Annotated in this window: 50 protein-coding genes and 2 tRNA genes (2 of these 52 only partly in view); 25 read left to right on the top strand and 27 right to left on the bottom strand. The window is 40.6% G+C overall.

All coding sequences use genetic code 11. The annotated features are described in order from the left end of the window. Positions 1-405, top strand: the end of a protein-coding gene (locus tag ACQQ5U_RS09890; RefSeq protein ID WP_437397160.1) for an NAD(P)-dependent oxidoreductase. Its footprint begins 801 nt before the window's first position; only the last 405 of its 1,206 coding nucleotides appear in the window; the start codon falls outside the window, past its left edge; the stop codon is at positions 403-405. A 170-nt stretch (positions 406-575) separates the two neighbouring features. Then, complete coding sequence (locus tag ACQQ5U_RS09885) at positions 576-755, top strand: hypothetical protein (RefSeq protein WP_437397158.1); 180 nt, start codon at positions 576-578, stop codon at positions 753-755. A 1-nt stretch (position 756) separates the two neighbouring features. Here ACQQ5U_RS09885 and ACQQ5U_RS09880 read toward each other — a convergent pair whose 3' ends face one another. Next, on the bottom strand, positions 757-1,872 hold the full coding sequence (locus tag ACQQ5U_RS09880) for an Sb-PDE family phosphodiesterase (RefSeq protein ID WP_437397156.1): 1,116 nt from the start codon (positions 1,870-1,872) through the stop codon (positions 757-759). A 213-nt stretch (positions 1,873-2,085) separates the two neighbouring features. On the opposite strand from ACQQ5U_RS09880, the gene ACQQ5U_RS09875 reads away from it, so the two are divergent. The 3 genes from ACQQ5U_RS09875 (at position 2,086) to ACQQ5U_RS09865 (ending at position 3,880) form a co-directional block, all read left to right on the top strand. Next, positions 2,086-2,541, top strand: a complete 456-nt coding sequence (locus ACQQ5U_RS09875) for a COG2426 family protein (protein ID WP_437397154.1) — start codon at positions 2,086-2,088, stop codon at positions 2,539-2,541. Between the two features lie 90 nt (positions 2,542-2,631). After that, a complete protein-coding gene (locus tag ACQQ5U_RS09870) occupies positions 2,632-3,501 on the top strand; it encodes a DUF808 domain-containing protein (RefSeq protein ID WP_437397153.1) in 870 nt (289 codons plus the stop codon). A gap of 10 nt (positions 3,502-3,511) precedes the next feature. After that, a complete protein-coding gene (locus ACQQ5U_RS09865; RefSeq protein ID WP_437397151.1) occupies positions 3,512-3,880 on the top strand; it encodes a DUF1801 domain-containing protein in 369 nt (122 codons plus the stop codon). 13 nt (positions 3,881-3,893) lie between these two features. On the opposite strand, the gene ACQQ5U_RS09860 is transcribed toward ACQQ5U_RS09865, so the two are convergent. The 6 genes from ACQQ5U_RS09860 to kdsA form a co-directional block, all read right to left on the bottom strand. Continuing rightward, entirely contained in the window at positions 3,894-5,459 is a 1,566-nt protein-coding gene (locus ACQQ5U_RS09860; protein ID WP_437397149.1) for a PepSY-associated TM helix domain-containing protein, read from the bottom strand. 3 nt (positions 5,460-5,462) lie between these two features. Next, positions 5,463-5,756, bottom strand: coding sequence for a hypothetical protein (locus tag ACQQ5U_RS09855; RefSeq protein WP_437397148.1), 294 nt, complete (start codon positions 5,754-5,756; stop codon positions 5,463-5,465). A gap of 3 nt (positions 5,757-5,759) precedes the next feature. Further along, on the bottom strand, positions 5,760-6,092 hold the full coding sequence (locus ACQQ5U_RS09850) for a hypothetical protein (protein ID WP_437397147.1): 333 nt from the start codon (positions 6,090-6,092) through the stop codon (positions 5,760-5,762). 2 nt (positions 6,093-6,094) lie between these two features. Beyond that, positions 6,095-6,811, bottom strand: a complete 717-nt coding sequence (locus ACQQ5U_RS09845; RefSeq protein ID WP_437397145.1) for a DUF4198 domain-containing protein — start codon at positions 6,809-6,811, stop codon at positions 6,095-6,097. Positions 6,812-6,820: 9 nt separating this feature from the next. After that, positions 6,821-9,283, bottom strand: a complete 2,463-nt coding sequence (locus tag ACQQ5U_RS09840) for a TonB-dependent siderophore receptor (protein ID WP_437397143.1) — start codon at positions 9,281-9,283, stop codon at positions 6,821-6,823. Positions 9,284-9,446: 163 nt separating this feature from the next. Then, entirely contained in the window at positions 9,447-10,265 is an 819-nt protein-coding gene (gene kdsA, locus ACQQ5U_RS09835) for a 3-deoxy-8-phosphooctulonate synthase (RefSeq protein WP_437397141.1), read from the bottom strand. Positions 10,266-10,338: 73 nt separating this feature from the next. On the opposite strand from kdsA, the gene ACQQ5U_RS09830 reads away from it, so the two are divergent. The 4 genes from ACQQ5U_RS09830 (at position 10,339) to ACQQ5U_RS09815 (ending at position 14,428) form a co-directional block, all read left to right on the top strand. Next, positions 10,339-10,920: a hypothetical protein gene (locus tag ACQQ5U_RS09830; protein ID WP_437397140.1), complete on the top strand. Its 582-nt coding sequence runs from the start codon at positions 10,339-10,341 to the stop codon at positions 10,918-10,920. 65 nt (positions 10,921-10,985) lie between these two features. After that, the gene (locus ACQQ5U_RS09825) at positions 10,986-11,543 is read left to right on the top strand and encodes a hypothetical protein (protein WP_437397138.1); all 558 of its coding nucleotides are present in this window, start codon (positions 10,986-10,988) and stop codon (positions 11,541-11,543) included. A 97-nt stretch (positions 11,544-11,640) separates the two neighbouring features. Next, positions 11,641-13,437: a translational GTPase TypA gene (typA, locus tag ACQQ5U_RS09820; protein ID WP_437397136.1), complete on the top strand. Its 1,797-nt coding sequence runs from the start codon at positions 11,641-11,643 to the stop codon at positions 13,435-13,437. A gap of 94 nt (positions 13,438-13,531) precedes the next feature. Beyond that, positions 13,532-14,428, top strand: a complete 897-nt coding sequence (locus tag ACQQ5U_RS09815) for a hypothetical protein (protein ID WP_437397134.1) — start codon at positions 13,532-13,534, stop codon at positions 14,426-14,428. Between the two features lie 49 nt (positions 14,429-14,477). On the opposite strand, the gene ppgK is transcribed toward ACQQ5U_RS09815, so the two are convergent. Next, positions 14,478-15,239, bottom strand: coding sequence for a polyphosphate--glucose phosphotransferase (ppgK, locus tag ACQQ5U_RS09810; protein WP_437397133.1), 762 nt, complete (start codon positions 15,237-15,239; stop codon positions 14,478-14,480). Between the two features lie 97 nt (positions 15,240-15,336). Then, on the bottom strand, positions 15,337-16,020 hold the full coding sequence (locus ACQQ5U_RS09805) for a cell division ATP-binding protein FtsE (protein WP_437397131.1): 684 nt from the start codon (positions 16,018-16,020) through the stop codon (positions 15,337-15,339). 146 nt (positions 16,021-16,166) lie between these two features. On the opposite strand from ACQQ5U_RS09805, the gene ACQQ5U_RS09800 reads away from it, so the two are divergent. The 4 genes from ACQQ5U_RS09800 to ACQQ5U_RS09785 all read left to right on the top strand — a co-directional run bounded on the left by ACQQ5U_RS09800 (position 16,167) and on the right by ACQQ5U_RS09785 (position 23,800). Next, positions 16,167-19,190, top strand: coding sequence for a tetratricopeptide repeat protein (locus tag ACQQ5U_RS09800; protein ID WP_437397129.1), 3,024 nt, complete (start codon positions 16,167-16,169; stop codon positions 19,188-19,190). Between the two features lie 12 nt (positions 19,191-19,202). After that, entirely contained in the window at positions 19,203-20,954 is a 1,752-nt protein-coding gene (locus ACQQ5U_RS09795) for a TonB-dependent receptor (protein ID WP_437397127.1), read from the top strand. Positions 20,955-21,056: 102 nt separating this feature from the next. After that, complete coding sequence (locus ACQQ5U_RS09790; protein ID WP_437397125.1) at positions 21,057-22,139, top strand: OmpA family protein; 1,083 nt, start codon at positions 21,057-21,059, stop codon at positions 22,137-22,139. Positions 22,140-22,180: 41 nt separating this feature from the next. Next, positions 22,181-23,800: an amidohydrolase gene (locus ACQQ5U_RS09785; protein ID WP_437397124.1), complete on the top strand. Its 1,620-nt coding sequence runs from the start codon at positions 22,181-22,183 to the stop codon at positions 23,798-23,800. 128 nt (positions 23,801-23,928) lie between these two features. On the opposite strand, the gene ACQQ5U_RS09780 is transcribed toward ACQQ5U_RS09785, so the two are convergent. Then, positions 23,929-24,462: a DUF2911 domain-containing protein gene (locus ACQQ5U_RS09780; RefSeq protein WP_437397122.1), complete on the bottom strand. Its 534-nt coding sequence runs from the start codon at positions 24,460-24,462 to the stop codon at positions 23,929-23,931. A gap of 237 nt (positions 24,463-24,699) precedes the next feature. Here ACQQ5U_RS09780 and asnB point away from each other — a divergent pair, with 237 nt between their 5' ends. Next, on the top strand, positions 24,700-26,370 hold the full coding sequence (asnB, locus tag ACQQ5U_RS09775) for an asparagine synthase B (protein ID WP_437397120.1): 1,671 nt from the start codon (positions 24,700-24,702) through the stop codon (positions 26,368-26,370). Between the two features lie 122 nt (positions 26,371-26,492). Here the strand turns inward: asnB and ACQQ5U_RS09770 are convergent, their stop codons facing one another. Next, on the bottom strand, positions 26,493-27,026 hold the full coding sequence (locus ACQQ5U_RS09770; protein ID WP_437397118.1) for a hypothetical protein: 534 nt from the start codon (positions 27,024-27,026) through the stop codon (positions 26,493-26,495). A 346-nt stretch (positions 27,027-27,372) separates the two neighbouring features. On the opposite strand from ACQQ5U_RS09770, the gene gyrB reads away from it, so the two are divergent. Then, entirely contained in the window at positions 27,373-29,313 is a 1,941-nt protein-coding gene (gyrB, locus tag ACQQ5U_RS09765; protein ID WP_437397116.1) for a DNA topoisomerase (ATP-hydrolyzing) subunit B, read from the top strand. Between the two features lie 72 nt (positions 29,314-29,385). Then, positions 29,386-30,396 carry a DUF6588 family protein gene (locus ACQQ5U_RS09760; RefSeq protein WP_437397115.1) on the top strand — a complete coding sequence of 337 codons (1,011 nt, stop codon included), beginning with the start codon at positions 29,386-29,388 and terminating at the stop codon, positions 30,394-30,396. 77 nt (positions 30,397-30,473) lie between these two features. Here the strand turns inward: ACQQ5U_RS09760 and ACQQ5U_RS09755 are convergent, their stop codons facing one another. Beyond that, complete coding sequence (locus tag ACQQ5U_RS09755) at positions 30,474-30,845, bottom strand: hypothetical protein (RefSeq protein WP_437397113.1); 372 nt, start codon at positions 30,843-30,845, stop codon at positions 30,474-30,476. Positions 30,846-31,091: 246 nt separating this feature from the next. Here ACQQ5U_RS09755 and mdh point away from each other — a divergent pair, with 246 nt between their 5' ends. Together mdh and secDF are read left to right on the top strand one after the other, a co-directional pair. Further along, positions 31,092-32,018, top strand: a complete 927-nt coding sequence (gene mdh / locus ACQQ5U_RS09750; protein WP_437397111.1) for a malate dehydrogenase — start codon at positions 31,092-31,094, stop codon at positions 32,016-32,018. A gap of 223 nt (positions 32,019-32,241) precedes the next feature. Continuing rightward, entirely contained in the window at positions 32,242-35,208 is a 2,967-nt protein-coding gene (gene secDF / locus ACQQ5U_RS09745; protein ID WP_437397110.1) for a protein translocase subunit SecDF, read from the top strand. Between the two features lie 68 nt (positions 35,209-35,276). Here the strand turns inward: secDF and ACQQ5U_RS09740 are convergent, their stop codons facing one another. From ACQQ5U_RS09740 to exaC, 8 genes are all read right to left on the bottom strand, one after another. Continuing rightward, positions 35,277-36,740, bottom strand: coding sequence for a glycosyltransferase (locus tag ACQQ5U_RS09740; protein WP_437397108.1), 1,464 nt, complete (start codon positions 36,738-36,740; stop codon positions 35,277-35,279). 82 nt (positions 36,741-36,822) lie between these two features. Then, complete coding sequence (locus ACQQ5U_RS09735) at positions 36,823-38,073, bottom strand: ATP-binding cassette domain-containing protein (protein ID WP_437397106.1); 1,251 nt, start codon at positions 38,071-38,073, stop codon at positions 36,823-36,825. A 30-nt stretch (positions 38,074-38,103) separates the two neighbouring features. Continuing rightward, positions 38,104-38,628, bottom strand: coding sequence for a GNAT family N-acetyltransferase (locus ACQQ5U_RS09730; protein WP_437397105.1), 525 nt, complete (start codon positions 38,626-38,628; stop codon positions 38,104-38,106). Next, a complete protein-coding gene (locus ACQQ5U_RS09725) occupies positions 38,629-39,114 on the bottom strand; it encodes a DUF192 domain-containing protein (protein WP_437397103.1) in 486 nt (161 codons plus the stop codon). Between the two features lie 4 nt (positions 39,115-39,118). Further along, positions 39,119-40,081, bottom strand: coding sequence for a prolipoprotein diacylglyceryl transferase (gene lgt / locus ACQQ5U_RS09720; protein ID WP_437397101.1), 963 nt, complete (start codon positions 40,079-40,081; stop codon positions 39,119-39,121). A 67-nt stretch (positions 40,082-40,148) separates the two neighbouring features. Then, a complete protein-coding gene (gene yidD, locus ACQQ5U_RS09715; protein WP_437397100.1) occupies positions 40,149-40,370 on the bottom strand; it encodes a membrane protein insertion efficiency factor YidD in 222 nt (73 codons plus the stop codon). Positions 40,371-40,431: 61 nt separating this feature from the next. Further along, positions 40,432-40,821, bottom strand: coding sequence for a DUF779 domain-containing protein (locus ACQQ5U_RS09710; RefSeq protein ID WP_437397099.1), 390 nt, complete (start codon positions 40,819-40,821; stop codon positions 40,432-40,434). 1 nt (position 40,822) lies between these two features. Next, entirely contained in the window at positions 40,823-42,346 is a 1,524-nt protein-coding gene (gene exaC, locus ACQQ5U_RS09705) for an acetaldehyde dehydrogenase ExaC (RefSeq protein ID WP_437397098.1), read from the bottom strand. 212 nt (positions 42,347-42,558) lie between these two features. Between exaC and ACQQ5U_RS09700 the strand changes: the two genes are divergently transcribed. Then, the gene (locus ACQQ5U_RS09700) at positions 42,559-43,470 is read left to right on the top strand and encodes an AraC family transcriptional regulator (RefSeq protein WP_437397097.1); all 912 of its coding nucleotides are present in this window, start codon (positions 42,559-42,561) and stop codon (positions 43,468-43,470) included. On the opposite strand, the gene cysS is transcribed toward ACQQ5U_RS09700, so the two are convergent. Together cysS and folE are read right to left on the bottom strand one after the other, a co-directional pair. After that, complete coding sequence (cysS, locus tag ACQQ5U_RS09695; RefSeq protein ID WP_437397096.1) at positions 43,467-44,948, bottom strand: cysteine--tRNA ligase; 1,482 nt, start codon at positions 44,946-44,948, stop codon at positions 43,467-43,469. The genes ACQQ5U_RS09700 and cysS overlap by 4 nt on opposite strands. Positions 44,949-44,961: 13 nt before the next feature. Next, complete coding sequence (folE, locus tag ACQQ5U_RS09690; RefSeq protein WP_437397095.1) at positions 44,962-45,642, bottom strand: GTP cyclohydrolase I FolE; 681 nt, start codon at positions 45,640-45,642, stop codon at positions 44,962-44,964. Between the two features lie 163 nt (positions 45,643-45,805). Between folE and ACQQ5U_RS09685 the strand changes: the two genes are divergently transcribed. Together ACQQ5U_RS09685 and ACQQ5U_RS09680 are read left to right on the top strand one after the other, a co-directional pair. Next, positions 45,806-47,578, top strand: coding sequence for a T9SS type B sorting domain-containing protein (locus tag ACQQ5U_RS09685; protein WP_437397094.1), 1,773 nt, complete (start codon positions 45,806-45,808; stop codon positions 47,576-47,578). Between the two features lie 114 nt (positions 47,579-47,692). Further along, a complete protein-coding gene (locus ACQQ5U_RS09680) occupies positions 47,693-49,150 on the top strand; it encodes a T9SS type B sorting domain-containing protein (protein WP_437397093.1) in 1,458 nt (485 codons plus the stop codon). A gap of 46 nt (positions 49,151-49,196) precedes the next feature. On the opposite strand, the gene ACQQ5U_RS09675 is transcribed toward ACQQ5U_RS09680, so the two are convergent. Then, on the bottom strand, positions 49,197-50,699 hold the full coding sequence (locus ACQQ5U_RS09675; protein WP_437397092.1) for an OmpP1/FadL family transporter: 1,503 nt from the start codon (positions 50,697-50,699) through the stop codon (positions 49,197-49,199). A gap of 38 nt (positions 50,700-50,737) precedes the next feature. After that, the gene (locus tag ACQQ5U_RS09670; RefSeq protein ID WP_437397091.1) at positions 50,738-52,012 is read right to left on the bottom strand and encodes a hypothetical protein; all 1,275 of its coding nucleotides are present in this window, start codon (positions 52,010-52,012) and stop codon (positions 50,738-50,740) included. A gap of 94 nt (positions 52,013-52,106) precedes the next feature. Between ACQQ5U_RS09670 and proS the strand changes: the two genes are divergently transcribed. From proS to rpsT, 4 genes are all read left to right on the top strand, one after another. After that, on the top strand, positions 52,107-53,582 hold the full coding sequence (gene proS / locus ACQQ5U_RS09665; protein WP_437397089.1) for a proline--tRNA ligase: 1,476 nt from the start codon (positions 52,107-52,109) through the stop codon (positions 53,580-53,582). Positions 53,583-53,663: 81 nt separating this feature from the next. After that, positions 53,664-53,735, top strand: a tRNA-Glu gene (locus ACQQ5U_RS09660). A gap of 58 nt (positions 53,736-53,793) precedes the next feature. Further along, positions 53,794-53,865, top strand: a tRNA-Glu gene (locus tag ACQQ5U_RS09655). Between the two features lie 35 nt (positions 53,866-53,900). Then, positions 53,901-54,152: a 30S ribosomal protein S20 gene (gene rpsT / locus ACQQ5U_RS09650; protein ID WP_437397087.1), complete on the top strand. Its 252-nt coding sequence runs from the start codon at positions 53,901-53,903 to the stop codon at positions 54,150-54,152. Positions 54,153-54,215: 63 nt separating this feature from the next. On the opposite strand, the gene ACQQ5U_RS09645 is transcribed toward rpsT, so the two are convergent. From ACQQ5U_RS09645 to rho, 3 genes are all read right to left on the bottom strand, one after another. Next, the gene (locus ACQQ5U_RS09645; protein ID WP_437397085.1) at positions 54,216-54,902 is read right to left on the bottom strand and encodes a hypothetical protein; all 687 of its coding nucleotides are present in this window, start codon (positions 54,900-54,902) and stop codon (positions 54,216-54,218) included. Between the two features lie 795 nt (positions 54,903-55,697). After that, positions 55,698-56,348: a hypothetical protein gene (locus tag ACQQ5U_RS09640; protein WP_437397083.1), complete on the bottom strand. Its 651-nt coding sequence runs from the start codon at positions 56,346-56,348 to the stop codon at positions 55,698-55,700. Positions 56,349-56,478: 130 nt separating this feature from the next. Next, on the bottom strand, positions 56,479-57,671 hold the 3' portion of the coding sequence (gene rho, locus ACQQ5U_RS09635; protein WP_437397082.1) for a transcription termination factor Rho. 433 nt of this gene lie beyond the right edge of the window; only the last 1,193 of its 1,626 coding nucleotides appear in the window; the start codon falls outside the window, past its right edge — the gene reads right to left on this strand; it ends in the stop codon at positions 56,479-56,481.

Below are 57,671 nucleotides of genomic sequence, written 5' to 3'. Positions count from 1 at the left end.
TATGGCGACGGCGCTCCTTATCTCTATACACGGGAGGATGCAAAACAGCCCGATTTTAAAATTAAAGTTGTGGCCGATATCAGTTGCGATATCGATGGCCCGGTAGCATCTACTATTCGTCCATCCACCATTGCGGAGCCTATTTACGGATACGATCCTGTTTCCGAAACAGAGACCGATTTTAAAAATGAAAACGCCATTGCTGTCATGGCTGTGGACAACTTACCATGTGAATTACCACGTGATGCCAGCGTTGGTTTTGGGGAAGCATTCTCCAAATACGTGATTCCATCATTTTTTAATGAGGACAAAGATGGTCTTCTTGAAAGGGCCCTGATGACCCAAAATGGAAGGTTGACCCCTCGGTATGCCTACCTTCAGGATTACGTGGACGGTAAAGAATAGCCGAATACCCTAAAAAAAGGCCTAAAAGTTAATAATGGGTTGTTTTTTACTATATTGTATGTCCTAATTCTCAGAAGCCAGTGACATTTAATTGGGTATTTTCTGGAGATGACAATCCAGCACTGAAAAGAACCTGTATCGATTTGGAATACAGCCTCAGACCAAGGATCATGAGATTCCTGTTGTCCAGGTTCGATGTTGACACCGATTTTACCAGTTTCTATTTCGATGTGAACGTAGACAAACAGTGGGTGTCCATTTCCGACAAAACCCCAAAAGAATATGCCCTTAAAATATCAACCGACTTTGACCAGGCAATCAATGGTTCTTCTTTTTCTTCTGTGGCTTAAACTATTCTTTTAATCTAATATTCCAGCTAACAATAGGATGTTCTTTTGGAGCAATATAAGCCCCTAGTGCTTTGAGCTTTATCTGAAGGTCAGCTTTCTTTTCCAAGGTTTTGATTTTAAGGGTTTTGGTGCTTCCCGCTGGTACGGTAAAAACGGGTGAACTCGAGTAGAAGGTATATGGCATTTGATTTTCGAAAATCAAATCACTACTGGTTACATTCTTTAAAGTAATTTCTAAAATCGAAGTATTGTCAATGTATTTGACCTTTTCAAATTTTAATGAAGCATTGAGTAGAGGAACCAGATTTTCTTTCTTCCCCACCAACAACGAATTGAACACAGCCACTGTTCTTCCTGCAAACAAAGCTTCTTTAACAGATTCCATGGTTTTTTCCTTGGCAAGCACCAAGGTTATGGGACGAGTAAGCCCTTTCTCCACATAATCCCAATCAATAAGGCCATGGATATCGCTTGTACCCATTATGGTCAGGTTGTTTTCTAAGGCAAGGGCCAACGACTCTTCCGAATAATCCCCGGTATTGATCACCTCTATTCCGTGCAACTCTCCTTTTTGGATTCGTTCTTTCTGAAAATCGCTAAGAATCGGATTACCTTTTGGTGATTGGGCATACCAAGCGGGGTGGTTCCAAAATACAAAGGCACCTTGTCTTTTGGCTTCGGCGAACGAATCTTCTGCATCATTTACCAGTAATTTGTTGGCATCTTTTATAAATATGGCATTGTTGTGTCCAATGGGTTTTTGTCGGGTAATTTCTGACCCATGAACCAAAAGCAAGTCATGGTCTTTAGCTTCTTTTAGAGCTATTTCGTAGGACCTGTTCCTATCTGGGTGCGGGATATCTTCTTTATGGGGTTGGTACTCTATATGCTCGGTAAGGGAAATTACATCCAAATTATCTCTGAGTGCTTCCATCACCCTAATGTTGGGCCATACATTCCCATCGGAAAATACGGTATGTTGGTGTAAATCGGTCTTTAAGGTTTTGTACCCGGGAATATCTGGAAAATCCAGAGCTCTTGAACTTTGGTGTGAATGTTCTTGGGCAAAAAGAAATGAGGTGGCAAGCAATGCGATAAAAAACGGTTGGAATTTCATAATGATGGTTTTATCAAAACTATGAAACCTTGCAATGGGTTTCAGTCATGAAGGAAAGATTTTACAAACTGTTAACCTGATGGTAAACTAGTTAGGTTGTTTTAGCTAGAAAATTGAGAGAAAACCAAATCACAATTAATAAATTTTTAAGGGTTTAAAACGCTGTCAAATGCAAATTCCTTGCTAGGTTTGCCAGCTTAAAACCTCGGTACTTTGCACATCGATTTAATTATAGCGGCACTTTGGAGCCTTTCACCATTTGGGGAGGCCAAAGTGGGCATTCCATACGGAATGTACCAAGGAATAAATGAATACTTGGTATTTATTGTTTGTTTTGGAGCCAATGTATTGGTGTTTCCAATGATGATGTTCTTTTTGGAGTACGTCAATCGGCATTTGGTCAAATGGCGATTCTATAAAAAATCTGCTGTTTACGTAGGCCAAAGAGCAAAGAAAGGGTCAGGGAAAAAAATACAGCGCTTCGGGTTTTTGGGCATCGTACTCTTTGTAATGATTCCTTTGCCAGGTACAGGAGTTTACGCGGGAAGCATTGCCGCCTATCTTTTCAAAATGAAAAAACGACAGGCATTTGCTGCGAACACTATCGGAATCTTCTTTTCTTCCGTTATTATTTGGGTGGCCACTTTGTTGTCCATGGAAGGAGCATAACGCTTTTTACAGTTTTAATATGGGCTGTTAAGCCTGGATTTATTTATTTTGCTTCCAATCTTTGACTTTTCACTAACCTAAAAGATTTTTATGGCTTCTGGTTTTTTCGCGGTTTTGGACGACATTTCTGCACTTATGGATGACGTGGCAACTATGAGTAAAGTTGCCACCAAGAAAACAGCTGGCATTTTAGGTGATGACTTGGCCGTGAATGCCGAAAAAGCTACAGGATTTTTGTCCAGTCGAGAGATTCCCGTGTTGTGGGCCATTACCAAAGGTTCTTTATTGAACAAATTGATTATTCTTCCGATTGCATTTTTGCTGAGCGCCTATTTGCCCGTAGCCATTACGGTAATTTTGATTTTGGGAGGGGTGTATTTAGCATACGAAGGCGCGGAGAAAGTGTACGAATATTTTTTTCACCGTAACGAAGAAGGATATGTTGAAGATCCTATCGCTATTCCAGAGGAAGAGTTGCCAGAGCTTGAAAAGCAAAAGATAAAACAAGCGATTATCACAGATTTTATACTCTCCATTGAGATTGTCATTATCGCATTGAGCACCGTGGTCAACGAACCTTTGACAATACGGATAGTAACAGTTTCCGTGGTAGCGTTATTGGCCACTGTTGGCGTATATGGTATTGTGGCTTTAATTGTTCGAATGGACGATTACGGGTATAGACTCATCAACCTAAATGAACAAACAGACAGCTTCTCCGACAAAGTCGGTAAAGTTTTAGTGAATGCACTTCCTAAAATCATCAAAGGACTTTCTATTGTAGGAACGCTGGCTTTATTGTTGGTGTCTGGAGGAATCTTTAACCATAACATTGAATTTTTCCACCATTTGTTCCCAAGTCTGCCCACCTTGCTCAAAGATTTTATTTTTGGATTGGTCATTGGTTTGGTTGCACTTCTACTAATGAAGTTGGTCAAAAAGCTGTTCAAGCGCAAATAAGTTTGTATTAATGAACCCAGCCGAAGAGTATATCATCAACCAGAAAGAACCTTTCAGAAGTATTTTGTTGCATCTAAAAGCTGTGATTGAGTCTGTTGTTCCTGAGGTAGACATGAAGTACAAATGGGGCATCCCGTGCTTTTATGCGGGCAAACAGCCCATCTGCTATTTAAATGTCTCCCAAAAAAAGAAGTATGTGGACATTGCCTTTTGGAATTCGGCCCATTTAACATTGCATTTGGATAAAATGGTAGATGAAAACCGAAAAGTAGTTAAATCCCTTCGCTATTTTACTTTGGAAGAAATTGAACAAGAGGTGTTGGTGGAAGTTTTACAGGAATGCCACTCGCTTAAGCATAAAGGGTTTTATAAGAGATGATTTTTTTGGGTTTTTAACGGGTGACAGCCCTAGATTCTTTCTTGTTTAATTTGTAGAAAGCGACCCAGAGCGATACAATTCCCAAAATCAACCAAAGCAGGTCCACCAAAAGGATATGCTGATATCCATTTTGATAGGCTACCCACATCCAATTGCCTGTGGCAATTCCGTTGGCTATCGGAACCAACAGTCCCAAAATACCACCAGAAATCAAAGTCCATTTGTTGGTGAAGGCAATATCCTTTTTAAGGATAAATAACACGGTGGCCACCAACCAAACCGAAAAATAGGTTCGATAGAGAAAGCTCATATTCACCTCTGGCGCAAACTTTACGATAATGAACTCCAAAGCTGTCACTGGAAGCAAAGTGAGGCATATTGCCATATACCAATTGGCCACTTGTTGGTTGAACTTTCTTCGCTTTTCCGGAATGTTCTTTTTGTCCCGTGCCACGAGCCAGATCATAATACCCGATACAATCACAAAACATGAAACCAATCCAAGGATAAAGGAAATCACTCGTAATCCATAACCTGCGTAATCACCAAAATGGAGGCGGAACATCATGTTTTTTACCCCATCCAAATACGAAGTTTGGGCAATCGGGACTTTTTCCTGTGCAATGGAACCATCGGCAATTTTGTAAATACGGTAGCCCAAACCATTCAGTTTGGTATCGTAACCGAGGTATCCGCTAATAGCGGCATGCATATTTTGGTCGCCGTAGTTGAAAATATGGGTTTCCGTAACCCTAAAATCACCCCATTCTTCTTTCATCTTGGCAACATATTGATCCAAGTTGATGGTTTTGTCCAATTTTTTATTTTGGAATTCGTAAACAGGGTGGTTGTATTCTAAATCTTCGTACAATTGATTTTGGTCACCATCGTACAATCCCATTACCATAGGAAGTACCAAGATACCTTTCAATAAAAAGAAAGCTCCTGTAACAGCATACACAAACTGAAAGGGAAATCCAATCACGCCCAAGGCTGTATGAGCATCCGTCCACATGGTTTTTAGTTTGGCCCATGGTCGGAAGGTGTAAAAGTTGGAAACAATCTTGTTCCAATGCACCAAAATTCCCGTAATGATGGCAAACAGGAAAAAGAAAGCCACAAACCCCGCCAATGTTCTTCCGTATGGGTAGGGGATTTGATCCAAAAAGTGGAGGCGGTAGAGGAATTCACCCAAGTGGTAATTGTTTGCATAACTATCGGTCTTGGTCTTGGCCTCGGGGTCAAAATAGAAAAAAACAGGTGACTTGTCCTGCTCTGGTGCCAAGGAGTCTTTTGTAGCTCCCAAGTTGATGGAAATGCTTCGTTCATTGTAATAGTGCCTTAATTCAACATCCCGACCGTACAGATTATAATCTTTGGAAATGTCATTGAGATGTCCGTCAACGCTGCCGGGCAATGCATCTTGCTGACTTACGGAATGTCCACGTTGCCAATTGGCAATTTCATCCCTGAAAAAAGAAAAAGAACCGGTAAAGAAAATGACATAGAGCGCAACACTGATTACGATACCGCTTACGGTATGCGTGTGGAACAATATATTGTAAACGCGGTTTCCCATAATTTAAACAATCGGGTTGGTTTCAAAATAGAACAACACAAAGAGCACGATGCTTATCAAAAGGTAAATGCCCCATACTGTCCAGCCATTTTTGCCCAAAAAGGCAATGACCATTAAAACAGCCCAAAGAATAAAGGCCGTAAAGGTGCTGGTAATGATTACTGCAACGTGGTTGAACCAACTGGCCAAGGCCATGTGGAACATTACGGACACCATAAGACCGCCCAATATGGCAGCGGTGATTTTGGCAAATCGTTGTGAAGGCGCAGGGGTCAAATATTTTTTATTGGCTGGCATAGTCTAAAACAATAGGGTTTCAAAAATGATGGAACATAAAAAAAAGATGCCCAGAAAACGGTAGTTCAGCAGTCGTAAGGGAGTCAAAAGAATGACCAAACTGGCAATGGTCATCAAAAGGATAAAAAAAGTGAAGGTGCCCGGACCAAGTCCCCAGACAGAGCAGCTAAGCCCCAATGCTAAAATCATTAGGGCCAAACTGATATATTTTGAGGTTTTTCTATGTGCTCCGATGGATTGTTCAAAACCTAGATTTCCCACAGCCGACATTTTTTTGGAGGTGCTGTACAGCAAATAAAATGCTATAAAAGTGAGAAGGGAAATACCTGTGGCCATGCTTATCGTTTTATGCAATAGGTGGCACAGTGCCAAATAAATTCATAATCCTCACCATTGTAGGAGCCTGGAATTTCTTCCTTGGTAGTGGTCTCCACAATGTATTTAGAATCCCATGGTAGGGCAAAGGAAACCTCGCCGTTATCATCTGTGTACAACGTTTTGGACCATAGATCGGAAACATATACTTTCAGTTCGTTTTTAGCAATGGGCTCATCTTTGTACAATACTTGAAGCTTGATTTCCTTCCCATCATTTTTCAATTGCTTGACCACAATTCCCTCAGGATTTACGGTTATCGTATCGCCATCGGTTACCACTTGAACTTTAGCGGTGGAATGATAGTGTGTTTTGAAAATCCCAAAGTCGTATTGGGTATAATCAATCACATCAATCTCATTGTTGTTCAATGCGATGGTGTACACGCCATTTTGTGATGGTGTAAAGCTGGCCAAATAATGATCTTCCTTCGCTGTTGTTTTCAACGCAGTTTTTGTGCCATCGGGAGCAATTACCCAAAGGGTAAACTTGGAAACTGAAGGAAATGCTTTGCCCTCCACTTTTTCAATCACACCATAGGTGTACTCTCCATAATGCACACGAACTTCTTGTGTTTGACCCAAGGTTCCTGTTCCGTTGGTTTCAATCCATAAGTAATGTGCCGAGGCCGAGAGTATGGGCAATGTAATGAGCAATAAGGTTGCGATTAGTTTTTTCATTTTGTTTTACTAGAATTTATAAGTGAAATTGGCAGAAAGACTTCTCAAGTTTTGAGGACTGATGGTAGACCAACCTTTGTAATAGTCTTGGTTCGCAATGTTGTCCAACTTTAAAGTGATTCGGAAATCCCTAGCATCGTAAAAGGCAGATGCATTGAGAATCGTGTACTCGTCAATAGTGAACGTACCGTTAGATCTATTGAAAATTTTGTTCTCGCCGGCGTAGTTGCCGCCAAATCCAAGTCCGAAGTTTTCCAAAGCACCTTGCGTAAATTGGTAGCTGGCCCATACATTGGCCAAGTTCATTGGTCCAGCGCTTTCTGGTCTAAAACCAGTAAAGCTGGCATCACCTTCGACCAATTTGCTGTCGTTGTAGCTGTATCCTGCAATAATGTTCAGTCCTTCAACAGGTGAAGCGATAATACTGGCTTCAAAACCTTTACTGGTTTGTTCTCCGTCTTGAGTATAGAAATAGTTGTTGGCATCCGTATCGATGCGTTGCGCCATATCACTCACGGTGATATCATAGTAGCTCAAAGTGGCAGAAAGCTTGTCGTTGAACAAGTTCACTTTGGTACCGACCTCGAATTGGTTGGCGTGTTCTGGGTTTAATGCCCTTACTGATGTATTTCCGTTGGATAATTCGGTTACAGGAGCCACATTGCTAAATCCGTTCATATAGTTGGCGAACAACGATACTTTGTTCAAAATAGGTTGGTATACCAAACCAAATTTTGGTGAAAATGCGGTTTGATTGTATCCGTCGTTGGAGAAACGGTCCACACGCAAACTGGCCATTGCGGATAATTCTGGCAATAGGCTGATGACATTGGAGGCGTAAGCACTAAAAATCTCTTGCCCCGCTTCGCTGAATTGTGCTCCTGGGTTGGCCAAGGTCGCGATTCCAGCATCGGCACCAGCCTGTGTCAAAACACCGGAGTCGTATAAGCCTGTTCCCATGGGGGTTCCGAAATAATCATGAAGGGCAGGGGCAACGGCTTGGAATTCATCTGGATTTGAACCCACATAGGCAAAACCTTGGTTTCCGTACCCGGTACTGTTATTGATTGTCCTAGTTTTAAAGTAATCCAATCCTACGACCAATCGGTTGCGCATGGTTCCAATAGTAAAATCCCCGATAAAGTTCTGTTGAATGTCGGTTCCCAAAGTTTTGGAGTTTTGGTTACTGGTGTAGCGCCCCAAGATAATACCGTCTTCTATTGGTGCTCCAGAAAGTCCTTCAACGGTTGAGGTAATCTCATATAAATAAGAGTAATAACCATCAGACTTGGCATTAGATCTTGAAATAACGGTCTGGGACGTCCAAGAATCACTCAAAATATAGTTCATCTGACCTTGTAGGCTATAAGTCGGCGTGTCGATATACAAATCGTTACTCGTGTAAGAGCGTTTGTAGTCGTAGCCCAGTTCATCCAATTTGGTCACACGAAGTGGCGAACCACGATCCACGAACAACATGGTTTGGTTCGTACTTTTACCATTATAAAATTCGGTATTGATGTTGAACGAAAGTCTATCACTCGCCTGAAATGCTAATGATGGTGCAAAGAAGAACGATTTTCTGAATCCAGCATCTTGATAGCTGTTTTGTGTGTGGTATGAGGTATTTACACGTAGCGCAATATTGTTATTGTCGCCCAAAGTAGTGTTTACATCGGCGCTTACTCGGTTCAATCCGTAGCTGCCGGAAGTATAGGAGATATTTCCACCAAAATCATAGAAAGGTTTCTTAGTGTTGATGTTGATCAAACCACCATAAGAAATCAAACTACTACCATACAAAGTACCTGATGGGCCTTTGATTACTTCAATGGATTCAATGTTGGCAGGGTCGGGACTTCCGTTAGTAAGACCTGGCAATCCATTGATCATTGTAGGCTGCACGGGAAAACCACGTAGGGAGAAATAACCAGCTCCATCACTTCCTCTACCGGTTGATTCCCATAGTTTGTCAATTCCGGGAGCGTTTTTAAGGGCGTCATCAAAATTGGTGATTACCTGATCTTGTAGCAACTCCGTTGAAATGGAGTTGTACACCTGTGGATTTTCAATGTCCCTTAATGGCATTTTGGAAACATAAATACTTGTTTTGCGGGCGTATTTATTGATTTGGTTTCCTTCAACCACAACTTCGTTCAATTGTTCTTGACGCTCCACCAAAGTGATGGTTTGTACAGTTGTGGTTTGATTGGCGTAAACGGTCACCGTTTTGTTTTGTGTGCCAAAACCAACCATCGAAAAGGTCAAAGTATAGGAGCCAGGGGCAAGGTTGCTTATTTGATATTCACCTGAATTGTTTGAAGTTGTCCCTAGACTAGTTTTGGATAACGACACATTGACATTGGCTAAGGGGTTGTTATTTTGGCCGTTAATATTCCCTTTAAGATTTCCTGTTTGTGCTTGAGAATTGTAAAAAAAAGCCAAACTGAGGACAAGTAATATATTCTTCATTTTATTTGTAATTAGTCTAAATAAATTTGTAGCGCAAATATATGTTCCGATGCATAATCACACAATGAATATTTAGACTAATTATAAATAATAATTAAATAGAATTTATAATATGCTGATAAATAGAAAAATAGATAAAAAATTTAAACAGTTTGAATACTGTTTAGAGTGAATTGATAGTTTTGCGAATCGCCGTCAGGTCAGTCAATAACTTTTCCAGCAGACTTAAATCCAACATGTTCGCACCATCACTTTTGGCATTGGCAGGGTCAAAATGTGTTTCCATAAAAAGGCCATCAACACCCGCTGCGATTCCAGCTCGAGCCATAGTTCCAATTAAAGCTGGTCTACCACCCGTAACCCCAGAAGATTGATTGGGTTGTTGTAGGGAGTGGGTTACATCTAAAACCACGGGAGCATACTGTTTCATGGTCGGAACTCCACGGAAATCTACGATCATATCTTGGTACCCGAACATGGTGCCTCTATCGGTAATCCAAACTTGATCGTTGCCCGAATCGGTTACTTTTTTTACAGCGTGTTGCATACTTTCGGGACTCATAAATTGTCCCTTTTTCAAGTTGACTACCCTTCCTGTTTCAGCAGCTGCAACCACTAAGTCGGTTTGTCTTACTAAAAATGCAGGAATTTGAAGTACATCTACGTACTCGGCGGCCATAGAAGCATCCGATATCTCATGAATATCTGTTACTGTTGGAACTTCAAAGGTTTCCGAAACTTTTTTCAAAATCTTTAATGCTTTTTCATCACCAATACCTGTAAAAGAATCAATACGGCTGCGGTTTGCCTTTTTAAAACTTCCTTTAAAAACATAAGGAATGCTCAGCTTGTCCGTAATGGCAACCACTTTTTCAGCGATTCGCATGGCCATGTCTTCGCCTTCAATGGCGCAGGGGCCTGCCAATAAGAAAAAATTATCGCTGTCCGTGTGTTTTATCTGTGGAATTTTAGTGATGTCCATTTCTTAAAGTTTGCACAAATATAATATTAAACGATGGTATCCTTTTTAGATTTATCAAACTAAACCATCAACTATGAAGCATAAAATTGTTTTGATTACTCTTTGTTTTGTTTCCACTATTACGCAAGCTCAATGGCAAGAAAGGGGCCGAACTTTTGATTTGGTTCACCTAGAACGCCATCAGTTTAAATTGAATTTACTAAGTCCTGGATTTACCTATGAATTGGGACTTTTCAAAAACCAAAGTGTCTCTTCAAATGTAGGATTGGGATTGGCCACTTATGAAGAAGGTTATGTGTTTGGATTGGCATTGAACAACCGGTACCGATACTACCATAATTTTAATAGGAGGGAAGATTTGGAAAAAAACACGTCTGGAAATTCAGGGAACTATATTGCCGCGGCGCAGGCTATTTTCTTTTCTCAACTTCGTATCGCAACAAATGTTGAGGCTCCTGCTGATTTTAATCTTGGATTTTATGGAATGGTCTACGGTATTCAAAGAACTTATGAAAACGGCTTTAATTTTAATGTGGAGTTAGGTACTGGATATTACAAAGGAGACGGTGTTCTAGATGGTTATGGTCCCTTGTTCAATTTTACATTTGGCTGGGTGGCCACCAAAAGAAAGAAAAGGGATGCATATCTGGATTAAATAAAACCATCAAAACATACTATTTTGGTAAAGTTTGGGTTATAATACTACCAAATTAACCTACAATGCGTCGCTTTTTACTTTGGACATTCCTGTCAACAGGTTTTTTTATGTATTCCCAATATGGGAAAAACTGCGAAATCCGTCAGTTTAAGCTCAATGCCATTAACCCTGGTATTGAGTATGAAATGGCTCTGGGTGTAAACAGTACTTTGGATTTCAGGGTGGCGTATCAGGCCGCTTTGGAACCTGCAAGTTCAAAACCTCTGGAAGATTTCGATTTTTTTCCAGCTATAACCATTCAAAACCGATATTACCACAACCTCAATTCTAGAGAAAGACGCAGAAGGTCTATTTATGGGAATTCGGGGAACTATGTAGCGCCTACGGTAGCCATTTTTTCTCCTGGAGACCGTGTGGTCGAGGGACAATTGGTGGAGGGCATTCACGGCTATGGTGGTCTGGTTTATGGTATTCAGCGTAGTTATGATTCAGGATTTAGTTTCTCCATAGATGCGGGTGCTGGCTACTATGTAGGGCCCTTTAAAGGCACTATTCAACCCGTGGTCAACCTGAGTATTGGTTGGATTATCAGCGAAAAGCGTTGGTGTGTAGGTCTGTAGATTTGGAACTCCCACTAAATCAATAAGATAAAAATAACATTTAGGTGTGCATACAAGAAAAAAATAGCAGTATCTTTGCGGGCTTAAAATTTAGGTTATGTCCAAAATTAAAAACATTGCAATCATTGCACACGTAGACCACGGCAAGACTACCTTGGTTGATAAAATTATGTACCATTGCCAGTTGTTCCGAGAAAACGAGAACAAAGGCGACCTTATATTGGACAACAACGACCTGGAAAGGGAGCGTGGAATCACTATCGTTTCCAAAAACGTTTCCGTTGTTTACAAAGGCACTAAAATTAATATTATAGATACCCCTGGTCACGCCGATTTTGGTGGTGAAGTAGAACGCGTTTTGAATATGGCCGATGGGGTTTTATTGCTGGTTGATGCCTTCGAAGGGCCAATGCCACAGACCCGTTTTGTACTACAAAAAGCGATTGACCTTGGATTGAAGCCTTGTGTGGTTATCAACAAAGTAGATAAAGAAAACTGTACCCCGGAGGAAGTTCATGAAAAAGTGTTCGACCTTATGTTTGAATTGGGTGCAGAAGAATGGCAGCTGGATTTCCCAACGGTTTATGGTTCTGCAAAGAATAACTGGATGGGTGAAGATTGGAAAGAGCCTACCGAAAACATTGAGCCTTTATTGGATATGGTTATCGAGCATGTTCCAGAATTTAAACCACAAGAAGGTACAACCCAGATGTTGATTACTTCATTGGATTTCTCTTCGTTTACCGGTCGAATTGCTATCGGTAGATTGCAAAGAGGAACGCTTCGTGAGGGACAGCAAGTTTCTTTGGTAAAAAGAGATGGTTCCATTGTAAAGACCAGAATTAAAGAACTTTACACCTTTGAAGGCTTGGGCCGTTTGAGGGTAGAGGAAGTAGTGGCAGGAGATATTTGTGCGATTGTTGGAATGGAAGGTTTTGAAATTGGTGATACCGTTGCCGATATTGAAAGCCCCGAAAAACTAAAGACCATCGCCATTGATGAGCCAACTATGAGCATGCTTTTTACCATTAACGATAGCCCGTTTTTTGGTAAGGATGGAAAGTTTGTTACATCCAGACACATTAAAGAGCGTTTGGAAAAGGAATTGGAGAAAAACTTGGCACTTCGTGTTAAAGAGACTGATAGTGCCGATAAGTTTTTAGTATATGGTCGAGGCGTTTTGCACCTTTCTGTTTTAATCGAGACGATGAGGAGGGAAGGTTACGAACTTCAAATTGGTCAGCCACAGGTAATCATCAGAGAGATTGATGGAGTAAAATGTGAGCCTGTTGAGCATTTGACCATCGATTTGCCCGAAGAAGTATCTGGAAAAGCCGTGGAAATGGTATCCATCCGTAAAGGAGAAATGACCAGTATGGAAGCGAGAGGCTCCAGAATGGTATGTGAATTCATTATTCCATCTAGGGGAATCATCGGTCTTAGAAACCAATTGTTGACTGCTACCGCTGGTGAGGCCATTATGGCGCACAGATTTTTTGAGTACCAGCCTTTAAAAGGTGATATCGCTCAGCGATTGAACGGTTCTTTGGTTTCTATGGAAAACGGAACTGCGATTCCTTATTCTATTGATAAGCTTCAGGATAGAGGTAAATTCTTTGTTGATCCAGGAGAAGATATTTACGAAGGCCAGGTAATTGGTGAGAATTCTCGTCAAGATGATATGACTGTGAACGTAACTAAGACCAAAAAACTGTCCAACGTTCGTTCTTCTGGAGCTGATGATAAGGCCAAAATAGTGCCGGCCATCAAGTTTTCTTTGGAAGAAGCCTTGGAATACATCCAAAAAGATGAGTACGTAGAGGTTACACCAAACCACTTGAGAATCAGAAAAATATATCTGAAAGAAGTGGATAGAAAAAGAAACAAAATATAATATAATCAAGCCTCTTTGCAAAAAGAGGCTTTTTTTTTGAAAGTATTTTTAGTGGGATCGACTATATTTCATTATTAAATAAAGAATAAAAGCCATGAGCAAAACCTTTTTGGTAGCAGTATCCGTTTTATTGTTTTTCTCTTGTAAGGAACAGACCAAACAGAATTCTAGGTCGGTAGTGGGACAAACCAAGCAGGAAGAAGCGAAAGGCACTGTTTCCATTCCGGACAGTTGGATAAACAAAAGGGTAAAAAAGGCCGAAGAACGTCTATCCAATTCAGATGCAGGAAAGGTAATTTGGGCTGCTATGAAAGCCCATGGGGGATTGTACAGGTGGTACCGAAACGGTGCGTTGGAAATGCGTTTTAACTACCAACCCATTGATGGTTCAACCCAGAGGGATAGTTATGAGACGGTGGACTCTTGGAGCAACAAGGTGGTGCATTTCAGTGTTAACGATCCAGAGGAAAAATTTGGTTTTAATGGTGAAGAGGCTTGGTTAAAAACCAAGGATTCTTTAGCATTTGCCTATGATACAAAATTTTGGGCGCTCACGCCTTTGTATCTTATGGGACATCCTTTTGTGGAAGACGGAGAAGGTGTGAATTTGCAATTACTGCCGGATACCACTTATAAAGGAAAAAAGAACAAGGTGGTCAAAGTTACCTATGATCCAGGTACAGGTGATGCTCCGGATGATTATTACATCCTTCATTTTGATGCTGATACCTATTTGCTGACAGCAACCCGCTATATAGTTTCCTATCCCGAATATTTTAAAGATGGTGGACACAACCCAGAGAAGTTTATGGAAGTGGGGGAGTTAGTTGATGTAGATGGTGTTTTATTGCCAAGTGAGTTAAAAACACATTGGACGGTAGATGGGAAACCGGGGGAATACATCACTAAAATTGAAATTACCGATTTGAAGTTTATAAAGGACGTACCTGCCAATTTTTTTGAGATACCGGAAGGCGCAAAGAAACTTTAAATGGGATTACAATCGAAGAATTCGGTGCAAAGCGTGTCCGACTTCGGGCTTAAAGATTGAGATGTCCGTGATGTTGTTCTCGTAAACACGCTACGGCAGCTCCAATGATTCCGGCATGGTTCATAAGCTCGGCCTTTACCACGTCCGTTTCAATTTTGATGTAGTGACTGAACTCTTCCCATTTTTTTGAGGTTCCACCACCTACAATAATAAGGTCTGGACATACAATGAGCTCGACCAATTTCAAAAACTTATTAAAGCGTTTGCCCCATTTTTTAAAGCTGAGGTCTTCTCTTTCTTTAGCGGAGGCAGCTGCCCACTTTTCAATTTTCTTGTATTTCCTATAAGGAATCTGTCCCAATTCAAAATTTGGGATAAGTACACCGTTGTAAAAAGCACCACTGCCAAGACCGGTTCCAATGGTAATCATGATCACCAAACCATTCTTCCCTTTTCCAATGCCATAATTCATGGAGGCATATCCAGCAGCATCGGCATCATTTAAAACAGTGAACTCATGGCCGGTGTATTTGGTAAATAACTCATCAATGTTAACCCCTACCCAACTTGGGTCCAGATTTCCAGGAGATTTACAGACGCCATTTTTTACTATGGAGGGGAATCCACATCCAACAGGGCCCTCATAGTTAAAGTGGTCCACAATTTGTGCCACCACTTTGGCCATGTCTTTTGGTTTTTTTGATTTTGGAGTTGGGATTCGGAAGCGTTCTGTCAACATTTCCCCAGTTTCGGCGTTTACCAGAGCACCTTTAATGCCCGATCCGCCTATATCAATACCAAGAATTTCCATATATAGGAAGCGAAATTAGTTTAGACAAAGTAACAAAAACTTTTGGTGATCAAGTAATTGTATTGAAAATCAGTGAACTATTGGTCTTAAGGAGTGATTATATTGCTTTTTGAATCACTTCGAAGACTTTGCTACCATCACATTTTAGGGTTTTGTGAGGGTACTTTAAGATAAGGGCGTAATCATGGGTGGCCATAATAATGGTTTTTCCATTTTGATTGATATCCTGTAATACCTTCATAACCTCTACACTGGTCTGGGGGTCGAGGTTTCCTGTGGGCTCATCGGCCAGAATTAGTTCTGGGTCGTTCAAAAGGGCGCGGGCAATGGCAATGCGCTGCTGTTCCCCACCCGATAACTCGTGCGGAAACTTGAAACCTTTGGTTTTCATGCCAACCTTGTTCAAAACTTCCTCGATTTTATCGTCCATTTTTTTTGGGTCGGTCCATCCTGTGGCTTTAAGCACAAATTTTAGGTTGTTGTTGATATTACGATCGGGAAGTAATTTGAAATCTTGAAAAACAATGCCCAGTTTTCTTCTCAAATAGGGAATATCTTTTTCTTTCATTGCTTTTAGGTCAAAATCTACCACTTGACCTGCTCCTTGTTTTAGCGGAAGATCGGCGTACAATGTTTTCATAAAACTACTTTTCCCACTACCGGTTTTACCAATTACGTAAACAAATTCCCCTTTTTTAACCTCAAGGTCAATGTTGTTGAGAACTAAGTTTTCGCTCTGAAATATGGCTACATCTTGTAATTTTACAATGGTATCGGGCATAGTATTGCTTTATGGAATAAAGGTACTAAGTTCTAAAATTATTCATCATTATTGTATAACCAAATGTTACAACTTTAGGTGTTGACATACTTTGGCCTTAATTTTGACGTTATGAATAAAGTCAATCGAGAAGAGCGTAGAACACTATGAATCGAAAAAACCTCCTTTTAATTCCCATATTGTTGGGAACTTTTTTTGTGCTTCCCGCACAGGAAACCAAAATATATACCCACGAAAACAAAGCATACCAAGATGCCTTGGCACTCTATAACAATGAGCAGTACCAAGCGGCACAGCACATTTTTGAGTCCGTAAAGGCAACTACTAATGATGGAGAAACCGAAGCCAATAGTGCATATTATGCTGCAAATGCTGCCATTCGACTAAACCAGCGTGGGGCGGATAAAATGATGGAAGATTTTGTGGAACGATATCCAACGTCGACCAAAAGAAATTCTGCTTTTTTAGATGTAGCTGATTATTATTTTGAGACAGGAAAATATCCCTACGCCTTAAAATGGTACAAAAAGGTGGATGAAAACTCGATGCCCTATTCGGAAAGAGATCGCTTTAATTTTAACAACGGCTATGCCTTGTACGCATCCAAGCGTCCACAAGAAGCGGAACGCTATTTGAACAAGGTAACCACTTCCCAAAAATATGGTTCACAGGCCAAATATTATTTGGGATACATTGCCTACGAACAAGACGATTACAATGCTGCAAGCGCTCGATTCGACCAGATTCAAGATCCTGAATTACTTGACGAAAAACTGTCATACTATCAGGCGGACCTAAATTTTAAATTGGGAAAGTTTGAAGAAGCTATTGCGATGGCCAAAAAGCAATTGCCAAAAAGTAATCGTCAAGAAGTTTCTGAACTCAACAAGATTATTGGCGAAAGCTATTTCAACTTGGAACAATATGCAGAGGCTATTCCTTATTTAGAAGAATATCGTGGTAAACGTGGCAAATGGAACAACACCGATTACTATCTGCTGGGGTATAGCCATTATAAGCTGAGTGATTACCAAAAAGCCATTCAGCAATTCAATAAAATTATTGGTGGAAACAATGCGGTTTCCCAGAATGCATACTATCACTTGGCGGAATGCTATTTAAAGTTGGATAAAAAATCGGAGGCATTGAATGCTTTTCGAAACGCTTCGCAAATGGAATTTAGTCCCGAAATCCAAAAAGATGCTTGGTTGAACTATGCCCGTTTGAGCTACGAAATTGGCAATGCCTACGAACCTGTGCCTCAGGTTTTGACCACCTATTTGGAAAAATATCCAAAGGATGAGCATCAATTGGAAATTCAGGAACTTTTGGTGGACTCCTACATTACCTCTCGAAATTTTGAAGGGGCTATGAAGCTTTTGGAGGAGAATAAAAACTACGCTAGTAAAGAAACCTACCAAAAAGTGGCCTACTACCGTGGTGTTGAACTTTTTATTGATGGTGATTACGAGGGTGCTTGGGAAAGATTCGATAAATCCCTGAAAAATGCAGAAAACTCCAGTTTTGAAGCACGTGCTTTGTATTGGAAAGCAGAATCAGCCTATAGGTTGAACCGTTTTGAGGAAGCCTTGGTCGATTTTGTTAGGTTCCAGAACTCGCCAACAGCAAAATCACTTTCGGAATACGACCAGTTGGATTACAATTTAGGGTATTCCTATTTCAAACTGAAAGACTACAACAACGCCATATCTTATTTTCAAAATGTGGTGGCTTCAAACGCTATTGATGACCAAAGAAAAAACGATGGTTACCTGCGTTTAGGTGATAGCTATTTCGTGAACAGCAAGTATCAATTAGCGAAGAAGGCCTATAATACTTCATCAAAGATGAATGGACCCGAGCGAGATTATGCTGCCTTCCAAAAAACACTTTGCGAGGGCTTCTTGGGCAATAATTCAGCAAAGATTGATGGTCTAAACGAGTTTTTAACCATGTACCCAAGTTCATCATTACGAGATGATGCCTTATTCGAATTAGGAAACTCCTATATTAAAAACAATCAAGAAAGCTTAGGGCTACAAACCTACGATCGTATTGTTACTGAATTCTCTCGCAGCAAATTTGCGCCAAGAGGATTATTGCGTTCAGGATTGGTGCATTATAATTCCGGTCGTAACGATCAAGCATTGGACAAGCTAAAAGAGGTGGTTCAAAAATATCCCAATACGCAAGAAGCCAAGCAAGCGGTGGCCACGGCCAAACTGGTTTATGTGGACGAAGGTAGGGTGAGCGAGTATGCAGCTTGGGCCAGAAACTTGGATTTTGTGGAGGTCACCGACACCGAATTGGACAATGCCAGTTTTGAATCTGCCGAAAGAAAACAAATTGAGGGTAAAATTCCGGCAGCCATTCGCGGGTACGAGGATTATCTAAAAGAATTCCCGAACGGATTGCACGCCCATAACGTAAATTTTGCTTTGGCACAACTCTATTTTGCCAACGGAGAAAAAGATAAGGCCTTACCAAAGTATAAGGCTGTGGCTGATAGTGGGAATGGTGAATATACCGAACAGGCCTTAACCCGTGTTTGTGAAATTTATGTGGAAAAACAAGACTACAACAGTGCTATCCCGTATTTAAAAAGATTGGAGAGTACAGCAGATATTTCAGAGAATAAAACCTTTGCACAATCCAATTTGATGAAAGGTTTTTACGGACAGAAGGACTATTCACAAACTATTGATTATGCCGAAAAGGTGTTGAACGCTCCAAAAATTGATGATCGCATTAAAAGTGATGCACAAATTATGATAGCGCGTTCAGCCATTGCCACCAATAATGAGAGTTTGGCAAAAACGGCCTATCAAGATGTTAGGGGAATTGCTTCAGGAGAGCTTGCGGCCGAAGCGTGGTACTACGATGCCTATTTTAAAAATCAGGAACAGGCTTTTGAAGCATCCAACGAGTCCGTTCAAAAATTGGCCAAAGATTATGCAGCTTACAAGGAATGGGCAGGAAAAGGCTTGGTAATCATGGCCAAGAACTTTTACAATTTGGGAGATGCCTTCCAAGCTACCTACATTTTGGAAAGTGTCATCTCCAATTTTTCTGAATTTGAGGAAATCGTTGCGGAAGCAGAAAGCGAGCTGGCCACTATCAAAGCCAAAGAAGCAGAGAGCAATTCATCCGTAGACCCCAACGAAAATTAAACGAGACACAAGATGCAAAAGAGAACCTATATAATTTCATTACTTTTTTTGAGCCTTTGCGGAGCTGTTATCGCCCAGGAAGAGGATAACATTGGTACGGAAACGGTAACGGTAGTAAAACCGTATTCCCCAACCGTTTCGGATGCCTTTAAAATTAAATCGTCACCGAACTTGAACGATTCCATTGTGCTTCAGAAGAAGAAAATCAATTACAGCATATTTTCCGTGCCGGTGGCATCGACTTTTACCCCTGCAAAGGGCAAGGCTTCAGGAGTTGAGAAAACACCGCCGCCCACTTTGTACAATTCGTATGCATCGGTTGGGTTAGGTAACTACAACAACGCCTTGGTGGATTTTTACACGAGCCGTGAATTTAATAGAGGTGAAGATTTGTTGGATTTTGGTCTAACGCACAATTCGTCAAGAGGTGATTTGGATTCTACACCCTTGGAAACGGATTTCTACGATACCAAATTGAATGCTTCCTACGCGAAAAAGGACCGCTATATGGATTGGGGTGCCGCAATTGGGTTGCAGCACCAACTATACAATTGGTACGGAATCCAGGCTGACTTGTTCAGTGAGGATGAGATCAATGCCATGGATGAGACGCAAAACTATTTCAATGCAGAGGCGAAAGCCCATTTTAATATGGAAGATTCGTCTTTTAAAAGTGGGAATGTTTTGTTGAGGCGGTTTTGGGACGCCACGGAATCTGCAGAGAACAGAGCAGTGGTCAACCCAACTTTTGAGCTACCCATCACCGAGGAATTGATTACGATTTCCGCAAAGGTGGATTATGTAGGTGGCAGTTTTCAAAATGGCTCCATTACAGAAGGGGCAAACGACGGAGAAAAAAAATATAGCAATTTACAGGCAGGGGTCACTCCAAGTCTTTTGATTCTTCGGGATGATCTAACCTTGAATTTGGGTGCCAATATCGTTTACGGATTGGATATGGAGAACAGCGAGAACAACTTTTATATTTATCCCGCTGTAACGGCATCATACCGTGTTATGGATGAAAATGTGATTGCATATGGTGGAATCGAAGGTGATTTGAAGCAAAATTCATATCACGATTTTGTCAATGAAAATCCATATGTGTCCCCAACGCTCAATATTATACCAACTGACCAACAGTATGAAGGATATCTGGGACTTAAAGGCCAGTTGACCTCCACTGTGGGATACAACATCAAAGGATCCTACATGGCAGAAAACAGAAAACCGCTTTTCTATCAGAATACTATAAACACTTCCAGAACTGATGAAAAGAGTTATTATTATGGTAATTCCTTTCAAGTTTTTTATGATGATGTAAAAACCCTGGGTGTATTTGGGGAAATCAATGTGGATGTCAACCGTAATTTTTCTCTGGGCGTAAATGCAGAGTTCTATGATTATGATACCGAAACGGATAACCCTGCATGGAATTTACCATCGATTAAAGGGTCTTTGTTTATGGATTATCAAATCACTGATCAATGGTATATGGGAGCAAATCTGTTCTATGTTGGCGAGAGGGATGCTTTGACATCTGTTGTTCTAACAAACAATGTACCTCCGACAATTTCTTATGCGCCAATAACCTTGGATGCCTTTTTTGATGCCAATGCTCATGTGGGGTACAGGTTCAATGATCAACTCTCTATTTTTGTGAAAGCATCCAACATCGCGAACAATAATTACCAGCGTTGGGCCAATTTTAGGGTACAAGGCTTCCAGGCCTTGGCAGGTGTCTCTTATAAGTTTGACTTCTAGATTGTAGGAGAATACGCAATAAATTGTTAAAAATACCGTTCATTACTTTCTGTCAATTCATTGATATTCTGATGATTGTCAGTTCCAAATTAATTGGAAGACATGAAAGTACGACCTCATTACATACTATTCTTGCTGATGATTTCATCAGGCTTTGGTCAGAATTTGGTGCAAAACGGGGGATTTGAAGAATTTGTTTCCTGCCCGGTTAAAATGAGCAATCTAAATAAAGATGCAAAGTATTGGAGTGCCCCAACCTTGGGTACAACCGATTATTTTAATCAATGTAGCAGGACCAAACTGGGTGTCCCTATGAATTTTAAGGGCAAGCAAGAACCTTATGAAGGTGCCGCATATGCGGGTCTTTACTTATTTGCGCCCCATGATTACCGCGAGTATATTCAAGTACCATTAAAGGAAGCATTGGAGAAAGGAAGCCGATACCGATTGACATTGTATTTAAGCCTTTCCGAAAAATCCGATGGTGCTGTAATGGATATGGGGGCTGTTTTCGCCGAAAAACCACTTTCAATCCATACTAAAAGAGAGCTTGGTCACGGAGAGCTTTCATCTGTTTCTACCCAAACGTCACATATCAAACAATTTCCGATTAATGAATACTATGAAGACAAGCAGACTTGGATGGAACTTACTTTTGATATGGTGGCCAAGGGTTTTGAAAATCATCTCATCCTCGGGAACTTTAAAAGTAATGCCGGCACAAATTACATGAGTTTCAAAAAGGCGCCTCAAAAGGAAGAAGGATACTCTTATTATTATTTAGACGATATTTCATTGACCTATCTCGGTCCGGAATACAAAACCAATGAGGTTTATGTGCTGGACCATGTCAATTTTAATTTTGACCGTTTTGACCTTCAGCCCAAAGCGGAGCAAAGTCTTCGAGATATTTATGAGCACCTCAAGAAAAACCCCAACCTAAAGGTTGCTATTAATGGGCATACAGATGATTTGGGTTCCGATGAATATAACGATGTGCTTTCTCGTGAAAGAGCCGGTGCCGTGGCCCAATATTTAATCGGTTTGGGATTGGATAAAAAACGAATAACATCCAAAGGTTTTGGTGATAGCAGACCGCTGGATACCACACTAACCGAAGAGGCCCGAAGAAAGAATCGTAGAGTGGAATTTGTGATGACGAAGTTTGAGGACGAAAACCCGTAAATTATCCATGCTTTTTCTATTTTTGGTGGAAACCAACAGAAATGAAAAAGATTCTTTTATTAGCTACCGCTCTTTTAGTTTTTTCTTGCAATACCAAAGAAGAGGTGGATCTTATCGTTACCAATGCCAATATCTATACCGTAGATGCTGATTTTTCCAAAGCCACAAGTATAGCCATCAAAGATGGAAAGTTTGTTGCCGTTGGCGATTCCGAAGAAATTTCTAAAAAATATAATGGACAAGAGCAATTGAATGCCGAAGGAAAGACCATTGTTCCTGGCCTTATTGATGCGCATTGTCACTTTTATGGCTTGGGACAGAACCAACAAGTAGTGGATTTGGTCGGTACCGATAGTTTTGATGAAGTATTGGAAAAAGTAGCAGCCTTTCAAAAAGAGCGTCCTTCAGAATTTATCTGGGGTAGGGGATGGGACCAAAATGATTGGGAGGTAAAAGAATTTCCGACCAAGGCTAAATTGGATGAAATGTTTCCCAATATCCCTGTTGTTTTGGAGCGGATTGATGGCCACGCCTATCTTGTCAACCAAAAAGTATTGGATATGGCCGGCATTACTGCTGATACGGAAACGGAAGGTGGTGAAATCGTCAAAGAAAATGGAGAAATTACAGGTGTTTTAGTTGATAATCCGATGGGCTTGGTCAATAATGTGACTCCCCAAGCCAGTCTGGAACAAAAAATACAAGCACTTAAAGATGCTGAAGCAATTTCTTTGGATTATGGATTGACCACAGTTAACGACGCCGGTCTGTCCAGAGACATCATCGAATTGATAGATAGTTTGCAGCAAGCCAATGAATTGTCTATTCGAGTTTATGCCATGGTGTCCAATTATCCTGAGAACTTGGATTACTTTTTGAGCAAGGGCATTATAAAAACAGATGGATTGAATGTTCGTTCCGTAAAAGTGTATGGCGATGGTGCTTTGGGCTCAAGAGGAGCGGCGTTAAGAGCACCCTATTCGGATAAGCCAAATCATTTTGGTGCTATGGTAACCCCCGTGGATCAAATTGAAGCCTTGGCACAGCGAATTGCCGCGACCGACTACCAGATGAATACACATGCCATTGGAGATTCTGCCAATATTGTAGTGCTAAGGGCGTATGAAAAAGCTTTGGAAGGTAAAACGGACCGTAGATGGAAAGTGGAGCACGCACAGGTAATCTCACAACCCGATTTTGATTACTTTGAGGATGGAATTATTCCATCCGTTCAACCTACCCATGCCACGAGCGATATGTACTGGGCAGAAGATAGATTGGGTGCAGAACGTGTTAAGGGGGCTTATGCCTACAAGGATTTGTTGGATAAAGCGGGATTGGTGGCTTTGGGTACCGATTTCCCAGTGGAGCAAGTAAATCCATTTTTGACTTTTTATGCAGCGGTGGCCCGTCAAGACATGGAACAATATCCCGAAGGTGGTTTTCAAATGGAGAATGCCTTGAGCCGGGAAGAAACCTTGAAGGGTATGACCATATGGGCGGCCTATTCCAATTTTGAGGAAAACGAAAAAGGAAGTATTGAGCCTGGTAAGCTTGCCGATTTCGTAATTCTAAGTGATGATATTATGACGATTCCATCAGAAGAGATTCCCAATGTAACTGCCGAGCACGTTTTCTTGAGCGGTGATCAGAAAAAATAATAGGTTTTTGTAATTCTGAACGTCCCGATTAGTATAGGTATGAGGATTTGTTTGAACCTTATTCAGTAAATAATTATAAATAAAAAAGCCCCATTTTGGGGCTTTTATGCTGTAAAAACTAAAATTTTCTAGTAGCTGATAGGCAAGGTAACTCTTGTAGTTCCCCAACCCATTACCATATTTCCATCATCATCAAAAGCAATGGCAAATGCTTCCAATTCTTCACTGTCGGTAGAAGTAGTGGCAGTAGCGCGAACTACATCACCGTCGCTATTATATGAATAAGCACCCCATTGGTGTAGATTGCTGTTCAAAATAACTGTCCATTCATTTTCACCAGGGATGGTAAATAGTGCATAAGAACCAGCTTTGATGGTTTTACCACCAACCTTGGCATCTTTATAAAATGTAATTTCTGTGGCTTCATTAGCACCTGTTCTCCAAACTTTTCCAACTGGGGCAAGTTCAGCCAAACTACGTCCTTTTAACTGTGGACGACTGTAAATAACACGAGCTGCTTTATCAGCCTCCCTTGAGCTTGCAGGGTAATAAGCGATATCCGCTGGACTCTTGTCAAGTCCGCTAAACTTCTGGGCCGTGGCATCTGTAGTAAATGCAAGACTGGTACATAGTACTAAAAGTAGTAATGTTAGTTTCTTCATGATTGTAATTTAAGTTCTTTTTAAACTGCTTAATTAAATGTTGTTCAAATATACAGACGAGAAAATTAAGTAACCTTACAAAGCGTTCAAGTTAAAAGCCTAAATAGTAAAAAAAATTACAAATAATCTGTATAAGTAATTAAAAAGTTTATAAATGTAACCTAAAACATAAAAAGACTTTTATATTTGAATCTTAAAGTTCACTTTTGTTTTAAAATTGTTATTAAATATTTTATTATGTGTGGTATTGTTTGCGCATTTGATGTAAAAGAAAGTACAGAAGTACTAAGGCCCCAATTGTTGGAGATGTCGAAGAAAGTTAGGCACCGAGGGCCCGATTGGAGTGGTATTTATGCCAATGATAAAGCTATTTTGGCTCATGAAAGATTGGCCATTGTGGATCCAGCTTCAGGAAAGCAACCGTTGTTGAGTGCGGATGGAAAATTGATTTTGGCTGCCAATGGCGAGATATATAACCATCAAGAGTTGAGAAAACAGTTTGAGGGGAAATACGATTTTCAGACACAGTCTGATTGTGAGGTTATTTTAGCATTATATCAAGAAAAAGGCCCTGATTTTGTGGATGAAATGAACGGTATTTTCGGTTTTGCTATTTATGATTCTGAAAAAGATGAGTATTTCATTGCACGTGACCATATGGGAATTATACCATTATATATTGGTTGGGATAAGAACGGAACCTTCTACGTGGCTTCAGAATTGAAGGCCTTGGAGGGTACATGTTCAAAAATCCAACTGTTTCCTCCTGGGCACTATATGCACAGTTCCGATGGGGAGTTTGTGAAATGGTACAAACGGGACTGGATGGAGTATGATGCTGTAAAGGAAAACGAAACCAGTATTGCGAAGATAAAAGATGCCTTGGAGGCTGCCGTACACCGTCAGTTAATGTCCGATGTACCTTATGGCGTATTGCTATCGGGCGGATTGGATTCTTCCGTGACATCGGCAATTGCAAAAAAATACTCGCAAAAGCGTGTTGAATCCGGTGATACTGCAGATGCTTGGTGGCCACAATTGCACTCTTTCTCTGTGGGATTGGAAGGTTCACCTGATTTGGCAGCAGCACAAAAAGTGGCGGACCATATTGGTACGGTACACCACGAGATAAAATTTACCATTCAAGAAGGTTTGGATGCCATAAAAGATGTAATCTATAACTTAGAAACCTACGATATAACAACAATTAGAGCCTCTACGCCCATGTATCTTATGGCGAGGGTAATCAAATCCATGGGGATTAAGATGGTCCTTTCCGGTGAGGGTGCGGATGAATTGTTCGGAGGTTATCTCTATTTTCACAAGGCACCAAGTCCAAAGGATTTTCATGAGGAGACAGTGCGAAAATTGGATAAACTCCATATGTACGATTGTCTGAGGGCCAACAAATCTTTGGCAGCATGGGGTATCGAAGGCCGTGTTCCTTTCTTGGATAAAGAATTTATGGATGTAGCAATGAGCATCAACCCAAAAGATAAAATGATCAATGGAGAACGTATGGAGAAATGGGTGGTGCGTAAAGCATTTGAAGACTATTTGCCGGAAAGCGTGGCCTGGAGGCAGAAAGAGCAGTTCTCTGATGGTGTGGGGTACAGCTGGATAGATACCCTAAAATCTATGGTAGAAGAGGAAATTACCGATGAGCAACTGGAAAATGCCCATTTCAAGTTTCCGATTCAGACGCCAACATCGAAAGAAGAATATTATTATCGTTCAATTTTTGAAAGTCATTTTCCATCCGATGCAGCCGCATTGAGTGTTCCACAAGAACCATCGGTGGCTTGTAGCACCAAGATAGCCTTGGAGTGGGACGAAGCTTTCAAGAATATGAACGACCCATCGGGAAGAGCTGTAGCCAAGGTTCATACCGATGCGTATGTGAAATAACCCCCGTTTAAACCAACCAAACGATATGAAGCAGTAAATTCTAAATGTTTCATTGTTTAATTAGTCCGAAAAGCCCCTTATCCAAGGGGCTTTTGAGTTGTTAGATTATGATGAATGCTAGGTTAGAAATGAAGGGCAAAGCCTATTCGGAATTCCAATATGCCTTCATCTGTGAAATCTTCGTTAAGACTAAGGTTGTAGCGTAAGCCAGGTTCAATGCTTATTTGGTCTGCAACAAAGATTGCATACCCGCCTTGTATCCCTAACCAAAGAGGGTTTTCATTCGCATCTTGGTAGCTGGCACCTGTAACATCCAATTGAACGGGAACAGTATTTATGATATAGTATTTAGCTCCTAGTTTATAGGAGAAAATAGTTAATCCATCAAAATCGGAATACCCTAAACCTACTTTAGCGGCAAGGTTGTTTGCAATAAAATAACCACCTTCGGCACCAATGCTCCATATAGTTGCATCACCTATTGAGGTAAGTCCAAAACTTGTGTTGGCTGTTTGGGCAAAACCAGTGTCTCCACCTCCAAAACCGGTGTTAGCTTCAATGAGCCAACTTCCTTGGTCGGTTTGACTTCCATCCTGACCGTGGCATGTAAACATCAATCCGGTGGTTGCGGCAATCATAAATAAAATTTTCTTCATAATATATAGTTTGTGTTTATGTGGGGGTAAACTTACATTTTCTTGGATAAGGGACAAATTTTTTGTTAAATCATTGTTGTTTTCATTTTATGTAGGCGGTCCGATTTGGAGTTGCTTGGTTGTTCAAACTGCTCCAATTTGTTCGTGAATTCCTTTTGTCAAAAAAAACGAAATGAACATCAAGTAATTTTCAATATAGGCTTCAGAAAGAATAGTTGCCAATACATGCTTTTCCACAGTATTTGTTGATAACTTAAGCTGTTCAATAGGCTCTTAGAGGCCATTTGCACGGGGTATTGATTATATTTGTAAGATTTGAAATTTTGAGGCAAATACTTAAAAATATATGAGCGAAGAAGCTAACAAGAAACAATACTCGGCGGATAGTATCCAGGCCCTTGAGGGAATGGAACACGTACGTATGAGACCTTCCATGTATATTGGGGATGTAGGGGTCCGTGGACTGCACCATTTGGTGTACGAAGTAGTGGATAACTCCATAGATGAGGCCATGGCCGGTCATTGTGATAAAATTGATGTGATCATCAATGAGGACAACTCCATAACCACACAGGATAATGGTAGGGGTATTCCTGTTGATCTGCACAAAAAAGAAGGAGTTTCTGCCCTAGAGGTTGTAATGACCAAAATTGGTGCCGGTGGTAAATTCGATAAGGATTCGTATAAAGTTTCCGGTGGACTTCACGGTGTTGGGGTTTCGGTGGTCAACGCCCTTTCGGTACATTTAAAAGCTACGGTTTATAGAGACGGAAAAGTTTGGGAGCAAGAATATGAAAGAGGTAAAACGCTCTATCCTGTAAAAAGTGTTGGTGAGAGTGATGAAACCGGTACCATAGTCACTTTTGTTCCTGACAATACCATTTTTACGCAGACCACAGAATATAGTTATGAAACCCTTTGCAATAGGATGCGTGAGCTTTCCTATTTGAATAAAGGTGTTACCATTACAATTACCGATAAAAGAAACAAGGACGAAAAAGGAGAGTTTATCTCGGAGGTTTTCTATTCTGAAGAAGGACTTAAGGAATTTATCAAATTTTTGGATGGTACACGAGAGCCTTTGATCCAGCATGTTATTTCCATGGAAGGGGAGAAGAATGGTATCCCTGTTGAAGTTGCCATGGTTTACAATACGGGTTATACCGAGAACCTTCATTCTTATGTGAACAACATTAATACCCACGAAGGAGGTACGCACCTTTCTGGTTTTAGAAGAGGATTGACTTCTACTCTAAAGAAATATGCCGACAATTCAGGGATGTTGGACAAGTTGAAATTCGAGATATCAGGAGATGATTTTCGAGAAGGACTTACAGCCATCGTTTCTGTAAAAGTTGCCGAACCGCAATTCGAGGGGCAGACTAAGACCAAATTGGGTAACCGCGAGGTGACCAGTGCTGTGAGTCAAGCAGTATCCGAAATGTTGACCAACTATTTGGAAGAAAATCCAGATGATGCCAAGCAAATTGTGGAAAAGGTGAAACTTGCTGCGCAAGCAAGGCATGCCGCTGCAAAAGCTCGTGAAATGGTTCAACGTAAGAACCCGATGAGTGTTGGTGGATTGCCAGGAAAACTTTCCGACTGCTCCGAGCAAGACCCCACAAAATGCGAGGTATTCTTGGTGGAGGGAGATTCCGCAGGTGGAACGGCCAAACAGGGTAGGGACCGAAATTTCCAGGCTATTCTCCCATTAAGAGGTAAAATTCTTAACGTGGAAAAGGCCATGCAACATAAGGTCTTTGAAAACGAAGAAATCAAGAATATTTATACGGCTCTTGGAGTTACTATCGGAACAGAGGAAGACAGTAAGGCATTGAACTTGGATAAACTGCGATACCATAAAGTGGTAATCATGTGTGATGCGGATGTCGATGGTAGTCACATTGAAACCTTGATTCTGACATTCTTCTTCCGTTATATGCGCGAGCTGATAGAAGGTGGTCACGTATATATTGCGACACCTCCATTGTATTTGGTGAAGAAAGGGTCCAAAAAGCGATATGCCTGGAACGACAAGGAGCGTGATGCAATCAACGAAGAAATGAATGGTGGTGTAAGTATCCAAAGATATAAAGGTCTTGGGGAAATGAACGCCGAGCAGCTTTGGGATACCACCATGAATCCAGAATTTAGAACATTGCGTCAAGTAAACATTGATAATGCAACGGAATCTGACCGTATATTCTCTATGTTGATGGGGGATGAAGTGCCTCCAAGACGTGAATTTATAGAGAAAAATGCCGTCTATGCGAATATAGATGTATAGATAATAGGCATTTCACAACAAAAACTCGCCCCTCCAAGGCGAGTTTTTTAGTTTTGGGAAAACTACAACATCATGAAAAGAATAATTTTAGTGCTAGCGCTAGTCTCTGTAACCTTGGGTAAAGCCCAAGACCTGAACGATATTTTTGTGTCGGGAGTTGCTGATGCCGAACAATTTGCCAATGCCTATTTGGCGCCTGTGTCCGAAGCATCCATTTATAGTATTTCCAATGGATGGTACAACACGGCCGATGCCAAACCTTTGGGAGGATTCGAAATTTCTATAATTGGAAATATGACCGGGTTCAAAAACAAGGAGGATAAAAAAGCCTTTTTGCTAGATCCGGCCGATTACGAAAACCTGGATTTTGTGAACAATCCGGGTCAACCGCGACAAGTGGCAACGGCATTGGGTGATATTGAAGGAGTTAACGTATTCGTGGAGGACCAGAGCGGGATTTTTTATCGGGATTTTGAACTTCCTTCCGGTTTGGCTTCGGAAAACCTCAATTTTATCCCATCAGGATACCTTCAAGGTAGTGTAGGGTTAATCAAAGGCTTGGAGGTAAAAGCTCGCTTTTTACCCAAAATCAAATTTGATGATGATGCAAAGATTGGCCTTTTCGGAGCAGGTCTACAATACGATTTTACCAAAATGTTACCGGCGGACAAATTGTTGCCTGTAGCTATATCTGCTGTTATTGGGTACACCAACTTAAATGGGGAATACGATTTTACCGAGTCGTCCACTATTAGCGGAAGTGACCAACGTATTGATGCTAATTTTAAAACGTGGAACTTCAGTGCCGTCGTTTCCACCAGAAATATACCCGTAATCAATTTTTACGGTGGTGTTGGGTATATCACAGGTAAATCTGATATTGATTTATTGGGTACATATGAGGCGAATGGACCTTTCTTCTCTGAAACCGTTGTGGACCCATTCTCTGTTTCCAAGAAAGCAAGTGGTGTTTCTGCCAATCTAGGTACAAAATTAAAGCTGGGCTTCTTTAGGCTCAATGCAGAATACAATATCTCCGAATTCAGCACTTTTACCTTTGGTGTAAACTTCGGATTCAGGTAGAAAATCAAATCAACCAACCAATAATAAAGAAGGCCCCATTTATGGGGCCTCCTATTTTCATATATGTAGTCTTCACGTCATTCCCTGGTGGCGAAGACCGAGCCATTATCCAAGGTCAATACTTCAGGTTCTTTTGCTTTTTCCAAGCTAACTGTAATGTCCGTCACTTGAGGGTCTCCATAAGTAATGGAATACGTTCCATTTTTTTGTGACCATTTAAAATCGGTATAAAAAATTAATTCGGAGTTGGAATATCTTTGGTACCTACCTAGGTAAACATCGTTAAAAATCCATTCTTCGCGGGAAGTGTTGGTACTTTTCCCCTCAATACTGGAAGATTCGGTTTTTGCCCAAATACCCAAAATAGGATCGTGGTTCTCTGGGACACTGGTACAGTTGCTTATGGCAATAATGCCAATTATGGACAACAATGAAAAGAGTTTTTTCATAGGTCAAGTAGGTTAAATTGATTTTGGGACTATTAGAACGCAAGTTTGTAGGAATCTATTGCATAAAAAAGATAAAATATTTGCTTCGCTTTTGCTTTGTAGGTTGAAATGAATCTTCCCTGTCCATTTTAATTGAATATCAACTTTGTGCAATTTGAAGGAATTAGGCCGCTAAAACTGGTCAAAGTCAGCTTTTTTCTGCCTTAAATGCATTATTTTTGAAGACTAAAATTTAAATCTATAAAAATGAAAGTTACCGTAGTTGGAGCAGGCGCAGTAGGAGCAAGCTGTGCTGAATACATAGCAATGAAAAATTTTGCAGCAGAAGTTGTTTTATTGGATATCAAAGAAGGATATGCCGAAGGAAAAGCCATGGATTTGATGCAGACGGCCTCCTTGAACGGATTTGATACCAAAATCACGGGAAGCACCAGCGATTATAGCAAAACTGCAGGTAGTGATATTGCAGTAATTACCTCTGGTATACCACGTAAACCTGGTATGACACGTGAGGAATTGATTGGAATCAATGCTGGAATTGTAAAAACAGTGGCAACTAACCTTTTAGAGCACTCTCCAAACGTAACTATTATTGTGGTGAGCAACCCTATGGATACCATGACTTATTTGGTTCATAAGGCTACCGGCCTACCAAAAAATAAAATCATTGGTATGGGCGGTGCATTGGATAGTGCTCGTTTCAAGTATAGACTGGCTCAAGCTTTGGAAGCACCAATTTCCGATGTGGATGGTATGGTGATCGGGGGACATAGCGATAAAGGAATGGTTCCTTTAATCGGACATGCCACCAGAAACAGTGTTAAAGTTTCCGAGTTCCTTTCCGAAGATAAAATGAATTGGGTAGTGGAAGAAACCAAAGTCGGTGGAGCTACATTGACAGGCTTGTTGGGAACCAGTGCATGGTATGCCCCGGGAGCCGCTGTATCTGGATTGGTACAGGCCATTGCTTGCGATCAGAAGAAAATGTTCCCATGTTCTTCACTTTTGGAAGGGGAGTATGGATTGGATGATATTTGTATCGGGGTACCGGTGATTTTGGGCAAAAACGGAATCGAGAAAATAGTCGAGATTGAATTGTCCGATGCCGAAAAAGCCAAAATGCAAGAAAGTGCAGCAGGTGTTAAAAAAACAAATGGATTGCTTGAGTTTTAAACTCGGTATCAATAAATAACGGAATTGTCATTTCGGACGAAACACTAAGGAAATTGCCCATCGGTTTACATGGAGATTTCTAGGTTTGTTTGGAATGGCAATTTCATTTTAACAGCATAACCATCAACTGTAATTGCAATTACATCAATTTCTATTGTCAAATCTTATCGGAAATGATATATTTGCACGCTGTTTAAGAAAACTTCTATAAAATTAACAATCAATGCAGAATAAAGGACTTATAAGGCTTTTTGCAATCCTTTTTGGCTTGGTGAGCATCTATCAGTTATCCTACACTTTCATCACTAACAAGTTGGAGAATGATGCTGAATCATACGCAGTGAGCCAAATTTCGGAAGCTGAGGAAGATTATGTTGCAAAGCGTGAAGCTTTAGAGGCATCGTATTTGGATTCCATTAGTGACAACACTGTTTTGGGCTTTACGAGCTATGAAGACGCTAAGACAAAAGAGTTGAACAAAGGATTGGACCTCAAAGGAGGTATCAATGTAACCTTACAGATTTCCGTAAAGGATATCTTGAAGGGCTTGGCCAACAATACCAAGAACCCAGTTTTCAACAAAGCATTGGCCGATGCCGATGAAGCATCAACAAATAGTGATGATACCTATTTGGAGCTGTTCTTTGAAGCTTTTGATAATATTAAAGGCGATACCAAATTGGCATCCCCCGATATTTTCGCAAATAAAGGTCTTAGTGATGACATCAATTTCCAAATGTCGGATGATGAGGTGAAACCTATCATCAGAAGAAAGATTGATGAATCCATAGTTTCTGCATTTGAGGTACTTCGTGAACGTATCGATGGTTTTGGGGTAACCCAGCCTAACATTCAAAGGGAGGGAAACTCTGGAAGAATTTTAGTAGAGCTTCCGGGAGCTAAGGATATTGCCCGTGCCCAGGAATTGTTGTCCAGTACGGCACAATTGGAGTTCTGGGAAACGTATCCACAGAGTAATCAAAGTATAGGAAGCTTTTTGGTAAACGCCAACGAGCGTTTAAAAGATATTTTGGAGCCAGAGGCTGCGGAAGAAGATGTGTCAAAACCTGAATCTGAGATTGATTCTTTACTTTCCGATGTGGCCCAAGATTCATTGGATATGACCCAAGATGCCAATCCAATACTAGGGAAATTGATTCCGGCCAATCCTGGCAGCCATGCCATTGCACGTGCTATGGTTTCCGATACTGCCGAAATTGGTGGTTATTTGAGAATGCCAGAGATAAAAAGATTGTTGCCTAATGATATTCAATTTACCAAGTTTCTTTGGGAAAGACCTTCCAAGGATGTCGAGGTAGTTGATTTGTACGCACTAAAATCTAACAGAGAAGGTACACCAAGAATAAGTGGGGATGTAGTTTCCGATGCACAGGATACCTTTGATCAATTCAATAAACCCGCCGTTAGTATGACCATGAATACCCGTGGTGCCAAGGAATGGGAAGAATTGACCGGTGATGCTTACAATAACCAAACAGGAATTGCCATTGTTTTGGACAACAAAGTGTACACGGCGCCTGGTGTTTCTTCAGGACCTATTTCTGGAGGACGTTCCGAAATTACAGGTACATTCACTGTAAACGAAACCAAAGATATTGCCAACGTACTGCGTGCGGGTAAATTGCCTGCTTCTGCAGAGATCATTGACTCCTTCGTAGTTGGTCCATCACTGGGTCAAGAAGCTATAGATAGTGGGTTTATGTCCTTTGCAATAGCGATGCTATTTGTATTATTATGGATGATTTTCTACTACGGTAGAGCCGGGGTATTTGCCGATATCGCCCTATTGTTCAACATTCTGTTGATTTTTGGGGTGTTGACCAGTTTAGGTGCTGTATTGACCTTGCCAGGTATAGCAGGTATCGTATTGACCATTGGTATGTCGGTGGATGCCAACGTACTGATTTTTGAGCGTGTCAAAGAAGAATTGGCCCGAGGGAAAGGAAAAGCCCAAGCCATTGCTGATGGTTTTGGAAATGCTTTGTCCTCTATTTTAGATGCCAACATTACTACGGGACTTACAGCAATTATTCTGTTTATATTTGGATCAGGACCTATTAAAGGTTTTGCCACTACCTTGATGATCGGTATTGTAACTTCTTTGTTCACAGCTATCTTTGTGACCCGATTGATGATCAATGCCTATACCAATAAGAAAGGACGCAGATTGGATTTTAGTACTGGAATCACTAAGAACTTGTTTAAGAATTTGAGTATTGATTTCTTGTCCAAGCGTAAAGTAGCTTACATTGTTTCTGGAATTTTATTGGCAGTGAGTATTTTCTCGTTGGCAACAAATAGTCTTCAACAAGGTGTAGATTTTGTGGGTGGACGTTCTTATCAAGTTCGATTTGAGAAAGCAGTCAACCCATCTGAGATTGCCGCTGATTTGAACGAAGAATTTGGCAGTGGAACCAATGCAAAAACATTTGGTGCCGCAAATCAAATCATAATAACAACCAATTACAGATTTGAAGAAAATGGTCCGGAAGTGGACACGGAGATTTTGAACGAAATGTTCACGCACCTTCAAAAATACTTCCCTGATGGTACCACATATGACGACTTTAAGCCAGGAGGTACCTCTGAGGATTTAGGAGTGTTGAAATACCGTAAGGTGGGCCCAACGATTGCGGATGACATTAAAAAAGGAGCCGTATTGGCCATCATCGCCTCATTGTTCGTGGTTTTCCTTTACATTTTATTGCGATTTAGAAAATGGCAATTCTCATTGGGCGCCGTTGTCGCGGTATTCCACGATGTAATGATTGTATTGGGTATCTTCTCCTTAACTGGAAGCATTATGCCTTTTAACATGGAAATAGACCAAGCTTTTATAGCGGCCATTCTAACGGTAATAGGTTATTCCCTGAACGATACGGTGGTAGTATTCGACCGTATTCGTGAAATTACAGGTCTAAAAGGCTGGAAAGGCGGAAATAATATCAATGAAGCATTGAACAGTACTTTGAGCCGAACCTTGAACACCTCGCTTACCACGTTGATCGTGTTGTTGGCCATCTTTATTTTTGGAGGTGAAAGCTTAAGAGGATTTATGTTCGCTATGATTATTGGTGTGGTTGTAGGTACATATTCATCCGTATTTATTGCAACGCCTATAATGTTCGATTCATTAAAGAAGAAAATTGCTGCTGCTACAGGAGCATAGTTTTTCGTTTTTTTATATTACACTTTATAACAAAGGCCCTCAATTTTGAGGGCCTTTGTTTTTTATGGCTATGCTTTGTTTTTTGATAATGTCTCCAGCCAAGATAATAATTGGCTGAACAAAGTGAAGTTTTGGATTACCCTGAGCTGGCCATTAAAGCCCCATTTGTCTCTTTCTTTTGGATGGTTGAGCATGTAAGCCAAGGTTTTGGATAAACTTTCAATATCGGTTGGATCAGGGTTTATTTGCCCTGTTTTATTGTGTACAACCTGAAATTTTAGTCCAGCAGCATTCGAGACCAATACAGGTTTCCGTTTCCACATGGCCTCTGTTGCAGTAAGTCCAAAACCTTCTTGAATGGAGTTTTGCACAATAATGCTCGATGTTCGCTGAAGTGCATTCACGATCAAGGCATTCTGTTTTGGATTATCAAGAGGTAGTAACAAAATAGCAATATCATTTTGCATACTACTGTCCACCTTTTTATAGGTTTCAGTTAGTTCTTGTAATACTTCTTTACCTTCTGGATCATCTGAGACAAAAGCAGGGTCGGGACCACCCATCACCAAAAGGGTCATTTCGATACGTTTGTATTCCAGACTTTTGGGATCACCATTTTTACGGTTATCCAATTTCATTTGAATGAAAGCCTCCATCAATTCCTTAAAACCTTTTAACCGATCCCATCGAGAAATTTCAGTAACGATGGGGCGATAGATCAAATCCAAATCTTGACCAGCGTCCAACACATCGAATGAACCATCTGGCATTACTTTTCTTACCAAATGTTCGTACCGATGATAAAGAATAGCCTTGTGGTCGTCCAAAATTCCTGATTGATATAAAATGCCAATGCATTTATGTAATTGAAGCTCACGGTTTTTGTGACTCAAGGGGTCAATAGCCGGAGGAATAATGGATGTTCTGTTTTTCAAAGGCTTTGGAACATAGGAGGGAAGGCTGAATACAAAGTGGTCATAATCGTTAGTGTAGGGTTCCAAAAACTTCCATACAGCATCTGTTACCTCCGTATCATCTTCCAAACCAATGTGACACCTCCAAATAATGGAAACGTCCTTTTCTTTTTTGATCATCGCCGCCAAGGGCATCGGTTGTGGATCGTGAACCACCACAATATCACCATCGTTGATGAGTTCTAGAGCTTTTGCGAGGTTGTTGCGATTAACCTCCTCGTAAACCTTGCGGTCATCCTCCGTAAAAACTCCATTGCCACTTCCATGAATGGCATTATGGATACGTTTGGTCAAATCAAAAAACGCATCCTTTTTAGCTTCGATCACAAGCCATTCGATGGATACCCCAAGTTCTCGCAATATCCTCATTTGGCTGGGCAGCATTTCGGCCACACCGCCACCAATAGCAGTGGAGTTAATCATCCAAATGGTTCGCCCTTTTAGAGATTCAATTGGTTCTTTGGCTTGTTCCGTAAAATCAAGAACAGAAGAGTAGAGGGAGCCATACGCCTTGTAATCCACAAGTTTGGCGCCTGGCTTAACATTAATTTTTTGCATGTAAGGGAATAGTTAACGATTGAATACCCTATAAGATAGCAAAAAAACAAATGGGTTGGTTAAGTGTTTGTTTGTGAATTGTTTATGAGTTTAATTTAATTCCTTTTGAACCTGTTTCGGATGGATGCAGCTCATAAATATATTCTGGGGTTAGTTGAGGCTCTTTTCGGTGGGATACAAAAACAATGGCTGTATCACTTTCCTTGGCGATTTTATTCACCAAAGCAACAAAAAGCGTGGCACTAGTATCATCTAGGCCAGCCGTTGGCTCATCTAGAATAAGAAGTGGGGGATGTTTTACCATGGCCCTCGCTACCATTACCAATCGTTTTTCTCCTGTAGTCAAATCGCGAAAGTGGTCTTCTTTTCTATCATTTAAGTTTAAAAGATTCAGCCATTTGTTGGCCAAGTGCTTTTCACTGTCCGTAGGCTGCACGTAAAGGCCAATCGAATCGTGGAGCCCTGAAATAATCATATTTTCCAGAGTGTGATATCCTCTAAATTTATTGGTGATTGCAGGAGTGAAGTAGCCAATTTTTTGTTTAAGGTCCCAAACACTTTCACCGCTACCTTTTTTATACCCAAAAATGGTTAAATCTTGGCCGTACCCTTTATGACTATCTCCTGTAATCATGGATAACAAAGTAGATTTTCCGCTGCCATTGGGTCCAATCAATTGCCAAAAATCCCCCTTTTTGATGGTCCAATTAATTTGATTTAAGACTTGACGACCATCAAAACTTACGGATACATTTTTAAAACTGACCAATTCGGTGCTTTCCACTTCAACGGGAGATAACGGCAATGGAATGGTACCATTAAAATTGAAGGTTTTAGTTTTGTTTTCGTTCCAAAAAATATCCGGAGAATCGTACTGATGAAGACTATCTCCATCCAGTTTAAAAAAATCTGTTGTGTTGGGAAGAATATCATCCAATCGACTGACTAGTTGAACCAGAATTTTGTTGGAAGCGATATCCAAAAGTTGTTCCTTCAACTTGGCTTGTGTGGTCACATCCAAATTGTCAAAAGGATTCACCAACACCATAAAATCGGGGTTTTGTTGTAATAAATGGTTGAGCAATGCCTTTTTTTGTTCTCCACTGCTCATGGTCTTTAAAGGTTGGTCACTTTCTTTTGTCAATATTTTGATGTCATGGCGCTCCTCTTCATCCATGTAGCGATGGATTTCCGAACGAGAGAAAAGCAGTCCATTCAAAGGTTGCAGTTCACTCAAACCATCTACAGGTCGATTTTTCAGCAAATACTCAACCAATTGCTTGGTGTTGGAATTGTTTTGGGTAAGGATAACATAGCTTTTGGGTAGCTTCATGTGGTTAAAGGTATTGACCCAAAATTACAATTATCCTTGATTCACCCGAAAAATATGAACTGGATTATTCTTGTAGATTGTGGTTTTGTCCAAGAACATGCTATTTTTTTTAGCAACTTTTTGGGAAGGAATATTGTCCACATGGATGATGGAAATCAAGGAGGAAGCAAAATTGTTATCAAAAGCAAACTCCTTGCATTTTTGTGCTGCTTCAAAAGCGTAGCCCTGTAACCAAAACTTGGGAAGCACGGAATAGCCAATTTCGAATTCAGTTATATTATCCACGGTTTGAACAAGCAGGCCACAAATTCCAACCAATGCTCCCGATTTTTTTGAAATTAGGGCGTTCATCCCACCCAAATCGTTTTCGTAGCGTTCAAAGACCCTATCGAATTGTGTTCTGCAGGCTTCAACTGGGTCAGCGGGCAATCCTTCCCAAAATTGGGTCGATTTTGGATTGTGGTAAAAAGGCAGCCAATCCCCAAAATCCGACTCTTCCAATTTGCGAAAGACCAATCGTTCAGTCTCTTGATTTTCTAAGAGGTATTTTGACATTTAATTCCGAGAAAACGAGATACTGTCACCTACCTGCAATCCCAGTTGGTCCGAAAGTCCCGCATTGATTTCGAATACATATTTGGCAGGGACATTGGAAGGAAGCGTGTTTTCATTAAATGGCTCGGCGTTTTTTTGAAAACTAACAATCTTCATTCCCGTATTGATGTAGATGATATCCAAAGGAATTTCAGTGTTCTTCATGTAAAAGTATTGTAAGGACTCTGTAGGCTGAATAAACAACATTCCTCTATCCTCTTTCATGGATTTTCTATACATGAGTCCTGTTTGGGTCTCATATTCCGTTTCGGCAATCTCGATATCAAAATTTGCCTTTACGGAATCTATTTCTGTGGACAAGACAGTTAGTTCACCCTCTTTTGTAAAGGAAATGGCATTTGTTTTAAGGGATTGTTTGGATTCGGTTTTGCATGAACCCAAAGCAAGGATAAAAACAAATAGAACGATTTTTTTAAGTTGAACCATGGTTTTAAAGTTCTACGGGTTCAGGTTTGATCATAAAGTAAAAACCGATGAGTATCATTGGGATACTGAGCCATTGTCCCGTGGAAAGCATTCCCAATGTATCCTCGAAACCGCCTTGACTCTTTTTATAGAATTCCACGAAGAATCGAACCACGAACAGGAGTACCATAAATAGCCCAAATAGAAACCCAGGTTTGTTCTTCCAATCGGTTTTCCAATACAAAAGGTATAAAGCGATAAACACGAAAATGTAACAAATGGCCTCATACAACTGTGCTGGGTGACGGTATGGAATGGATTGTAAAACTTCTGCAAATTCTGGATTATGCTGAATGGCTTTGTAAGCTGCGTTAGGAGTTTGTTCCTTGGTAAGTGCCATGGCTTGATATGCAGGCATATCGTCCGAATCACGGATAAACCTTGTAGCCAAAAAATAAGATTTGTCCACTACTTTTCCATTGATTTCGGAATTGAAGAAATTACCAAACCTTATAAAGGCAGCTCCAATGGCCGACGGAACTACCAGTCTGTCCAATAACCAAAGCATTTTGATATCCTTCCATTTTCTGGTGTACAACCAAATACCAATAATAGCAGCAATGGTGGCACCATGACTTGCCAAACCTGTAAACCCGGTAAATTCGTAGCCGTTTATGATACCAAATAAGGAACCGTTCGTACTTTCTCGAATGGGCAAAAGGATTTCTGCCAAATGCTCTTTGTAATAATCCCAATCATAAAAAAATACGTGACCCAAACGAGCTCCCAGCATAATAGAAACTACGGTATAAATGAAAAGGGAATCCAGTTTTTCCATGGATTTCTTTTCGTTCAGGAAGATTTTTTTCATGATGAACCAGCCGAGAATAAAGGCTGCAATCCAAAGAAGATTGTAATATTTTATTTGTAAAAAACCCAGTTTAAAAAGGGTTCCTTCGGGGTTCCAGTTAAATCCAAGGAAATACATTTATCTAAATTTTGGGACTAATATAACGACTTTGAACGGTTGCACGGTTTAATTTAAACTTCAATTTTTATGGAACGGGGTCATAACCACTTCCTCCCCAGGGATTACAGCTTACAATACGTTTTATGGAAAGCCATCCTCCTTTGAACAGGCCATGTTTTTTTAAAGCTTCCAAGGTATACTGTGAGCAAGTTGGGGAATAGCGACAAGTTGAGGGTAACATGGGAGAAATAAAAAGCTGGTAAAATCTGACCAACAGAACAAAAGGTGTTATCAATATTTTCTTCATGTTATATATGCCTAAAGAAAATACAAGGTAACAAAAAGCCCCGATAAAGTCGGGGCTTAAATTAAACTTCTTCGGAAGTTGATTGCAGGGGTTCCAAATGTTCCCGTTCATCGTCCGTGTAAAGTCGTGACTTTATGACAAAACGAATACCCATTGGAATTTCCAAACTAAAACTGGAACCACGACCCGTGGTTATGTCCACGGTAAGTTGTGTGTGTTTCCAGTATTCGAACTGATCTTTGCTCATAAAGAAATCGCACCCATGTATGGTGCCCAGTTTCACATCGTTTTCATTGGTCATCAACTCACCTTTGGGAAAACACATGGGGGATGAGCCATCACAACATCCTCCACTTTGATGGAACATAAGTTCGCCATGGCGCTCCCTAAGTTGGTCAATGATTTTAATAGCTCGGTCCGAAACCAATACTCGTTTTATCAAATTTTCCATTCTAGAAAAAGCCCAATTTGTTCTTGTCGTAAGAAATCAACATGTTCTTGGTCTGCGTATAATGGCTGAGCATCATTTTGTGATTTTCTCGCCCGATACCTGACTTTTTGTACCCTCCGAATGGTGCGTGGGCTGGATAGTTGTGGTAGCAATTCACCCAAACTCTACCAGCTTGTATCTGTCTGGATATTTTATAAGCTTGGTGCATATCGCGAGTCCAAACCCCGGCACCCAATCCATAAAGGGTATCGTTGGCAATTTCAAGGGCCTCGGCTTCATCCTTAAATGTGGTGACGCAGACCACTGGTCCAAAAATCTCTTCTTGGAACACGCGCATTTTGTTATTTCCTTTTAAAATGGTGGGTTGAATGTAATATCCGCCTTCGAGGCCTTCGTTGTATGCTGCCTCGCCTCCAGCAAGTACCTCACATCCTTCTTCTTTACCAATTTGGATGTAGTTCAGGATTTTTTCATACTGATCATTGGATGCCTGGGCACCCATCATGGTGTTTGGATCTAATGGGTGTCCAAGCTTAATGGCTTTGGTACGCTCAACCACTCGTTCCATAAATTTATCATAAATGCTTTCCTGTACCAGAATTCTTGAAGGACAGGTGCAAACTTCTCCTTGGTTCAATGCAAACATTACGGCACCTTCCAAGCATTTATCGAAGAATTCATCATCCGTCTCCATAATACTTTCGAAGAAAACGTTGGGGGATTTACCACCCAATTCCAATGTGACCGGGATGATGTTTTTGGAAGCATATTGCATAATTAATTGCCCTGTGGTGGTTTCTCCCGTGAAGGCAATTTTTTTGATTCTTGGACTCGAAGCCAAAGGCTTTCCTGCTTCAAGACCAAATCCGTTTACTATATTAAGTACACCGTCTGGAAGAATACCTTCGATCAATTCCATCAGAATCAAGATTCCTACAGGGGTTTGCTCCGCGGGTTTCAATACCACACAGTTTCCTGCAGCCAATGCAGGCGCCAATTTCCAGGCGGCCATTAAAATTGGGAAATTCCAAGGGATAATTTGTCCCACAACTCCTAGTGGTTCCATAATGTTCATGGAAACGGTATTGGAATCCAGCTCGCTCACGGAGCCTTCTTCTGCTCGTATGACTCCTGCAAAATATCTAAAGTGATCAACGGCCAGGGGCATATCCGCAGCACGGGTTTCACGTAGGGCTTTTCCATTGTCCCAAGTTTCTGCGCGGGCCAGAATCTCGAGGTTGTTCTCCATTACGTCCGCAATTTTTAATAATAGGTTACTTCTGTAGGTAGCAGAGGAGCTGTTCCATTCTGGTGCAGCGGCCCAAGCGGCATCAATAGCCTTATCTATATCTTCTGAAGTTGATCGTGCAATTTTGGTAAATGCATTTCCGTCTACAGGAGAAACATTGTCAAAATACTCTCCTTTTGTTGGTGGTGTCCATTTTCCACCGATGAAATTTTCATACTGATCTTTGAACTTTGGTTTTTCCAAAATACTTCGCTCAGTAGTTTGTACATTGCTCATAATACGTGTTGTTAAAGTTAATTTTGTGTGTCGGACAACCGTTGTCCAAGTGACTGATTCTAAAAGTATTGATTTTGAATCCCTAGCATCTGACGAATTCTATTAAAGATATGACCAATTCTCTTTGTTTTTATTTATTTAACAAAATATCGCATTGTATTTTTTATATTTAGTAAGTATTTATATAATATATTAAGGAGTAATCATTTTATATGCAGTTGCCAGAGAAATTTTTTAGGGAAAGAAGGCTTGAGCACTTGGTCGAGAATCAAACTTCTTATACATTGAACAATGCTTCGATGCATGTTTTTGAGACACATTTACAGGCAGAAAAAGTACTCCTTCAATTTGACCAGCCTGTACTTGCCTCTATGTTGATCGGTAAAAAAGTGATGCATTTACGTGATAAAAAATCTTTTAATTTTTTACCGGGCGAATCCTTGATACTTCCATCCAATGAGGTCATGTGCATCGATTTTCCAGAAGCCAATGAAGGGAATCCTACACGTTGTCTGGCCATGGCCATATCCGATGAGAAAATCAATAAGGTGATAAACTTAATGAATGAGGCGATGCCCAAGCACGATGGTTCCGAGTGGGCACTGATAGACTATAACTACCATTTTACCAACGACGCCAGTATATATGGCATAATCCAACGGTTACTTTATTTGTTTACGGAAGATCATCCTTCCAAGGATTTTTTTGTGGACAATATGCTTCAGGAACTCATTATTCGAATATTACAGGGAAATTCGAGGGAAACTTATGTGCAAAATGCCTCAAAGCATAGTTCAACTAATAGGTTGGCCTATGTTATTGAATATATATCCCAACATTTGCACGAACCCTTGTCGGTTAGGGATTTGAGTAAGAAAGCGTGTATGAGCGAATCTCATTTTCATAAGACCTTCAAGGAAGAATTGGGGGTTACACCGATAGATTATATCAATAGCGAGCGCATAAAAATGGCCATTGACTTATTAGAAGACCCCAATCGTAAAATAAAGGAAATATATATGGAATGTGGTTTTGAGAACCGCTCCTATTTTAATCGTTTGTTCAAACGAAAAATCCACGTTTCGCCAGGGGAGTACCAATCAAAATTTGTAAAACACTCTTAGTTTATACTAAAAGTAGTTCCTTCCTTGCCATCTTTTAATTGAATGCCCAAAGCTACGAGTTCGTCCCTAATTTTATCGGAAGTGGCAAAATCCTTATTGGCACGGGCTTCGTTTCTAATATCAATCAATAGTTCCATTACACCACTAAGTGCATTGGGATCATCTTTTGCCAACGATTGATTTTCGATTCCAAGAACATCGTAAACAAAAGCTTTTAGTGTGCTGGTCAATAACGCCTTGTCTTCCTTGGAAATGGTTTCTTGGTCCTCCTTTATTAGATTAATATGCTTAACGGCGTCAAACAGCTGTGCAATTAGGATCGGTGTGTTGAAATCGTCGTTCATGGAGTCATAACACTTCTGCTTCCATGCGGCAACATCAAAATTTGATGTGTCGCCTGTTTTTAGGTTGTTAACATTCTCCAAGGCGTCCATCAATCGGTTGTATCCTTTTTCAGATGCTTGTAAAGCCTCATCGCTAAGATCTAAGATACTGGTATAGTGTGCTTGCATCATAAAAAAGCGCACTACTGAAGGAGTGTATGGCTTGCTCAAGATATTATTGTCACCACTGAAAATCTCGGCAGGGTAAATATTATTGTCCGTGGATTTGGACATTTTTCTACCGTTAAGGGTCAACATATTGGCATGCATCCAGTAGTTGACAGGAGATTTTCCGGTGCTGGCCTCTGCTTGTGCAATTTCGCATTCGTGGTGTGGAAACTTAAGGTCCATTCCGCCACCGTGAATGTCGAAAGTTTCGCCCAGATACTTAGTGCTCATGGCTGTACACTCCAAGTGCCATCCTGGAAAACCGTCTCCCCATGGTGATGGCCAACGCATGATGTGTTGGGGCTCTGCCTTTTTCCAAAGAGCGAAATCCTGTGGGTTTCTTTTTTCGTCCTGAGCGGTAAGTTCACGGGTGTGGGTAATCATGTCCTCCAACTTTCTTCCGCTCAACTTGCCGTAATCATGGTCCTCGTTGAACTTGACCACATCAAAATACACCGAACCATTTGCTTCATAGGCCAATCCTTTTTCAAGGATTTCCTTGATAATTTCTATTTGCTCTATAATGTGACCAGTAGCCGTGGGTTCAATACTTGGAGGCAAAAGATTAAATTGCTGTAAGGTATTGTGGAAATCTACAGTGTAGCGCTGTACTACTTCCATAGGTTCAATTTGCTCCAGTTTTGCTTTTTTGGCTATTTTGTCCTCCCCTTCATCTGCATCGTTCTCCAAATGTCCCGCATCGGTAATGTTACGGACATATCGAACTTTGTAGCCCAAATGCTTGAAGTACCGGAAAATCATGTCGAAGGACATAAAAGTCCGACAATTACCTAAATGCACGTTGCTATACACTGTAGGTCCACAAACGTACATGCCAACGTGGCCTTCGTTTATGGGTTCAAATAAGTCTTTTTTTCCAGTAAGTGAATTATGGATTCGTAAAGCTTGGTCTTTATAGAGTTGCATTAATCTTTTAGGATTAAAATTCAGTATCTAGGTTGATGTAGTCCAAAAACTCCCTTCGTGTGGCTTCATCTTTAAATTTCCCACCATACTCCGCAGTTACTGTGCTACTGTCGATATCGCGTATTCCCCTGGAATTTACACAAAGGTGTTTGGCATCTATAACACAGGCAACATCCTCTGTACCCAATACTTTTTGAAGTTCTTTTACAATTTGAATGTTCAAACGCTCCTGAACTTGTGGTCGCTTGGCAAAATAATCCACCACACGGTTCATTTTGGAGAGACCAACTACCGTTCCATTGGAGATATAGGCGATGTGTGCCCGTCCAACGATGGGAAGTAAATGGTGTTCGCATGTAGAATAAACCACGATATTCTTTTCAACCAACATTTCACCATACTTATACTTATTGTCAAAAGTTGATGCTTTAGGTTTTCTATCAGTATGCAATCCACCAAAGATTTCCTTTACATACATTTTGGCTACACGTTTTGGTGTGCCATTTAAACTGTCATCATTCAAATCGAGACCAAGGGTAAGCATAATTTCCCTAACGCTTTTTTGTATTCTTTCGATTTTTTCTTCATCGCTCAATACAAAAGCATCTTCCCTCATTGGGGTATCTGTTGAGGAACCAACGTGGTCGTTTCCTCTTTCTTCATGTTGTTCTTCCAATGCCTGCTCTAGTTTCATAGCTATTGCTTAAGGAGAGCAAAGATATACATTAATGACCGATTTAACATCTGGTATCGGACGTTTGACAACATAAATTATTGTTAAGACAAATGTCACGGTACTTTTATAATGTCCGAACCTACAGACTTTTATGTTGAAACTTTTCGCAAAGACCTTAATAATGCTATTATTTTGGCAAGGTGCATATTCGCAAGTTGTCCAAGATTGTGTCGATGCTATTCCTATTTGTAACAATACTCCCATAAATGGTGGTACCAATGGTTTTGGTATCGATGACTTTAATGGGGCTGCCTCCAGTGGGTGTTTGGAACAGACCACTACAGGTGCTATTGAGTCCAATTCGGCCTGGTACCGGTTTAGGACTGCTGAAGCTGGACAATTAGGTTTTAATATTGGTCATAATAGCAACGAGGATTGGGATTTTGCCTTATACCGTGCCAGTGATTGTAGTAGCTTGGGGGAGCCCATCCGATGTAATTTTTTTGATAATAGCGAAAACACCAGTTTTATTGGGGTAGGGGAAGACCCAACGGGAGATGAGGATTCGGTACACTATGAGGATTGGCTTCAAGTTGAAGCGGGTGAGGATTACTATCTCTTTATCAATAATTTCAGTAACCTTAATTCAGGATTTTCAATTCAGTTCACCGGAGAAATTTGGGTAGATTATCCAAATAGTGCTTTGGATTGTTCCATTGTTAGCAATTTGTTGGGACCGCCCATTGCTGCTTGCGAGGGAGAAAATGTGGTTTTGGACGCCACTACTTTCGGAGCTATTGGTTATGAATGGTATGTAGACTCAGGAAGTGGCTATCAGCTGATTGCAGGAGCCAATGGAGCGATACAGAATGTGCAAAGTTCTGGGCAATACCGTGTCGTGGTCACAACTTCTTCAGAAAATATTGTAAGTGATGTGCAAGTTGGTTTTAACGAGGTGCCTATTACAGGAATAGTGGCAGATGAAACATTTTGTCTTGGGGAGAATATAACCTTCAAATTGGATAGCAAGAATTCGGAAGCTTTTGGAGATATGAACCCTGATAGTTTCATGATCAGCTATCATAACACACAACTTGATGCCGAAGCTGGGATAAACCCCCTGGAAAAAGAATATGTACCAATGGGAGGTTTGGAAACCATTTACGTAAGGACCACCTCTCTAGCGAATCCAGACTGCTATGATGCTTCCCAAAGCTTTATATTGAATGCTATAGAAACCCCAGTTTTAAATTTTGATGAGCAAGCAGTCATCTGTGAAGCGATTGGAAGTGTCGAGATTGGTGAAATGCAAGCGAATCCAAATTACACTTATCAATGGAGTACAGGAGAACATACACCATCTATCATGGCTTCGGAAGAGGGCGATTATACATTGACCGTCACTCATGAATCAAATGGAACAATTTGTGAAGCTACCCGAACAGTATCTGTGGCCATTTCCAATGTGCCAGTGATTTCAAGTATCGATATAGCCGATATGAGCGTGAACAATACGGTGACCATAAATACAGAAGATAATGGGTTGTATGAGTTTAGTATAGATGGAGATGATTTTCAGAACTCCAATGTTTTTGAAGGTGTTGCTCCCGGTGTTCATACGATAAGTATGCGAGACCCTTTTGGTTGCGGTGAAGTTGAGGAAGATATTGTTGTGGTAGGTTTTTTGGCTATTTTTTCTCCTAATGGGGACGTGCTGAACGAAACTTGGCAAATTGAGGGACTTTCTACCTTAAATTCACCGATTGTTACCATTTATGATCGTTATGGAAAACTAATAAAGCAAATGACTGAATTTGATCCTGGGTGGGATGGAAACTTTAAAGGTAAACCATTGCCATCCACAGATTACTGGTTCAAATTATCGTATATCGATGATGATGGCAATCGAACCTATGCGAAGCATTTACAAAGTCATTTTTCTTTACGACGATAATACACTGGCCATTCGTCGATTAACTGCAAATTTCTTCGATTAAGACATACTAAAAGCCTCGATTAAGGAGTTATACTGGTTATTAAGTAGAATAACCAATAGACCCAGAATTCTATGAGAGCTCTATTTAGCGCTATCTGTTGTTTATTATTTCCCATAATAGGTAGCGCACAAAACTCCCCGGATTGTAGGACAGCAATACCTGTTTGCGCGGATGCTCCCATTATGGGAATCACGGATGGTGGTGGGGATATAGATGATTTTGACCCAGAGGTAATCACCCAGACCGGTTGTTTGGAAAAAGGAAGTGTTAGTTCTGCGAACATAGAAAACAATACCGGCTGGTTTGTGTTTAGGGCAGGTACGGATGGGCAAATTGGTTTTGATATTGAAGCAATGCCTGTAAACCCTGGTAGCCCGGTTACCGCTGAGTGGGATTTTGCATTGTACGGGCCCTTTGATGAAACTTCAAACGAAAATTATTGCACCATTATCGGTGATGGGTCGGCACAACCCATTCGTTGCAACTATGAATATAACGAGACCAACTTTACAGGGATTGGCGTAAATCCAATTGATGGGCGTGAAGGCGCTCCATTTGTAAAAGGAAGCCAGAATACTTATGATGAATGGTTGAATGTTCGGGAGGGGGAAATCTACTACCTCTACATTAACAACTACAATACCAATTTTGATGATGAACCTGAGTCTTTTGTTTTGACTTTTACAGGTACTTCGGTGGATGAGGATCAAGATAATGCTTTGGATTGTACACTCCGTGATGAGTTTTTGGGATTTGATATTGTTGCCTGTGAAGGTGATCCAGATATTGTGCTAAGTGCATTGAATTCACCTGCCGGTTCTGATATTGCTTCCGTAGAATGGATGGTGGATTATGAGGATGATGGGACGGTGGATGCCACTTTAGTGGGAACAGGGTTCAATGGTACTGAATTAGTGGTTTCCAGTCCGAATTCAGGAAGGTATTTTGCGGAGATCACCACTGCATCGGGAACACCGCCCACTGTAGAAGATGTTGGAGGTATACTGATTACTTTTTATGGAACGCCCGAATTGGATGAGGTCAGGGTAATCGATGATCTTGTCCATAGTGATCAAACCGACCCGTATAATATTGAAGTTGTTCCCATAGGTGATGGAAACTATGAATATGCTATTAATAATGGCGAATTTCAAGATGATCCAATCTTCTATGATGTGCCACCTGGTACCAATACGGTGGTAATCAATGATAAAAATGGCTGTGGAACTACGGTGCCTATTGAATTTTTAGTGGTAGGTTACCCAAAATTCTTTACACCCAATAGTGATGGGGTGTACGATAACTGGAATGTATACGGTGTCGAGGAATTGGTTAATCCAGTAGTCTTTATTTTTGACCGCTACGGTAAGCTTTTAAAACAGATTGATGTCAATATAGGATGGGATGGGACTTTCAATGGAAGGGATATGCCTTCTTCCGACTATTGGTTCCGATTGGATTATGAGCGTGATGATGAGGGAGTATTGGTAGCTACCTCTGTAAGGCGACATTTTTCATTGGTCCGATAAAAAAAGGCCGGAATCTCTTCCAGCCTTGCGCAAATCTTATTTCTATTTAGAATTTCAATGAATATCCCAGAGATATGTTGGTATTGATTCTATTGACCAATGCTGCACTGTCAATACCGCCATCAAATAAATAGGAGTTTACATCTTGTTCGGTTCTGCTATATGCCAAATCCAGGCGGTTGGCACCAAAATTATATCCAATACCAGCGGAAAATCCATTAAGGTCACCAATAAAATCACTGTTTTCATAGGGGCTTTCCTCGAATCGGTAGCCCGCCCTAAGGCTTACTTGTTCTATTCGGTATTCACCTCCTAAACGATAGGAGTTAACAGCACCTAAAGTGCCCGCGATAAAGTCATTTTCATCTATAAAATTTGGGTCGGACGCAGGTCTAAGTTCTGCTTTGGACATATCTTGGTAGGAGTAATCCAAACTTATAAGTCCATCTTGGCCAAATACCAATGCAATACTACCGGTATATTTTTCAGGGGTCTTTATTCTATATTCATCATAAAGGTTTATGATGCCAAAGTTGATATAGTCGATATCGGATACAGCTAAATTGGAGTTGATTCGCTGCGAGGTGTCATCTGTTAAAGTGTACCAGGTTGGAGACTGGTAGCTACCGCCCACTCGAATGGATTGATTCAATTTTGCAATGGCGCCTAGGCTAAAGGAGAAGCCATAACCTTCGGTATGTAGTAAATTATCAAAAGAGGTGTACTGAATGGGAGAGTCTGCATCATATCCATCTTCATCCAAATATGTTGCCCTATCGAACAAAATATTATGGAAGTTGACAGATGCCCCTAAGTAAAGGTCTTCTTTGTACTGTCCGGCAAAATTCAAGGTGAATTTACTATTGTACCCAGACGTGTTCTGTAAATATCTTTGATCTACGCTTCCGTATTGCGCGTTGGAAAAATAGGAGGTGTTCTCGTCAATGTCTTCAACAGGTTCTATAATTCCAGCCTGGAAACCAAGAAATGCCTGTTGAGCGGAATAACCAAGATTAGCACCAATATCCAAGTAGGCATCTTCAATGTACTCTCCATCTTGCACGCGTAACGGCCCTAAAGGTTCTCCTTGTGCAAAGTTGAGGAAGTAATTGTCTATTCCCACAGCAGTGCTTCCCGATGCAACGAATTCATTATCATAATTTTGCACCAAATCATAGTTGAACGCTAATGCAATTTTTTTCCAAGGACTATCTGTAGATGAATTGAAAACGAATACGCCACCTACTTGATTGAAATCCAAAGAATTAGTGGTGGTGTTTCTGACGGAATTGCCGTAAAGGGCATCGTTGTTCCTATTATAGTTCGAGCCTGTAAGGCTTATCTCGCTAAAATTAAAGACCGCGGAACCCGCTGGATTAATGTTTAGTGCGGATAAATCCCCACCCAAAGCTCCAAATGCGCCTCCCATGGCCTGAAACCTTGCAGTGCCCTGAAGGTCTTCTGTACTGTAGCGCAATACATCATCAATGGTCTGGGCACTTGCAAATGTGCATGCCAATACCATAATGAAAGTTGAGATTCTTTTCATTTCTTCTGATTTAGATTTAACGAATTAGTTTATGGAGATTATGGTCTTCCGCCTCTTCCGCCCCTACTTCCTCCAGATCTAGATGCACCTGAGGACCTAGACGAACCACCAGAAGATCTTACTCCAGAACTGCCCCTGGAACTACTTCCTGAACTTCGGTAGCTTCCGCTTGATCTACTGCTTCTTGAGGAACCACTACTGCGGTAGCTACTAGAACTAGATCTATTTGATGGTCTGCTGTAGTTTCTACTTGGAGCTGAGCTCCTGGATTGATAACTTCTTGTACTTCGTCCAGAACTATAGCTTCTGGATGAGGGTGAACTACTTCTATTGTAGCTTCGGCTACTTCTTGTTGAAGGAGTTGTTCCATAAGAACGACGCGTGGTTCTTGAACTTCCATTGTAACTTGGAGAAGTTCTGGTACTTCTACTGGTTCTATAGTTTCTATTTCGGGCAACGGCATCTGCACTAATAGACCTTCTTACATTTGATCTGTTGCTGTAACTTTGGGTATTTCTTCTTGCTAAATTATTGTTGCTACGAGACAAGGCAGCATTGGAACGTCCGCTATTATTTCGTATTCTGCTGGTATATCCATTTGTTCTGGACGATAGAGTTGTTCCTGGGATACGCGAAGAGTAACCTCTTCTCCCTGACATGTATGCATAACCTCTGTTATAATATGGACGATTCCAGTAGTTGTAGTAACCGCCCCAGCCATAATATCCGGCCCAGCCCCAACTATTATATGGGTATCCCCAACCGTAATATCCGGCCCAGCCCCAACGGTTGTATCTCCAAGGATTGTTCCATCCCCATCCCCACGAATTGTAGTAAGGATAGTTCCATCCCCAAGCAAAGTAAGGATAGTTCCAGCCGTAATAGCCTCCCCATCCCCAACTATTGTCATATACATTGATGGAAACACTTGTGGGGTTATCTCCCCATCCAGGGTTTCCATTGTAGTTATTATTATAAGCTAAGTAATCGGTTTGTTCGCCATAAGGTATGGTGTCGTTGGGCATTTGGCTAGAGTAGCTATCGATGTCCGTAAACACTTCACTGTCCAAAATTTCGCCATATTCATTTGCTTTTTCACCAAAATAATCACCATAGATGTTATTTTCTTGCTGTTCAATTCTTACAGCTTGGGCATTTTTCTTTTCAACCCTAACAACACGGTCATTGGTTGAATAGATGCCATCATCGTAATATGAAGCTTGTTGATAGGAACCACAAGAAGCCATAAATAGGGTGGTAACCATCAATATGGATGAGGTTTTAAATTTATTATGGAGTAAAGACTTTAACATGGCGCAATTTTTATTGTTGAACATACTAAAAATAATTAGTTTTACCCAATCATTACATGACTAAAGTCACAAGTTTTGTGCCAAACTACAATACATGGGTAAAAATTTAACGAGCAGAGCGGAAGATTATTCCAAATGGTATAACGAACTAGTTGTAAAGTCGGATTTGGCTGAAAACTCAGGGGTTAGAGGATGTATGGTAATTAAGCCCTATGGGTATGCCATATGGGAAAAAATACAGGGTCAATTGGATAAAATGTTCAAGGAAACCGGTCATGAGAATGCTTATTTCCCATTGTTTATACCCAAATCCTATTTGAGCAAGGAAGCAAGTCATGTCGAAGGTTTTGCCAAGGAATGTGCCGTTGTTACACATTATAGATTGAAGAATGCGGAGGATGGCAGTGGCATTATTGTAGATGAAGACGCAAAATTGGAAGAAGAACTTATTGTTCGGCCAACCTCTGAAACCATAATATGGGACACGTTTAGAAAATGGGTGCAGTCTTATAGGGATTTGCCACTAAAGATCAATCAGTGGGCCAATGTAGTACGTTGGGAGATGAGGACACGTCTTTTTCTAAGGACAGCAGAATTTTTATGGCAGGAAGGTCATACCGCGCACACAACACGAGAAGAAGCTATAGAAGAAGCAGAGCTTATGATGAATGTGTATGCTGAATTTGCTGAAAAATATATGGGAGTTCCCGTTATCAAAGGAACCAAAACGGAGAGTGAACGATTTGCCGGTGCGGAGGAAACCTACTGTATTGAAGCTTTAATGCAAGATGGAAAGGCATTACAGGCGGGTACCTCACACTTTTTGGGACAGAATTTTGCCAAGGCCTTTGATGTGAAGTTTGCAAGCAAAGAAGGGAAGCAAGAATACGTTTGGGCCACATCTTGGGGTGTTTCAACAAGATTGATGGGAGCCTTGGTTATGACACATAGTGATGATAATGGCTTGGTACTACCTCCTCAATTGGCGCCAATTCAAGTGGTAATTGTTCCTATTTACAAAGGATTAGATCAATTGGATGCGATTTCAGAAAAAGTGGACCCATTGGTAAAAGAGTTGCGTGATAGGGGGGTTACCGTTAAATATGATACCCGGGATACCCATAAACCTGGATTCAAATTTAATGAGTATGAATTGAAAGGTGTTCCCGTACGTTTGGCGGTGGGTCAACGCGATCTGGCCAACGGAACTTTTGAAGTGGCACGAAGGGATACCTTGACCAAGGAAATTGTAAAAGCCGAAGAGGTAGTGGATAAAGTAGTGTCTTTGATGGATGAAATTCAAGAGAATATTTTCAACAAAGCCTTGGATTACAGAAAGGAACATATAACCGAAGTGGACTCTTATAACGAGTTTAAAAAAGTAATAGAGGAAAAAGGAGGATTTGTATCTGCCCACTGGGATGGCACCATGGAAACCGAGGATAAGATCAAGGAGGAGACCAAGGCCACCATTCGTTGTATTCCTTTGAATGCGAAACAAGAGGAAGGCAAGTGCATAGTAACAGGAAAACCATCCCAACAAAGGGTGTTGTTTGCAAAGGCTTATTAAACAGGAAGCAAAAAATAATAATTACTGTTGCAAGACTTAAAAATAGTTGTATTTTTGCATCCGCAATTATGTAAGCATAATGGCCCGTTCGTCTAGGGGTTAGGACGCCAGGTTTTCATCCTGGTAACAGGGGTTCGATTCCCCTACGGGCTACAAAAGGTTGTTGAAACTTTTGAAATTTGGGTTCAGCCCTGAGTTTTTGAAATTTAATGGCCCGTTCGTCTAGGGGTTAGGACGCCAGGTTTTCATCCTGGTAACAGGGGTTCGATTCCCCTACGGGCTACAAAAAAAGGATTTAGAAAGAATTAAATTTAAGCAATGGCAAACCATAAGTCAGCACTAAAGAGAATCAGAAGAAACGAAGCGGTACGTTTGCGTAACAGGTATCAGCACAAAACGGTGCGTAATGCCATCAAAAAATTACGTAACGAGGAAGACAAAAAAGCTGCTGAAGCTTTGTTGCCTACTGTTGTTGGTATGATTGATAAATTAGCCAAGAAAAATATCATTCATAACAATAAGGCAGCAAACCTTAAGAGCAAATTAATGACGAAGGTTACAGCAATGTAAGCTTGGTTATTTCACAATATTAGAAGCGCCTCCAATTTGGGGGCGTTTTTATTTGATATCAATTTATCTGAATGCCCTTCGTTTGTGTACAAGCACACCCACGAGAAAGGAACCGTACATCATCAAGATCAATATTCGTAAAATGGTTCTAAAGTGGTAATCAATCCATATTTGTGGAATTTCATAGCCCACCCAGAACAGGAAGGGAAAAATTGAATAAAAAATCACCAATCCAATACTCATCCAATACATAAGATTGTGTTTGTTCGGATAAGGGCTGGCCTTGCTCATTTTTTCTTTAAAATAGAACCAAATGTTGAGAAGGAGTATCCAAGAAGCAATCATGTCCGCATAGTAAAGATTGCTGTAAAAGGGATCTTGGAAGAACAAGCTGATCAAATAACAGGCAATACTTGCCAAAGCCCCGATTTTTATCCATCTTTTGTGTTTTTTGTTTTGAACCATCCTCCAGTAGATATAATAAAAAAACAAAAAGGAGATAACGGAGTAAATATTGAATATGATTACGTTGTACCAACTATATTTTTCGATATTGACTACTTGAAACTCATCAAAATATTTTATGAGATATCCCAATACCTCTGTAAGCAGAGTATACATTAAATATATAGGATAGTATTTTAAAGGCGTGTCAAAATATGAATGGTAACGGCTCATGGCCACAATCCATACAATCAAATAGAACGGAAGGATGTATTGTTCGGTAATAAATGTATAAAATCCCTCCATTATTTTTATGGTAACCCCTTAACCGCCAATATTCTTGATTAGGGACTAAAATAGCAAAAAAAAAAGCCTCCATGTTTGGAGGCTCTGCTTTAAGGACGTATAATTAACGAAATGACCTTCTTTTGCCAACTATAAGACCGATAATGATACTGACATACATGAAGGCTATTGAGGTTAAAAGTATAGGTCGTAATAGGATGCGAATGCTGATATCCCAATTGGTTTTGTAAAATATTGAAATTAAGGGGAATGGTATGTAAAATAACAGTAGTCCGGTGCTTACCCAAAACATAAGGTTGTCCTTTAAAGCAGGAAATCTACCTTCCTTTCTCTTTTCTTTAAAATAAAATACAATTAGAATTACTAGAATAACAGAGCCTAAGATGTGGGCATTACTCATTCTATGGTGCAATGGATTAAAAATAATGGCGTTGATCGTATAGGCCAAAATGCACAAGTAGCTACCGTAGCGTGCCCATTTCTTATGTTGTTTCTTATTAAAAATCTTTCGATATACTTCAAAGAAAAATAGGAAGAACACCAGTTGGTAAATATTATAAATAATCACATTATGCCATGTATAGCGTATGTCGGAGAAAAATTGAAAATTATTATTATACTTTATAAATGTCCCTAAAAGCTCTGTAAAAAAAGTATAGATAATAATCATGGGTAGATACTTTAACGGAGTGTCGAAATAACTACGATACCTGTATAGAGCAATAATCCAAGTAACTAAGTATAAAGGAATATAAAATAGATCTACTAAATATTTCAAAAATTCTTGGAGCATATTTAAAAATCGCCATCGGGTGGTGGTCCCGAACTACCATGATTAAGATTTAAGCTTCCCCCGTCATCCTGTAATAAGATGGGCATCAAACTGGCTTGGGAAGTGTTATTTTCTTTGGAGCGGCCCATCGCATCTTTTATAGGCTTTGCTTTTCCATCAGTTCCAATATAGAACCCATATTCTTGACCATCCATTATTGTAGTGGGCACAATAAATATTGAGTTCTGTCTAGGATGTACCACTTTTTTTCCATCTGGAAAGTCGGGTTTGTCAGGATAATTGGCAAAATAAAAACGTAAAGAAGAGATATCGACACCAGCTTCACCAGCTTCTTGTTCAATATAGGCCATATATTGTTTTATATCTGAGTATGTGAAAGAGGTGAAACGGGAGGGGATGTGTTTTTCATCAGGAGATTGCTCCATTTCGTACTTCTCGATCATACCAATCCTGTTTTTGGTGTAGTTATCGTAGAGCGATTTGGATTCTTCTAAAGAAATAATGCCCTCGGGAGGTGCAATGGGTTCTTTTTGTGTTGAATTGGGATTTGTAGGTTCTGTTGATTCGTCTTTCTTGGGGCCTTGTTGGCAAGCTCCCAATAATAATAAACCGACCCCTATAAAAGCAAGTAGGGCCTTCCTGTTGTTTTTCATAGTTAAGTGTTTATAGTTCAGTTTTGGGGAAACCGACTTAAAGATATGCCTTTTCTGGTAATTGGGTAAAAAAAAACCCTTCAAAAAATTGAAGGGCCTGTAACCGTATGATTTAAAGTACTGTGTGTGTTTACTGACTCATGGTGAGTAAAAATTCCTCGTTGTTTTTTGCTTGCTTTATACGTTGTTCCATAAATTCCATGGCTTCCACCGGATTCATATCTGCAAGATATTTGCGCATGATCCACATACGTTGAATGGTATTTTCGTCCAACAAAAGATCGTCTCTTCGTGTAGAAGAAGATATAAGGTCGATGGCAGGGAAAATCCTTCTGTTGGATATTCTTCTGTCCAATTGAAGCTCCATGTTGCCTGTACCCTTGAATTCTTCAAAGATGACTTCGTCCATTTTGGAACCTGTCTCTGTTAAGGCTGTAGCTATAATGGATAAAGACCCTCCATTTTCGATGTTACGGGCGGCGCCAAAGAAACGTTTTGGCTTGTGCAGTGCATTGGCATCCACACCACCGCTCAATACCTTACCTGAAGCTGGCTGTACGGTGTTGTAGGCACGGGCCAAACGGGTAATGGAATCCAATAAAATCACTACATCGTGACCACATTCAACCAATCTTTTCGCCTTGTCAAGAACAATGTTGGCGACCCTCACGTGCTCGGTGGCTTCTTTGTCAAAAGTGGAAGCAACTACTTCACCGCGTACGTTACGTTGCATATCGGTAACCTCTTCAGGACGTTCATCGATCAAAAGAATGATTTGGTACACCTCTGGGTGATTGGCCGCGATTGCGTTGGCAATATCCTTCAACAACATGGTTTTACCCGTTTTGGGCTGAGAAACAATCATTCCCCTTTGTCCTTTTCCGATAGGAGAGAACAAATCCATGATTCTTGTGGAAATAGTACTTTGTTTTTCCGCCAATTTGAACTTTTCCTTAGGGAACAATGGGGTAAGGTGCTCAAAAGCTACCCTGTCTCTGACCACTTGGGGGTCGAGGCCATTGATTTTGTTCACTTTGATCAGCGGGAAATATTTTTCGCCTTCTTTTGGAGGCCTTATGTTCCCCAGAACAGTATCCCCGGACTTAAGTCCGAACAATCTAATTTGGGATTGGGATACATAAATATCGTCGGGAGAAGAGAGATAATTGTAATCGGAAGATCTTAGAAATCCGTAACCATCCTGCATAATGTCCAACACACCTTCACTTTCAATAATGCTATCGAACTCAAATTCAGGCTCTTTGTACCTATTTCTTAGATCCTTGTCAAAATTATTGTTCTTTTTGTCGTGGTGAGGCTTGT

It is taken from the genome of Flagellimonas lutimaris, assembly GCF_051494225.1.
In the GTDB taxonomy this organism is placed as follows: Bacteria; Bacteroidota; Bacteroidia; order Flavobacteriales; family Flavobacteriaceae; genus Flagellimonas; species Flagellimonas lutimaris_A.
This window is presented reverse-complemented; position numbering and strand designations above follow the sequence as displayed.

Coding starts and splice junctions, on each gene's coding strand:
- exaC (WP_437397098.1), bottom strand. CDS start 42,346: ATGAGCAATGTACAAACTACTGAGCGAAGTATTTTGGAAAAACCAAAG.
- ACQQ5U_RS09785 (WP_437397124.1), top strand. CDS start 22,181: ATGAAAAAGATTCTTTTATTAGCTACCGCTCTTTTAGTTTTTTCTTGC.
- rpsT (WP_437397087.1), top strand. CDS start 53,901: ATGGCAAACCATAAGTCAGCACTAAAGAGAATCAGAAGAAACGAAGCG.
- asnB (WP_437397120.1), top strand. CDS start 24,700: ATGTGTGGTATTGTTTGCGCATTTGATGTAAAAGAAAGTACAGAAGTA.
- gyrB (WP_437397116.1), top strand. CDS start 27,373: ATGAGCGAAGAAGCTAACAAGAAACAATACTCGGCGGATAGTATCCAG.
- ACQQ5U_RS09780 (WP_437397122.1), bottom strand. CDS start 24,462: ATGAAGAAACTAACATTACTACTTTTAGTACTATGTACCAGTCTTGCA.
- ACQQ5U_RS09850 (WP_437397147.1), bottom strand. CDS start 6,092: ATGGCCACAGGTATTTCCCTTCTCACTTTTATAGCATTTTATTTGCTG.
- ACQQ5U_RS09710 (WP_437397099.1), bottom strand. CDS start 40,821: ATGGAAAATTTGATAAAACGAGTATTGGTTTCGGACCGAGCTATTAAA.
- ACQQ5U_RS09815 (WP_437397134.1), top strand. CDS start 13,532: ATGAGCAAAACCTTTTTGGTAGCAGTATCCGTTTTATTGTTTTTCTCT.
- ACQQ5U_RS09760 (WP_437397115.1), top strand. CDS start 29,386: ATGAAAAGAATAATTTTAGTGCTAGCGCTAGTCTCTGTAACCTTGGGT.
- kdsA (WP_437397141.1), bottom strand. CDS start 10,265: ATGGACATCACTAAAATTCCACAGATAAAACACACGGACAGCGATAAT.
- ACQQ5U_RS09855 (WP_437397148.1), bottom strand. CDS start 5,756: ATGCCAGCCAATAAAAAATATTTGACCCCTGCGCCTTCACAACGATTT.
- ACQQ5U_RS09735 (WP_437397106.1), bottom strand. CDS start 38,073: ATGAAGCTACCCAAAAGCTATGTTATCCTTACCCAAAACAATTCCAAC.
- ppgK (WP_437397133.1), bottom strand. CDS start 15,239: ATGGAAATTCTTGGTATTGATATAGGCGGATCGGGCATTAAAGGTGCT.
- ACQQ5U_RS09830 (WP_437397140.1), top strand. CDS start 10,339: ATGAAGCATAAAATTGTTTTGATTACTCTTTGTTTTGTTTCCACTATT.
- proS (WP_437397089.1), top strand. CDS start 52,107: ATGGGTAAAAATTTAACGAGCAGAGCGGAAGATTATTCCAAATGGTAT.
- ACQQ5U_RS09670 (WP_437397091.1), bottom strand. CDS start 52,012: ATGTTAAAGTCTTTACTCCATAATAAATTTAAAACCTCATCCATATTG.
- ACQQ5U_RS09840 (WP_437397143.1), bottom strand. CDS start 9,283: ATGAAGAATATATTACTTGTCCTCAGTTTGGCTTTTTTTTACAATTCT.
- mdh (WP_437397111.1), top strand. CDS start 31,092: ATGAAAGTTACCGTAGTTGGAGCAGGCGCAGTAGGAGCAAGCTGTGCT.
- ACQQ5U_RS09865 (WP_437397151.1), top strand. CDS start 3,512: ATGAACCCAGCCGAAGAGTATATCATCAACCAGAAAGAACCTTTCAGA.
- ACQQ5U_RS09825 (WP_437397138.1), top strand. CDS start 10,986: ATGCGTCGCTTTTTACTTTGGACATTCCTGTCAACAGGTTTTTTTATG.
- ACQQ5U_RS09640 (WP_437397083.1), bottom strand. CDS start 56,348: ATGAAAAACAACAGGAAGGCCCTACTTGCTTTTATAGGGGTCGGTTTA.
- ACQQ5U_RS09860 (WP_437397149.1), bottom strand. CDS start 5,459: ATGGGAAACCGCGTTTACAATATATTGTTCCACACGCATACCGTAAGC.
- typA (WP_437397136.1), top strand. CDS start 11,641: ATGTCCAAAATTAAAAACATTGCAATCATTGCACACGTAGACCACGGC.
- ACQQ5U_RS09845 (WP_437397145.1), bottom strand. CDS start 6,811: ATGAAAAAACTAATCGCAACCTTATTGCTCATTACATTGCCCATACTC.
- folE (WP_437397095.1), bottom strand. CDS start 45,642: ATGAAACTAGAGCAGGCATTGGAAGAACAACATGAAGAAAGAGGAAAC.
- ACQQ5U_RS09645 (WP_437397085.1), bottom strand. CDS start 54,902: ATGGAGGGATTTTATACATTTATTACCGAACAATACATCCTTCCGTTC.
- ACQQ5U_RS09725 (WP_437397103.1), bottom strand. CDS start 39,114: ATGGTTCAACTTAAAAAAATCGTTCTATTTGTTTTTATCCTTGCTTTG.
- ACQQ5U_RS09700 (WP_437397097.1), top strand. CDS start 42,559: ATGCAGTTGCCAGAGAAATTTTTTAGGGAAAGAAGGCTTGAGCACTTG.
- yidD (WP_437397100.1), bottom strand. CDS start 40,370: ATGAAGAAAATATTGATAACACCTTTTGTTCTGTTGGTCAGATTTTAC.
- ACQQ5U_RS09800 (WP_437397129.1), top strand. CDS start 16,167: ATGAATCGAAAAAACCTCCTTTTAATTCCCATATTGTTGGGAACTTTT.
- ACQQ5U_RS09805 (WP_437397131.1), bottom strand. CDS start 16,020: ATGCCCGATACCATTGTAAAATTACAAGATGTAGCCATATTTCAGAGC.
- lgt (WP_437397101.1), bottom strand. CDS start 40,081: ATGTATTTCCTTGGATTTAACTGGAACCCCGAAGGAACCCTTTTTAAA.
- secDF (WP_437397110.1), top strand. CDS start 32,242: ATGCAGAATAAAGGACTTATAAGGCTTTTTGCAATCCTTTTTGGCTTG.
- ACQQ5U_RS09685 (WP_437397094.1), top strand. CDS start 45,806: ATGCTATTATTTTGGCAAGGTGCATATTCGCAAGTTGTCCAAGATTGT.
- ACQQ5U_RS09770 (WP_437397118.1), bottom strand. CDS start 27,026: ATGAAGAAAATTTTATTTATGATTGCCGCAACCACCGGATTGATGTTT.
- ACQQ5U_RS09870 (WP_437397153.1), top strand. CDS start 2,632: ATGGCTTCTGGTTTTTTCGCGGTTTTGGACGACATTTCTGCACTTATG.
- ACQQ5U_RS09675 (WP_437397092.1), bottom strand. CDS start 50,699: ATGAAAAGAATCTCAACTTTCATTATGGTATTGGCATGCACATTTGCA.
- ACQQ5U_RS09885 (WP_437397158.1), top strand. CDS start 576: ATGAGATTCCTGTTGTCCAGGTTCGATGTTGACACCGATTTTACCAGT.
- cysS (WP_437397096.1), bottom strand. CDS start 44,948: ATGCAACTCTATAAAGACCAAGCTTTACGAATCCATAATTCACTTACT.
- ACQQ5U_RS09755 (WP_437397113.1), bottom strand. CDS start 30,845: ATGAAAAAACTCTTTTCATTGTTGTCCATAATTGGCATTATTGCCATA.
- ACQQ5U_RS09880 (WP_437397156.1), bottom strand. CDS start 1,872: ATGAAATTCCAACCGTTTTTTATCGCATTGCTTGCCACCTCATTTCTT.
- ACQQ5U_RS09680 (WP_437397093.1), top strand. CDS start 47,693: ATGAGAGCTCTATTTAGCGCTATCTGTTGTTTATTATTTCCCATAATA.
- ACQQ5U_RS09795 (WP_437397127.1), top strand. CDS start 19,203: ATGCAAAAGAGAACCTATATAATTTCATTACTTTTTTTGAGCCTTTGC.
- ACQQ5U_RS09730 (WP_437397105.1), bottom strand. CDS start 38,628: ATGTCAAAATACCTCTTAGAAAATCAAGAGACTGAACGATTGGTCTTT.
- ACQQ5U_RS09790 (WP_437397125.1), top strand. CDS start 21,057: ATGAAAGTACGACCTCATTACATACTATTCTTGCTGATGATTTCATCA.
- ACQQ5U_RS09740 (WP_437397108.1), bottom strand. CDS start 36,740: ATGCAAAAAATTAATGTTAAGCCAGGCGCCAAACTTGTGGATTACAAG.